Below are 57,671 nucleotides of genomic sequence, written 5' to 3'. Positions count from 1 at the left end.
CCGCGCAGTGGCTGGTTGAGCAGCATCGCCAGGGCGAGCGACACCGGCAGCTGGATGCCGAGGGACAGGACCACCAGCAGCAACGCCCGGCTCAGGTCACCGGCAAAGATGTCGTCGGCCAGCAGCCGGCGGAAGTTCTCCAGCCCGACGAAGTTGGTGGGCGCGCCGAACCCGTTCCAGTTGAAGAAGCTGCCGTAGGCGGCGACCACGATCGGGGTGAGCACCAGCAGGGCGAACAGCACCACGGCCGGGCTCAGGAACGCCACCACCGTGGGCCAGGGGCGGCGCCGGCGCGGCGCGGCCTCGACCGGTGGCCGGGACGGGGCCGGCGGTGGCCGGCGTTCGTCGGTGAGCACCGCCGGTCAGCCCTGCTTGGCCGCGGTGGTGATGGCCTTGGCCACCTGTTCCGGGGACGCCTTGCCGGCCAGCAGCTCGGCCACGCTGTCGTTGACCTGCTGGCCCACCGCCGGCGCGTACGCCTGGTCCAGGTAGAGCTGAAATCCGGTGGATTGGGACAACGCGCCGGCTACCAGCTTGAGGCCGGGGTCGGTCACGGCGTCCTGGGCGGCCGCGACAACCGGCAGGACCCCGGCCGTCTTCGCCTCGATGCGCGCATTGTCCGGCTGGGCGATGAACTTGAGGAACTCCACCGCTTCCGGCGGCGCGTCCTTGCCGACCGCGAAACCACCGCCGCCCCCGAACACGTCGGTGATCTTGCCGCTGCCGCCGTCGACCGCCGGGAACGGGAAGAAGCCGAGCTTGTCGCCCAGCCCTTTCTTGCCGGCCGAGTTGTCCCGCTGAACCACCGGCGCCCACTGGCCCATCAGCTCGATGGCCGCCTTGCCGTTGCCCATGGTGGCGGCCTGCCCATCCGCCGTGGAGTAGCCGGCGGCCAGGAAGCCGGTCTGGAACGGTTGCAGGGCAACGAGTTCGGCCAGACGCGCGCTGGCCGCGACGAAGCCGGGCTGCTCGAAGTTCTTGTCGGTGGCCGCCTGGCGCAGTGCGTCCAGGCCGCCGGCCCGCATCGCGAGGTAGGCCCAGTAGTAGTGGCCAGGCCACTTCTCCTTGCCGGCCAACGCGATCGGCGTGACCTTGGCCGCCTTCAGCTTGCGCACGGCTTCGAGGAACTCGGCCCAGGTCGCCGGCGGCTCGCCGACCCCGGCCCGGTCGAAGAGCTCCTTGTTGTACCAGAAGCCCACCATGCCGGTGTCCACCGCGGACGCGTAGATCTTCCCGTCGGTGGTGTACGCGTCGAGCGCGGTCGGGATGAGCGTGTCCCGCCAGCCGCCGACGTCGGCCGTGAGGTCCTTGACCAGGCCGGCCTCGGCTTGCTGGAAGAGCACGCCGCCGCCCCAGGTGTGGAAGATGTCCGGTGGATCGCCGGCCTGGATGTTCGTGGTCAGCTTGGTCTTGAACGACTCGTTCTCGAGCGGGGTGATCTCGAACTTCACGCCCGGGTGGGCCGCCTCGAACTGGCGCGCCATCGCCGCCCATTGCGAGAGCATCGGGTCGGTGTTGGCGATGTGCCACCAGCGGATCTTGCGGCTCGAGCCGGACTCCCCGTCGTCGCTGCAACCGCCCAGCACCGCACCGGCCGCGCCGGCTCCCGCCAGGGCCAGCAACGATCGGCGACTCAAACGGATCGAGGGCATGGTCAGCTCTCCTTCACGGGTGATTCCGGGCACGCGCCATCGCCGAGTGGAATGGATTCCACCGAAACTTTCAGGAATTGACGTACGTATTTCCGCCGCGCAATCGCACGTTACGACCCCGTGTCGGACGGGTCAAGAGAGTTGCCTCCCCCTGGAATGTTCGCCGAGCCACCGATATTTTCGCCGCGCACATCCTGCGAAATGACATTCCTTATCGGCGCTGAAAAATGGTTACGCCACCCGCGGCCCGAAGTCGCGGCACTGGGGGCAACTGATAGTTCCTCCCAGCGCGGACCGGGATCGACATACCGTGACGGGGTGGGCGTCGGCGACGAGATCCGGGACTTCCTGCTCGCCCGGCGGGCGCGCATGACGCCCGAGCGGGCCGGCCTTCCGGCGCACGGCGAGCGGCGGATCGCCGGGCTGCGCCGGGAGGAGGTGGCCCAGCTCGCCGGGGTCAGTACCGAGTACGAACGCGGGAGCGCCCGGGGTGTCTCGGACGCGGTGCTGGCGTCGCTGGCCCGCGCGCTGCAGCTCGACGAGGCCGAGCGGGGGCACCTGTTCGATCTGGTGCACGCGGCCAACGCGCGGCCGACGTGCACACCATCGCTGAGTGGGTGCCGAACGGGTAAGCGAGCCACTGCCCAAACGTGCACGATCGTCGATGTCTCTTGAGTGGATCTTCGGCCGTAACTAGTCTTTAACAAAGCGTATTGAAACGTTTTAAGACGTCGGTCACCCTTCTCCACCGAGGAGATCCGCATGCCCGTTTCCCTACCTCCCCCTGCCCGAAAACTGCTCGCGCTCGTCACCGCGGCCCTCACCGCGGTCACGGTCGCCGCGCCGCCGGCCACCGCCGCCGCTCCCCCGCGGCCGGCGCTGGTCACCACGCCGGTGAGCCTCGATGCGGCGCACTGGATCTGGTATCCGGAAGGCCAGCCCGCCCCGGCCGCCACCCGTTACCTGCGCCGCACCTTCACCGCCCCGGCCGGCCCCTACACCGACGCCCAGTTGGTGGTAACCGGCGACGACACCGTCGACGTCTGGCTCAACGACACCTATCTGACCGGTTCCGCCCGCACCACCGACGCCTGGAAACGGGCCCGCTACGTCGACCTGGCCGGCGCGCTCAAGGCCGGCGCGAACACCCTGCAGATCGCCGTGCGCAACGGCAGCGCCGGCCCGGCCGGCCTGCTCGGGCGGGTTCGAATCGCCGCCGCGGCCGGGACGGTCGACCTGGTCACCGACGGCGGGTGGCAGGCCGCGAACAGCGCGCCGTCGACCTGGGTCGCCGCGACCGATCTGGGCGCGTACGGCCAAAGCCCCTGGAACCACGACGTGGCCGCACCGGACGACGGCGCCGGATCACCGGTGACCCTGGGTGGTCTGACGACCGAGCGCCGCACCGACCCGGTCGGCCTCGACGCCCGCAAGCCCCGCTTCGGCTGGCGGCTCGTCTCGAGTGCCGGCGGCCAGATCCAGGGCCGCTACCAGGTCACTGTCGGCACCGCGCCGAACGCCGCCGACGTCTGGGACAGCGGCCAGGTCGCGTCCGGGCAGAGCGTCGACGTGCCCTACGGCGGCCCGGCTCCGGCGAGCAACCGCACTTATTTCTGGCGGGTCCGGGTCTGGGACGCGCAGGGGCGGCCGAGCCCGTGGAGCGCCCCGGCCCGCTTCGACACCGGGCTGTTCGACCCGGCGTCCGAATGGGGGGCCTCGTTCATCGGCGCGCCCGCCACCGCCAACCTCACCGGGGCCTCGTGGATCTGGTACCCGGACGGCGACCCCGCGCCGGCCGCGACCCGATATCTGCGGCGCACCGTCGATCTGCCCGCCGCCACCACGGCGACGCTCGTGGTGACCGGCGACGACACCGCCGACGTGTGGCTCAACGGCGCCCAGGTCAGCTCGTCGCGCCGGGTCACCGACTCGTGGAAGCGGGCCACCACGGTGGACGTGACCGGGCAGATCCGGGCCGGTGCCAACACGATCGCGATCGCGGCGACGAACACCTCGTCCGGCCCGGCGAGCGTCATCGCCAAGCTCACCGCGGGCGCCGCGACGGTGGTCACCGACGGATCGTGGAAGGCGTCGCAGGCCGGGCCGGCGGGCTGGGAGCAGCCGGGCTTCGACGACAGCGCCTGGCCGGCCGCCCGGGTGACCGCGGCGCTCGGCGGTGGCGACTGGGGCAGTCAGGTCTCGGTCACGAATCCCACGCCGTACCTCGGCAAGGGTTTTGATGTTGGTAAGCCGGTGGTGCGGGCGCGGCTGTTCGCGACGGCGCTCGGCCTGCACGAGACCTACCTCAACGGCGCGCGGGTCAGCGACGAACGGCTCGCGCCCGGCTGGACCGACTACAACAAGCGACTGCAATACCGGGTGTACGACGTGACCGCGCGGCTGGCGCAGGGTGGCAACACGATCGGCGCGCTGGTCGGCAACGGCTGGTATTCCGGGAACATCGGCTTCGCCGGCAGCCAGCGGTACGGCACCTCGCCCTGGTATTCGGCCCGGCTGGCCATCGAGTACGCCGACGGCACCCGCGCCGACGTGCGGACCGACGGCTCCTGGACCGCCGCGAGCAGCACCATCGTCAGCGACGACCTCTATCACGGCGAGGATCAGGATGCTCGCATCCGCACCGGCGCCGGCGTTCCGGTCACGGTCCGGACCGCGACGCAGCCGACCCTCGTCGCGCAGGTCGACCCGGGCGTGACGGTGCAGCAGGAGATCCGGCCGGTGAAGATCACTCAGCCGAAGCCGGGCGTGTGGATCGCCGACCTCGGGCAGAACTTCGCCGGCTGGAACCGGCTGCGGGTGACCGGACCGGCCGGCACCAGGGTCACGCTGCGGCACGGCGAGATCCTCAACGCCGACGGCACGCTCTACACCACGAACCTGCGGGCGGCCCAGGCCACCGACACGTTCACGCTGGCCGGCACGGGCGCGCCGGAGGTGTTCGAACCGCACTTCACCGTGCACGGCTACCGCTACGTCGAACTGACCGGCTTCCCCGGCACACCCACCGCCGACAACCTCACCGGGCTGGCCGCCTGGACCACCGGCGCCGAGACCGGCACTCTCACCACCAGTGACCCGCTGGTCAACCAGCTCCAGCACAACATCGTCTGGGGCGCCCGGTCGAACATGCTGTCGATCCCGACCGACTGCCCGCAGCGCGACGAGCGGCTCGGCTGGACCGGCGACATCGCGGCGTTCGCGGCCACCTCCACCTTCAACTTCGACACCCACGGGCTGCTCGCCAAGTTCGCCGACGACCTGGTCGACGCGCAGCGCGCCGACGGGGCGTTCACCGACGTTGCGCCGGCCGTGATCGACGGCGCGGGCAAGGCCGGCTGGGCGGACGCCGGGGTGGTCGTGCCGTACACCATCTGGCAGCGCTACGGCGATCTGTCGGTCGCCGACAAGAACTTCGCGGCGATGGCGAAGTACGTCGACTACCTGCGGTCGACGGCCGGGGCCGACCTGATCCGCGACCACGAGACGTTCGGCGACTGGCTCAACGTCGACGACAACACCCCCAACGACGTTTCCAGTACGGCGTTCTTCGGCTGGTCGGCACGGCTGCTGTCGCGGATGGCGGCGGCCACCGGACGCACCACCGAGGCCCAGCAGTACGGCACGCTCGCCGATCAGATCGGCGCCGCCTTCACGTCGCGGTTCGTCGCCGCCGACGGGACGGTGGGTAGCAACAGCCAGACCGGGTACGTGCTCGCGCTCGCCTTCGGGCTGGTGCCGGACGGCCGGGCGCAGGCGGTCGCGGACAAGCTCGCGGCCAAGGTGGCCGCGCGCAACGGGCATCTGTCGGTCGGGTTCATGGGCGTGGAGAACCTGCTCCCGGTGCTCGCCGACCACGGGCACGTGGACACCGCGTACCAGATCCTGCAGCAGCCGGACTATCCCGGCTGGGGCTACATGAACAGCCGCGGGGCCACGACGATCTGGGAGCGCTGGGACGGCATCCGGCCGGACGGCTCGCTCCAGGACCCGGGCATGAACTCGTTCAACCACTACGGCCTGGGTTCGGTCGGCGACTGGCTCTACCGCACGGTCGGCGGCGTCGGGGCGGCCCAGCCCGGCTACCGGCAGGTGCTCATCGAGCCGAAACCCGGCGGCACGCTCACGGCCGCCACGGCGACGCTTTCGACGGCGTACGGCGTGACCCGCTCGGCCTGGACGAAGGCCGGCTCGACGCTGACCCTCGACGTGGTGGTGCCGCCGAACGCGACCGGGCTGGTGCGGTTGCCGGCGGCGGCCACGAGCGTGCCGGCCGAGGCGGTGCCCCAGGGCGGAGCTTCCTACCTGGTCCCGCCGGGGAGCTACCGCTTCACGGTGAACTGAGCCATTTTCTGACCAAACTCCGGACGGCTCAACCACGAGGATCTGGGCGCCCCGGGGACGGACACCTCGAGCCCCGACTACGGTGGCACGGCCTACACCCGGCCGATAGCGCCAGCTCTACCGCAGCGCGGCCGAGCACCCGTGCCCCGAGCCGCGCCTGCAGTCGTACGCGCAGGAGGGCCGCTCCACCGAGTTCGACGCCACCTGCGTCGGCGACAAGCACTTCAACGGTTTCTACGGTTACGGCATCGTCGACGCCTACGCGGCGGTCGGCGGCCGCTGACCAAAACCACGGACGGCCGGGCGGCGCGGGCAGCCCGGCCGTTCGCCTGTCTACTACTGCAGTGGTAGTTGCGATGGCTGCTGCCGGAGGACGACAGGAGCGTCCGGGGTCGGCATACAGCAGCTACGAGGGCGACAAGAAGGCAACCGTCGCCCCGCACTGGCGCATCCGCACCGGCATCATGCAGGGCGACACGGCCAACACGACCGAGGTCAACCTGGCCCTGGCCCTGCAGAACCTCGGCGGCACCGACGTCGACTTCGCCACCGTCTGGGGCCTCGGCCACACCATGGCCGAACGCACCGGCGACGCCGCGACGAACTTCATCGCCTGGGTGAAGGAGACCGTCGCGAAGTGACGTGCAGCAGGCGCTGCTGGGCGACCGATTCGGCCAGGGCTTCGACGCGCTCGCGCACCTGTTCGTCGAATCGGGTCTGCCGGTGCTGCAACTGATCGACGTAGTCCGCCCAGGATGCGACCTGGTACTGCTCGAGGAGTTGCTCCTCGTCGGCCGAGTCGCTCAGCAGCGCCCACTGCGTCGCACCGGTCCGCAGCCGGCTGTTGCGCAGATCGCCGGTCGCCGCGAGGACGGCCTCCCGGCGGTCGGCCGGCACCCGGTAACGCACCACGACCTCCATCGGGTCCTCGGCCGTCCCGGCGCCGGTGAAGGTGGCCTCAGGCAGCAGCGCCGCCGGGACCGCGGCCCGATCCCCCACGTCGGTGTCGCGCAGCGGCAGCCAGAGGCCGGCCACCGTGGTTGCCAGCAGCAGCGCGCCGGCCACGGCGAAGCTCGCGGCCAGACCGATGCCGCCGGCCACCGCGCCCCACGCGGCGGCGCTGCCGGCGAAGGTGGCGAACAGAACCATCTGGTAGACCGCGAGAGCCCGGGCCCGCACCCAGTCCGGCAGAAATGCCTGGGTGATGGCGTTCAGTCCGGCGATCACGGCGATCCAGGCCACGCCGACCGGGATCAGCAGCACGACAGCCTCGGCGGTGGTGCGGGCGAAGGCCAGGCCGGCCAGTCCCGCGCCGTACACCAGGCCGGCGATGGTGAGCTGGCGCGACGGCGACAGCCGGCCGCGGAGCGCGGGCAGCAGGACCGCCCCGGCGACAGCGCCCGCGCCGGCCGCGGCGAGCAGCACCCCGTAACCGGTGGCGCCGAGCCCGAGGCGGCGTTCGGCCAGCGGGGCGAGCAGCGCCCACAGCACGTTGGCCGGAACGGCGAACATCACCAGGCGGAGGAGGATCCGGCGCACCGCCGGGGAGTGGCTGACGTAGCGCCCACCCGCCTCGACGCCGGCCCGGGAGATCGCTCGCACCGACGGCGCGGCCGACGGGTGGCTCGCCGGGGTGGTCAGCAGGGCGGCCGCGAACACCACGAACGAGATCGCGTTCAGCCCGAAGAGCCAGGCCACCCCCAGCTGCGGGAGCAGCAGACCGGCGATCGCCGGGCCGACCGCCCGCGCGAGGTTGACGCCGAGCGAGCTGAGCGCCGCGCCCTCGCGCAGCTCGGCCCGCGGGATCAGGTCGGAGACCATCGCCTGGAAGGCGGGCAGCGGGGCGGCCGCCCCGCAGCCTTGGGCAGCAGGACGTCGTCGAGCATCCGCACGGCGGCCACGTGCATCGCGGTGGGGAACGTGTCGTTGCTGCTCTGGCCCATGTTGACGTGGTCGTTCGGGCCGACCGGCTGCTGGCTGCCGAGGACGCCGCCGACCAGTTGGATGGCGCGGTTGGAGAGCACCTCGTTGACGTTCATGTTGCTCTGCGTCCCGGAGCCGGTCTCCCACACGTACAGCGGGAACTCGGCGTCCAGGTCACCGGCGATGGTCTCGTCCGCGGCCCGGACGATCGCCTCCGCGGTCCATCCCGGCAGCCGGCCGGCGGCCTGGTTGACCAGCGCGCACGCCTTCTTGACGTAGCCGTACGCGTGGTAGACCTCGATCGGCATGTGGTCGTTGCCGATCGAGAAGTGGATCAGGGAGCGCTGGGTCTGCGCGCCCCAATAGTGCCCGGCGGGGACATCGACGTCACCCATGCTGTCGAACTCGGTCCGGGTGCCGGTCGCGTCGATTCCGATCGGCACGTCGCGAAGGGTGGGGTCAGTGGTCATGCTCGCTTCTTCGGTCGGGGTCCGGGTGGCGCCGATGGCGCCACCCGGAAACAATGCCGATCAGGCGATGGCGGCGATCGCCTCGCGGATCACGTCGGCCGCCGCCTTGGGGTGGGCCAGCATCACCAGGTGCGAGGAGTCGACCTCGACGGTGTGCATGCCGGCCCGCTGGTAGCCGAAGCGCTCGACGTCCGGGTTGATGGTGTGGTCCGAGCTGGACACCACGCCCCAGGCCGGCTTCGACCGCCAGGCCGCGACGGCGGCCTTCTCGCCGAACGCGGCGGCGGCCAGCGGGCGCTGTGAGACGGCCAGCACCCGGCTCAGCTCGGGGTCGACGTCGTGCGCGAAGACCGCCGGGAACTTCGCGATGTCGACGCTGACGTCGGTGCCCGGCTCGGCCGACCCGTCGATCGGGTACGGCGTGTAGAGCAGCGCGCTCGCCAGGTCCGAGTCGGGGAAACGGCCCTGCAGCTCACCCAGGCTCTCGCCCTCCTCCAGCGCGTATCCGGCCAGGTAGACCAGGGCCTGGACGTTGTCCGCGATGCCGGCCACGGTGATGACCGCGCCGCCGTACGAGTGGCCGACCAGGACCACCGGCCCGTCGATCGAGTTCAGCACCGACGTGAGATAGGCGGCGTCACCGGACAGCGACCGGTTGGGCACCGCCGGGGCGAGCACCTTCAGGCCGGAATCGAGCAGCTCCGGGATCAGCCGGGCGAAGCTCGAGGCGTCCGCGAACGCGCCGTGCACCAGCACGACGGTCGGGGTGGGCGGGTTCGGATTGCTCATCTCGGGTCCTCTCAACGTGGTGAGGGTCCGAGCACAACAGGGGGCAGTGCACGATCACTGCAAGCCGTCTGCACTTCCCAGGGCGGCGACCACCCGGTCGACGATCGTGCGGTATTCGGCCACCTCGGCAGCGCCCCAGCTGGCGACGAACTCGTCACCGTGCTGCTGGAGCGTGTCGTAGAACAGGTCGGCGCCGGCCCGGGCCCGCTCCCGGTCGCCGATGCCCAGCGCGGCCCGGGCCAGTGAGAGACCGGCGAGGACCAGGGTGTAGTTCGCGCCCGGCGCGGCGTGGACGAGCGCCCACTCGGCCATCTCGGCCGACGTCCGCAGGTCCCCGGCACCGAAGGCGACCTCGGCCCGCTTGACCGCGATGACCGTCTGGTAGGCCGCCATACCGGCGCAGCCGGCGACACGGAAAGCCTCGCCCGCGTACGCCGCCGCCGCGGTCCGGCCGCCCTGATCGGACAACTCCCCCGCCAAGGCCTCCAGCGCGTACGCCAGCACGCTCGGCTCGCCCGCTCGCCGGGCGAACCCGACCGCCCGGCGCAGGTGGTCCAGCCGCTCCGGCGCCGGCACGAGGTACGGGTTGATGCCCATGTTCCGATGCAGCTGCGCCTGGGCGACCAGGTCGTTCTCCCGTTCGGCCAGGGCCAGCGCCCGGGCCAGCAGGGCTCGGGCCAGATCCGGCTCGGGATAGCGGGCGCTCACCGCCACCTCGCGCAGCATCGCGGTCTCCAGCCCCGGGTCGCCGAGATCCTCGACCGCCCGCAGCACCCGCAGTGCCTGCTCGAGGGCGTCGACCGGTGACTCGACCCGGGCGGAGCGGAGCGGCCGCAGGTGCAACAGGATCAGGGCGGCGCTCCGTGCCCAGCCGCGGTCCAGGGCGAGGTCCACGACGGCGGCCAGGGTGGCCCGTTCGGCGGCATACCAGGCCATCGCGGCGGACATGTCCGCGAACGGGGGCGGGAAGACCCCGGGCGGGACCGGTCCCAGATCCACCGGCGGGGCGAGCCGGAACATGCAGTATGCGTGGTACGTACCGAACACGTAGTGCTCGACCAGCCGCTGCTCGGCCGGCGCCCGTTCGCCCCCGGACGCGTCGAGAAGCTCGGTGGCGTACTCGCGCAGCAGGTCATGGACGGCGACGCGGCCCGCGCCGGCCGGGGTCGCCATGTTGAGCACGGTCAGTTCGGCCAGCGCGGCCCGCACGTCGGCGCCGGCGGTGCTGGCGATCGACTCCACCGACGCGTCGGCGCCGGGATGAACGGCCAGCAGTCGGAACAGCCGCGCCGCCGGCTCGGTGAGAAGAGCACAGGACGAGGAGAACGCCGAGCGTACGTCGACGTCGCGCTCACCGGTCTCGAGCACGTCCAGCCGGTGCGCCGCCGACCTCAGGTCGCCGACCACGTCGGAGAGCTTGGCCGCCGGATCGATCGCGACCCGTGCCGCCGCGATCGACAGGGCCAGTGGTAGCCCGGCGCAGAGCCGGATCAGCTCGTCGGTCGCGGCCGGCTCGGCCGTCATCCGCTCCGCGCCGAGCCGCCGGACGAGCAGGTCCCGGGCGGTGGCCAGATTCAGCCGCCCGATGTGCACCGGCCAGGCGCCCTGGTGCGCCACCAGGCCGGGCAGCCGGTTACGGCTGGTGACGACGACCAGACAGCCGGGGGCGCCCGGCAGCAGCGGACCGACCTGGGCCGAGTCCCGCGCGTTGTCGAGCAGCAGAAGCATCCGGCGGCCGGCCAGCGCCGAGCGGAACCGGGCGGTGCGCGCGTCGAGGGTGTCCCCGGCCGGGGCCGGGGCGATCCCGATCGATTCGAGCAGGGTGTCGACCGCATCGGCCGGCCGCAGATAACGCCCGCTCGGGTCGAAGCCGCGCAGGTCGAGGAAGAGCTGGCCGTCCGGGAAGTCCGGGGCGAGGCGATGCGCCCAGTCCACCGCGAGGGTCGTCTTGCCGACCCCGCCCATGCCGCTGAGCACCACCAGCCCGGTGCCGCGCCCCGCCTCCAGCGCCCCCGCGAGGTCGTCACGGGCGGCGAAGCCGGCGGCCTGCAACGGCAGCTGGGCCGGGCGATGGCCGGCCGGCGCACCCGGATCGGACAGCGCCTCGAGATGCGCCGCCATCAGTTCCGCCCCCGGATCGGCGCCCAGCTCGTCGGCGAGCCGTTGCCGGACCTGCTCGAAGTGCACCAGCGCCTCGGCCCGCCGGCCGGTGACGGCGAACAACCGGATCAGCCGTGCCTGCAGCGGCTCGTGCAGGGGCGCGCCCGCGGCGTACCGGATGAGCAGCGGCAGGAGCCGGCGCGCCCGGAGCTCACCGATCGCCAGGTCGGCCGCTTCGACGGCGGCCTCGTTGCGGGCCACCTCGACGGACACGAAGGCGGGCAGTTCGAGCAGGCCGGCCGGCAGCCCGGCAAATGGCCGGGCCTGCGCGGTCTCCAGAGCCTGCTCGTATTTCTGGACGGCGTCCCGGCCGTCCTCGCCGGCGAGCGCCGCCCGCGCGGACGCGACAAGATCGAAGAACGACACCAGGTCGCAGCCGGACCCGTCCAGCCGGAGCCGGTAACCGTCGCCGACCGGCCGGACCCACCGCCCGGGCTCGCGGTTGAGCAGTTCCGGCTCGAACAACCGGCGGATGTGCCCGATCAGGCGCTGCACCTGATTGACCGCGCTGGCCGGCGGATCCTCCGGCCAGAGCACGTCGACCAGCTCGGCCGTGCTCACCACGGCTCCCCGGGAAGCCAGCAGAACGGCCAGCACGACCCGTTGCCGCGGCTGGCCGATCGCCATCTCGACGCCTTCGCGCCACATCCGCAGGCCACCGAAGACCCGCAGGCGAAAGGCTGTCGTCATGCCGCAACCATGCCGCCCGCTCCGCGTTCGGTGGCACCAGGCGCGGGCCGGGCCGACGAAGATCACACAGCAAAGCGCGCATTTGGGATTCCGGTGCAGGCGCCGTGGACTTCGCCCGGACGCTACCGACCGTCCGGCGTGGGTGAGATCGAGGACGACCTCACCCGCGCCGGCTCTCGTCGATCGGCGAATCTACCTAGTCGGTCCGGGCGAACGGCCCGAACTTGGACGGGGTCTTGAAATTGCCGTCGTCCTCGTGCCATTGACAGTGCGTGGCGAACACATACGCCTGGCCGTCGTTCAGCGTGTACCAGTCGCCCTTGACCGAATCCGGAATCTCGACACCGCCGAAGGAACGGCCCTCAGCGCGGCCGATCCGCAAACTCGGGAACTCCGTCGGGAGGTGCAGGAAAGCGACGTTCGAGAAAAGGACGTCAACTCGGGACGGGCTCTCGTCCTGCAGGCTCCTCAGAAGCAGCCGCGAATAGCTGACCGAGTAGTCCCACACTTCGAATTCTCGCTCCCAGGACGCAATTTCGTGCACGTCAGCCTCCAAGATAGTCGGGCTTGGGGAAACTGACGTCCCTGCCATTCATCGTAAACTTGATCGTGTTCCAATCCCGATTCTGGAGTCGCACCGCACGGCCGAGAATGTTCATCTCCCGCTGGGTGGTGAACCAGTTGTCCCCACCACCCTCCCGGTAGGCGTCATCGAACAGCTCGGCGGGTGAGGCATTCGCCTTGCCATTGGTCATCTTGAATCCATCCATCCGAACGTGAATGGTGGTTTCGGGGTGATTGTTGGCCACGTCCCGGACACTCGCGAGCGCGTCTTCCCTCGTTTCATTGAGGAAATGGGTGTGATTATTCTCCGTGGCCGACTGCTCAAGACCGTACTTCCGCAGGCCAAGGGCCACATCCGTATAAACCTCGTCGCAGTTGTGCACGAGCACCGGAGTTCGGCCGGCGAGCACATAATACGTGTGGAAGTTCGCGATCGTGAGGTTGTACATCGTTCGCGGGCCGCGGAACTCCCGCACGCTCCCGATGGTGGCCGTCACGCCCGGATGTGCAACCCCCAGGTTTTCACCGGGCTCGAGGTCGCCGGCGCTGGTCCACTTCAACCTCTCCGGATCCCAGAACGGGTGCTCCTTCGTGGTGTGCACGGTGGCGGAGCCGCGGCCGGTGTCCACCTTGAGATCGACCAGCTCGGTGTCGATGTTGACGTGCAGCTCGGTGACCTTCTGAGCGCTGGTCTCGCCGGTCTCCGGGTCGGTGGCGAGCACCTCGTCGCCGACCTTCACCCTCTCGATCGGCTTGGTCGGCCGGTCGGCCATCTTCACGAGCGTGCCGGGGGCGAAACTGTTGACACAGGCCTTGCCGGCGCCGCGAGCCATGTCGTCGAGCATGTCGAAGCTGCGCATCGAGGTGCGGGTGGAGGCGAGCATCCGGCCCACCGTCGACGCGCTGGCGCCACCCTCCTCGGTGACCGCCATGTGCAACATCTGGCTGAACTCGGGATCCCCGCCGTTCGCTGCCACGACCCGGGCGATATTGGCGTCGTGCACGGCGTTGGCGTAGACCGTCGTGCAGTGGTTGACCATCTGCTGGCAGGCCCAGTCCATCATCTTCAGGAGCTTGACGTTGTCGTCGAGGGCGTCCCACTTCTTGCCCCAACTGTCGCGGAACATGTAATACGCGTAGTTGACCTGGTTGCCGTAGGCGTAGATGTCGTCGACCTGGTCAGTCGTGACGGTCACGCCGCCGACACTGCCGTTGCCGTAACCGTCGGTTTCGACCTCGGCGGGGTCCGAGTTGCCGCCGTCGCCGCCACCGTCGTCGTCATCGTCGGGCAGGACGTAGCCGCCGCAGGTTCCGCCGTTGCCGCGAGCACAGCCGGAGCGGTCGCCGTCGATCCGGCCGAGCCCGGACGGGTCGGAACCGGTGATCGGATTGTCACCGGAGTAGGTGTAGCCACCGAGCTGTGCCGGGTCGGCGGCCTGCAGCAACGGGTCGGCGCTGATGAATCGGCCGAGCGCCGGGTCGTACTTACGGGCGCCGACGTCGGTGTAGCCGGTCTTGAGATCCCTCGGCGCGTTCAGGTAACCGCGGGTCATGTTCGGCCACAGCGCGGTGTTCGCGGTCGCCCGGTCCTCGCCGTACGGCTTGAACTGCTGGCGGGAGACCTCCAGGCTGGTGGTGTCGATCGCGAGGCTCGCGGTGCCGTGCCGATCGCCGAACAGGTAGTGGGTGCCCCCGTTGGGCAGAGTCGAACGAATGGCGACGGCCCCGGAACCGCCGTGGTTGTAGGTCCGGACCGCACCGGCCAGCACGGCCGGCGCGGCCGCGGTGTCGGCCACGATCTCGGTGTCCCCGGCGAACAGGCTGGTGCGGCCGGGATCGCGGCGGATCAGCTGGTTGCCGTCGGCGTCGTACAGATATTTGGTCGTCCCGGCGTTCGTGCCGGTCGCCGTGACCTGGGCCAGCCGGCCCTCGTCATCCCACTTCAGCGTCTGGTTGTTGCCGCTGGTCGCGGTGCGGGTGAGGAGATGACCGGCGACGTCGTAGACGAACTTGGTGGGGTCGCTGCCGTCCTTCGTCTCGGTCAGGGAGTGCGGCTGAGCACCGGTGGGGTTGCAGGCGGTGGTGCAGCCGTTCACGTAATTGGTGGTGACTCCGGCCGAGGCCGTCCCGGTGGCGTGGTCAACCAGCTGGGTCCGGTTGCCGATGAGGTTGTACCCGAAGGTCTGCCAGTAGGAGCTGGAACTGCTGGACACATCGCCGACCGCGGGTGCCGCGGTGCCGCTGCCGGGGCAGTCCCCGGCCGCGGTCCAGGCGTTGATCAGACGGGACAGGCTGTCGTACCGGTAGCACTGGGTGTCGGTGACCGTGTTCCCGCTCTCCGACTGCTTGTTCACCGTCGACAGCGGGTTGCCGGAATCGTCGTAGGCATAGCTGCTCTGGTCGATCAGCGGGCCGATGCCGTGGCTGCGGTAGATCGAGCGGGTCGCGAGGCGCAGTGTGTAGTCGTCGTACGTGTAGAGGCTCTGCACCTCGTTGGTGGAGTCGCCCATCGTCGTCTTCGAGGGTTGCCCGAAGTCGGTGTAGATCGTGCCGGCGACGTACAGGTCGATGCCGGAGGTCCTGGTCGGCGCGCCGAGCAGGTCGTGGCCGTAGCTGATCGTCTCGCCCGGCAGCGTACCGACGGCCGGGTCCTCCTGGGTCGACAGCTTCTCGGTGTTCGGCGTGTAGGTGAATTTCGTGGTGTACGAGGTCGGCAGCGGCCGTTCGACACCAGGCAGCGTGATCGTCTGGCCGAGCGGATTGCCCAGCACGGAGTAGCCGGTGGCGGCGACGGTGTAGCCACCGGTCACGCCGGAGACGTACCGGGTCGACGAGGTCAGCTTGCCGATCTGCAGGGTGTCGTAGTCCCAGGACGCGTACTTGAAGTTGCCGGCGGTCTTGTCGACCGCGGAAAGTTTCCGGCCCAGCAGGTCGTACGTGAAGGTCAGCTGAACACCACGCGCGTCCTTCGTGGAGACGAGGTTCCCCGCGTCGTCGAAGCTGCTGTAGCTGGTGCCGGTGTCCGGGTCGACGTGCGAGGTCACTCGCCCGAGCAGGTCGTAGGTGTCACTCCAGACCGCCTGGTCCGGACCGGTGACGGTGGACTGTTGCCCGGCCGGCGTGTAGCTGTACTTGACGGCGTTACCGGTGCCGCCGGTGGCGGTGAAGCCGCCGGTAACACTGCCGGTCAGGGTGGGCGGGGTGGTGTACTGCAGCAGCTCGATGAGCTGGCCACGCCCGTCGGTGGCGGTGGCGGTGGCGACCCCTCCGGGCTGCGGGAGCGCAATGACCTTGTCACCGGTGTACGCGGTACGGCTGTGCCAGATCTCCAAGCCGTTGTGTTCGGCCGTGGTCTGGGTGATCCGGCCCGCCGCGTCGTGATCGTTGACCAGCGTCGACGGGATCGAGACCTGCGACAGGTGGTCGGAGACCAGCGTGTCCCGGGGGTCGCCGGCGATGGCGTACGAGTTGTTGGTGAGGACCGTCCAGCCATGTGTGTCGTACTGCGTGTCGGAAACGATCGTGCTGCCGTTCTCGCCCATCGACTGGGTCTCGAGCGGGCGAAGCAGGGCGTCGTAGAGCGTTTTGCTGACGCCGTAGGTGGGTGTCGTGCTCGCCGTGTCGTTGTCCAGCAGGCTCTTGGTGGTCACCACACTCGGACCGGTGCTGGACAGCTGGTATCCGTACAGGATGCTGGCCGGTGCGCCGGCCGACTTGCTCTTGTTCGCCATCCACGCCGCGGTGGTGCGGCCCAGCGCGTCGTAGGTCACCGAGCTCACCGCACCCGTGATGCCGGTCGTCGCGGTCGTTAATTGACGCGCCGCGTCGATCGTGACGGTGGACAGCTGGCAGTCCTTGCTCGACTTGGTCACCGCCGCACAGCTCGCCCCCGGCGTGACCTGGGTGATCGCGGTGACTGAGGTCGGCAGGGCTCCGGTCGCCGGCGTGAACTTGGTGTAGCCGGTCTTGGCCAGGCTGGTGCCGTCAGCCGCCGTCGAGTTCGGGGTGCGCGTCGCCGAGGTGACCCGGCCGTAGCTGTCGTAGGTCGTCTTGGCCGTGTCGATGAACGTGCTGCCGACCGACCCGGTCGCGGCCGACGCCGTCTGCACCAGCGTCGGGTTGCCCCGGCTGTCGAAGGACGAGCGCACGTCGGAGATCAGCGTCCCGGACGGGCTCGCGCCCGCCGCGGGGCAGTCCTGCTCGGTGATGATGACCTCGGACGGCAGCACGACCGGCGCGGTCTTGCCGCCCGGCAACGACACGGTGCTGTCGAGGTACTTGTTGAACGTGCACTTGGCGCTGTTGCCGGTCGCGCCCACCTCACCCCGGTCGGCCGTCTGCACCGGGCGGCCGGCGGTGTTGTAGAACGTGTCGCTCTCGACCTTGCGCCAGCCGTACGAGACCTTCGCCCGGGTCACGGTCTTCGCCGTGCCGGACATGTAGGCGGTCAGGGCGGTCAGGCCGTCGCGGGCCCGGGAGGCGGTCGGCCCGATCAGGTTCGGGACGGTCACCTCCGTACCGATGATGGTGCCGCCGTTGTAGCTGACCTTCTCGAAGGCCTGGCCGGAGTACTGCGCCTTGTCGGCCACGCTGATCGTGCCGTCGCTGCTCTTCAGGGCGGGCACCGACCGGGTCTTGCTGTCCGGCAGGGTGTCGCCGTCCATGCCGAGGAAGTAGTAGGACTTCGTGAGCGTCTTCTGGTCGTACACCCGGGTGCCGTCGGTGTAGTGGAAGACCGACGGGTTACCGGTGGTGATGTCCACCTCGGGGTAGCCGCGGAACTGGCCCCAGGTGCGGTTCTCCTTCTTGACCACCTCGTTGTCGTCGTAGTGCCAGCCCGGGTCGCCCTGGTAGCTGTACTGCGAGAGCAGCGTCGGCTGGGTGCCGTCCTGGTAGTGGTTGCCGGCGCTGTCGTAGGTGGTGACCGAGGTGACCGGGTGGGTGTAGAACCAGTCCATCAGCGGTTCGGGCTGGTAGTCCGGCGCCCAGTAGACCGGGAAGCAGCCGGTGGTGTTGGCCGCGGCGAACGCCTGGGCGGCCTTGTCCATGTCGTCGTCGCCGGACGGGTTCGCCGGCGGCAGGCCGGCGCAGGTCGGCGTGGCGTACTCGACGACCGTCTCCGCGCCGGTCTCCGACCAGATCGTGTGGATCCGGTTGTAGTACATCTTCGGCAGGCCGGGCAGCACACCGACCCGGTTCGCCAACTGCTCGCCCTCGAACGACACCGAGCCGGCGGAGGTCTCCGTCGCGGCCCCGCCGAGCTTGTCCAGGCCGGTCCGCTTGATCGACTCCAACCACAGCGTCGGTGAGTGGTCGGCGTTGTCCGGGAACGAGTGCGCCAGGTCGAACCGGTCGACCAGCTTGGTCGCGCCAGCAACCTGCACCTGCGTCGTGATCGACGTCAGCATCCGCCGGGTCCAGAAACTCGGCGAGTGGTTCGTGCAGTCCTTGCCGCTGGAACAGTTCAGGTCGACCGGCACGTCCGGGTAGAGCTCCGGGTTCGACTCGCTGAACGTGCAGTCCCCGACGCACCGCTCGGCGGTATTGAAGACGACCTGCTCCGGGGCGGTCGCGGAGTAGACCGTCGAGGCGGTCATGCCGTAGTCGATCCGCTTGATCGTGCTGGCCCGCACATAGGACACCGCGGTGTCCTTCATGTTCGCGCCGTAGTAACCCATCTCCGGGTCGTTGTAGTAATACGCCATCGCGTTGCCGTTGCGATCCACCGCGTAGTCGAGGTTGAACCGGTAACCCAGCGTGCAGGCGGTGTCCTTGAACGACCCGCTCGGGCAGTCGCTCACCCCGGCATGGCTCTGGTAGACCGGGACGGTCTGCACCGACTTGGTCTCCTCCGCGCCGGCACTCCAACCAGGCAGCCGGCTGAGGCCGAAGTAGTACTGCGTCCCGTTCTGGGTGACCCGGAAGTACTCGCCGTTCTTGGTGCCGTTGGTGGCGTCGGACAGGTTGTCGATCTGGGTGGTCGCGTTGTCGTTCGCCGACCGGAACGTGTGCGTCTTGTCGTCGTAGACGATCGAGGTCGACTCGCCGTTCAGCGACAGCGTCAGGATCTGGCCCGCCCAGCACAGGTCACCGGAGTGATCCGGAGCGCCCTCGGCGTCGATGTCGTCGCACGAGCGGTAGGTGCGCTCGACGAAGTTGTCCCCCATCGACCAGCCGTCACCGACCCACGTCGACTGGCTGTTCGTGCCGGCCGTCCGCGCGTCCTGAGTGGCCGAGCTGTAGGACAGGTCGATGTTGGGCTTGACCGCGCCGATGCCCGGGGGCACCGAGATCGGGTAGCTGTAGGTGAAAGCGCCGGTGTTCCCACCGGCCGACCAACTACCACCCGGCGACAGGCTGGTCGCCGCGTAGTCACCGCCACCACCGCTGGTGCCGGACGTCGCGGCCAGCACCGAGTTCACCGACACGTCCGCCGACAAAGCCGCGGCCACCGGCGTCTGCGTCCGGCACTGCGCCAGCTCAGGAGTGGTCAGCGCGCACGCGGGCAGCTTGACCAGCCGCAACCGGGAGGCGTAACCACCGCCGTAGGCGTTCGCGAACGCCGACGGATCGACGTCGACATGCACCGCGCCGGCGCCGCCGGACACCGAGAACAACACCCCGCGAATACCGGCGGCCTTCGTGACCTTCTGGTCCGCGGTCTTTACCTGTACGCGATCCTTCGCCCGCACCTTGATCGGCGTCGACCCGGCACGGACCGCACCGGTCGACGGCGCCACCGTCGCGATCTGAGCCGCCGGCAGCGTCGCCCGCGCCGTGACATCGAACTGCGCGGTCTTCCCACGGGCCTTCGGTTTGCTGGAGACCTTGCTCTTGCCCAGCTCGACCCGCTCGATCTTGGTCGGCTCGGGCACCTTCGGCGCGGCCGCGGCCGGTTCGCCCGCGGCCATGCTCGTCAACGCCGGCGCGCTGACTATGACCACGGCCGCCACCGCCAGCCGGCGCCATCGCGCTCTCAGACCTTTTCCGGACAGCATCAAGCAGCCCCTTCCCCCGTGAACCGCGCCCCAGGGCAGGAGCGCGCGACCGACCTGATCTTGGATCGGCGGCCACATGCTAACCGAAAGTCGATGAACTTAAGTGCTTCGCTGAGTCGCACCGCACATCTGTTGCTCAGCAGGGGAAACGGGGCAGACAGCCGACGCTCGGCGGGCCACAATGTCGCCCTCGCGATCTTTCGAGGAAAGGCACACAAGTAAATGTCACGAACGACGCCACGGGGGCGTCTTCCGCTCTTCACGGCGGTAGCCGCGTTGCTCACCACCACTGCGCTCGGGGTCGCCACCCCGGCACGGGCGGATGTGCCGACAGCCCCATCCCCCACCACACCGCCGGCCGCTCCGCCGGTGCAGACCACCCCTGATTCGCAGCCCGCCGAGCCGGCCGACACCGGGCCGGTCACCGACTCGGCCAAGAAGATCACCGCCGCGATCGACGAGGCGAAGAAGACCGGCGCGACCGTGCCGATCCCGTCGCTGACCGACGCGTACTCGATGACGTCGGCCAGTCCGGACGGCACGTTCGCCACGACGTACTCGATCACCCCGGAGCGCGTGCAGCGCGACGGCAAGTGGACCCCGGTCGACACCACGCTGATCAAGCGGGCCGACGGCAGCTTCGCGCCGAAGGCAGCGGTCGCCGACGTGTCGTTCGGCGGTGGCGGTGACGCCACCCTGGTGACGCTGAAGCAGGGCACCAACGCGCTGAAGTTCTCGTGGACCGGCAAGCTGCCCGCGCCGGTGATCACCGAGGACACCGCGACGTACCCGAACGTGCTGCCCGACGTCGACCTGCAGGTCACCGCGAGCGCCACCGGCTACTCGTCGGTCTTCGTGGTGAAGACGCCGCAGGCGGCGGCGAACCCGAAGGTGCAGCGGCTCGACCTCGGTCTGGCCGGCACCCGGGTGAAGATCGCCGCGACCCGCGACGGCGGCGCCGAGGCGAAGGACACCGACACCGGACGCGCGGTGTTCCGCGCCAACACCGCGCTGATGTGGGACAGCACGCCCAGCAGCGGCGCGCCGGACGAGCGCGCGATCATGGAGAAGTCGCTGACCAGCCCGCGGGCCGCGCACGAGGCCGCGTCGCTGGTCGGCAAGAACAAGGCGAAGATCAAGGTCGGGTTCGCCGGCGGCAAGCAATCGCTGACGCTGGACAAGACCCTGCTCACCGCAAAGACCACCAAGTACCCGGTCTTCGTCGACCCGGACTGGGGCGTCGGCTACTACGGCAGCCAGTCCAGCTGGGCGCGGATCTCCAGCAACGGCTGGAACGTCTACAACTCCACCGCGACCACCGGCTCGAACAGCGCCCGGATCGGCCTCGACAACTGGCCCACCGGTGACGATGAGAAGGCCCGCACGTATTACAAGATGAACCTCACCGGCATCAAGGGCGCCACCGTCAAGACCGCCACGCTGTACGTCAAGCACCGCTGGTCGGCGAACTGCTCAAACACCAATGCGGTGGTGTACGCGACCGGAGCACCCGCCGGATTCAGCTCCTCGACCCTCTACTGGGGCAAGGAGCCCTCCCGCGGCTCGCTGCTGGACACCAAGGCGGGCAAGGAGGTCAACTGCGGCACCTCCAGCCCGGCCGCGTCGCCCGCCTCATTCGCGTTCAACGTCTCCGGCAACGTCGCGAGCCTCGCCAAGGCCAAGAAGGACTACGCGTACTTCCTGGTCGAGGCGGCCAACATGAGCGACAAGTACTCGTGGAAGCAGCTCGGCTACAAGGGCGGCGCCAGCCTGACCGTCCGCTACAGCTACCCGCCCACGCTGAAGGCGAACGACGGCAAGCTGCACGTCACGCCGAACAACAACAACGAGGGCGGCAAGCTGATCACGACGTCCCGGACGCCGACGCTGTCCTGGGGCGCCACCAACACCTTCCCCAACGGGGTCAAGCGCAACCTGATGGTGGACTACCACGTCGAGAAGAAGGGGACCGGCGAGCTGGTCGCCTACGGCTACGGTCCGGGCGCGACCACCTATAACGCGAACGGCTCCAGCTGGACGGTCAACAAGTCGCTGCCCGACGGCGACTACCAGTGGCGGGTCACGGCCAAGAACCAGGACGACCTGTGGACCGGCACCTGGGGTCCGTACATGTACTTCTCGGTCGACGCGACCGCACCGAACCGGCCCTCGATCAAGTCGACGCAGTTCCCGCCGAACCAGGTCGGCGCCGGCTTCACCGAGAAGGGCGTCTTCGCGCTCGGCAACGACAAGAAGAACAACGTCACCGGCTACCTGTTCACCCTCGACGGCGATCTGACCAACGTGGTCTACGCCAGCAACAAGGGCACCCAGTGGGTGGCCGGCACCACGATCAAACCCGGCACGATCTATTACGCCAAGGCCGACAACAAGGAGGGCACCGGCACCGTCGTCACCAACGGCAGCGCCGCCCCGGTCTTCGCCCCGGCCACCGCGGGCGCGCATAAGCTGAGCGCCAAGGCGGTGGACGCGGCCGGCTCGACCTCCAGCTCGACGGTGTACGAGTTCAACGCCGGCACCGCCAAGCCGCTGTACGTCACCGGCGATCAGATGATCAACGGGTACACCGGCACCAACGCCGACGGCACCACCACGACCGTGCCGAAGGCCACCGCCACCAGCACCGGCGGCGCCCTGCTGGCGCAGACCAGCTACGCCGGCTACTACTTCGTCAGCGGCTACCAGGCGATGCTGGCCAACAACAGCGCCACCGGCACCAAGGTCGCGAGCGGCGACTCCGCCACGTTCTCCTTCAACGTCCCACAGCTCGGACTCTGGGAGCTCGGCGCGAACATGCTGGCCGCCACCGACTACGGCGCCTTCACCCTGACCCTCGACCAGGGCCGATCCACCCAGTCGACGCTGATCACCGCCTTCGACGCCTACTCGGCGCTCAACGGCACGGTCTACAAGAACTTCGCCACCCCGAAGGACGCGAACGGCTCGCCGATCCCGCTCGACAAGGGCGTGCACACCGTCACCCTGAAGCTGACCGGCAAGAACGCCGCGTCCGCCGGATATCAGGCGGGCATCGACGCCCTGCGGCTGAACATGACCGCGACCTGCCCGATCAACGACACCCGCAACTGCCTGAACAACAAGGCGATCAGCACCTGGAACCCCAGCGTCACGCCGGCCGTCACCGACGCCGACGCGGACGGCTGGGGCTTCAGCCTCAACGCCGCCAACCTGGCCGCGGTCGGCTGGGCGCCCGGCGCCACCCTCAACGTGCACGGCGCCGCGGTCAAGCTGCCGGCCACCTGGGGTGACGGCAAGAACGACAACATGCTGTCCGCCTCGCAGCTGATCACCCTGCCCGGCAGCGGCGTGGTGAACAAGGGCAACGCGGTGGTCTTCCTCGGCTTCGCCGTGAACGGCGACGTCAAGGGAGCCAGCGGCCGCATCACGTACGCCAAGGACAGCGGCTGCAACGTCACCTCCCAGGCGTACACCCTCGACTGGGTGGTCGACTGGGCCTACGTCCCGGCCGGCAACACCGTGGTCAACCTGCCGTGGCGTAACAAGACCGCGGACGGCACCGCCTACATCGGCGTGACCCCGAGCATCATGGCGGCCAGCGTGCCGCTGGTGTGCCCCGGCGCGGCCGTCTCCAGCGTCTCGCTGCCGCTGGTCTCGGACACCGTCGAGGGCCACGTCAACGCGCTGCACATCCTCGGCCTCGGCATCCGGCCGACCTCGAGCAGCGCCGACGGCGCCCGCTGGGTCGGCAGCTGGGCCACCGCCCAGGACACCGGCACAGTGCCGGACGGCACGCTCAACACCCAGACCGTGCGCATCCCGGCGCACCTGACCATCGGCGCCGGCACCGACAACCGCCGGGTGCGGGTGCGGATCGCGAACACCCAGGGCAAGACCCCGGTCACGTTCGACGCCGCCTCGATCGCCCTGCAGGACGCCTCGGCCGGCGGCGCCACCGCCACTGACGCGCCGGTGCCGCTGACCTTCGGCGGCGCCGCCACCGTCACCCTGCCGGCCGGCACCGACGTGCTCAGCGACCCGGTGGCACTGGCCGCCGACGACCAGGCCACCGTGCTGGTCAGCCTCAAGGTCAAGGGCAAGATGACCGCGCTCGCCGGGCACAAGGACGCCCGGTCGCCGGTCTACGTCAGCGCCGCCGACAACGCCAACCACACCACCGACACCGCCGGTTCCGGCTTCACCCTGGCCACCATGGGCGGTGTTCCGTACCTGGCCGGGGTCGACGTCAGCACCCCGGCGGACAACCCGGCCGGCGCGGTCGTGCTCTACGGCGACGCGACCGTCAACTCCGACACCGCCAACAACGACGGACTGAGCCAGATCAGCGATCAGCTCGCCACCGCGCTGTCCAGCGACGAGTACGGCAACCGTTACCCGATCCGGGCCGGCGTGCTCAACCAGGGCAGCAGCAGCTGGGGCAACTCCGCCCAACTGCCCACCGTCGCCAACACCCAATACCCGCAGAACTCGTACGGCCTGATCGACCGGGAGATCCTCAACCAGACCGGCGCTCGGATCGTGCTCGTCTCGGCCGGCAGCAGCGACCTGCTCGCCTGCACCGGCACCGCGGCGGTCTGCGCGAGCGCGGTCAGCACCAAGCTGAACACTCTCGCCGGTCAGCTGCAGAACTACCGCATCGACGACGCCCTCAACTTCGGCGTCAGCTCCCCCACCTCCAGCCGCACGCTGAAGGTGTACGTCGCCACCCTGCCCGCGTTCAGCGGAACGCACACCGCGGCGCAGGAGGCGGCCCGCCAGCTCGTCAACACCCACATCCTGGGCAGTGGCGGCCCGCCGAACATGGAGGGCTACGCCGACGGGGTCATCGACTTCGCCGCCGCGGTCTCGGTCGACGGCACCGCCGCCGGCGCCACCGTCAAACCCGACTACCTCTACACCGCCGCCGACGGCGTCAGCTACCCGAGCGACCTCTACTACCAGACCCTGGCCTGGCAGTACGTCCTGGACTCGGACAGCGTCGACGGCATCGCCGGGGACGGCGAGGTGACCGGCGGCGACGAGTCGACCCCGGTCGCCGAGTGGAAGTTCAACGAGCAGGCCGGGGCGACGACCGCCCCGGACACCGGCGGCGGCACCGGCACGTTCCACGACGCCGACCTGTTCAACGTCGGGTTCGCACTGGGCCGCGACCCCGACAGCCGAGCCGGCACGTTCAACGGCACCAGCAGCTACGCCGACACGAAACTGCCGTTCAACACGGCGCGGAGCTACACCGTCGAGGCGTGGGTGCGGCTGACCGACAAGAACGCCGACCGGACGATCCTCGCCCGCAACGCGAGCGGCAACGCCTCGCTGTACTTCCAGTACAACAAGGCCCTCGACCGGTGGATCGCACAGATGCCGTCGGCAACCGCCGGCGACGCCGACTCGATCAAGTGGGCCGTCGCGCCGTCCGACGAGGCGCCGAAGGTCGGCGTCTGGACCCACCTGGCCGCCGTCTACGACGCGTCGGTCAACAGCCTCAACCTGTACGTCAACGGCAACTCCGAGGGCGGCGCGGACGAGGTGACCTCGTTCAACGACCCGGACGGAGCGAGTTGGATCGGCCGCGACGGCTTCAGCTGGTTTGCCGGCGACATCGCCGACGTACGGGTCTGGTCGCGACCGCTCGGCGACGACGAGATCCAGACCAGCGCGGCTCCGCGGATCCCGGCGGTGAGCTGGCAGTTCGAGGACCAGAGCCTGGCCACCACGGCACCGGACTCCTCGGGTCGTGACCCGGACGCCCCCGGCGCCTTCACCGGCGGCGTCACCTGGAAGACCGAGGGCCACCCGATCCCGGACGGCGCCGGCGACGGCATCGACCAGGACCGCGGAGCGATCACCCTCAACGGCACGAACGCCGCCGTCACCACCCGGGCGAGGCTGCGCACCGACCAGAGCTTCACCGTCGCCGGCTGGGCCCGCATCACCGACCTCACCCGCGACCAGGGCGTGGTCAGCCAGTACGGCGCCCATGCCAGCGGCTTCCAGCTCAACTACGGCGCCACCTGCAAGTGCTGGCGTTTCCTCCTCCCGGCAACCGACGGGACCAACCCCACCACGACAACCGTCCAGGCCACCACGGCCGTGACCGCCGGCGCCTGGGTCCACCTGGCCGCCGTCTACAACGCCACCACCGCAACCGCGACGCTGTACGTCGGCGGAACGGCGACCGCCCCCGTGACGGTCCCCGCCCGTACGTGGAACTCGACCGGCCTCTTCACGGTCGGCCGAGTCCTGCAGAACGACGCCGGCACCGGTTACTTCGCCGGTGACGTCGACGACATCTCCGCCTACCAGGACGCACTGACGACCGACGAGATCAACAACCTGCGGCTCAAGGAAACCCCGCAGGGCTGACCGGCCGGGGCGTGGTGGCAACCCCACCACGCCCCGCGCTCACCGGGTCAGCACATCAGACGCCGCGGACAGCGCCGCCGCGCGTCGAAAGCTTCGGATCATCGTCCGTACCCCTCTTCGTGTCCCCCCGCCGGCTGCTGCCGACGAGAAGACCGTGGCACGGCCGCCGCGCCACCCCGGAGCATCCCGAACGAATCCGAACGCGCTATAGGGCCTGTCTGCCGATCACGTGGGTACGAGGCGAGGTCCAGCCGCCGCCCCGCGTGATCGGCAGACAGGCCCTACGTGAGGTGGGCGCGGATCTCGTCGGCCTCCGGCATGCTCAGCTCGGTGTAGAGGGACAGCGCCTCCCGGAAGTGCTCACGCGCGAGCGCTTCGTCGCCGAGAGCGCGGTGCGCATGGCCGAGCCCGGTGTGGGCGCGGGCCTGCTGGTCGCGGAACCCGATGACGACGGCAGCCGCGTGCGCCTCGGTGTGGTGCCCGAGCGCGTCGGCAGGACGGCCGGCGGCACGGGCGGCCTCGCCGAGACCGTTGAGCGCCCAGACCTCCACGAACCGGTCACCGATCGCCCGGGTAACGGCCGCCGGAACAGCGCCAGGGCCTCGCGGTAGTAGTCGGCGGCCGGCTCCGGCCGGCCCAGTCGCCACTGGACCACGCCGAGGTCGGTGAGGGCGTGGAACGCGTATCGGCCCGGGGCGCCCGGCTGCAAGAGATGATCATGTACGAGGCCGGCCAGGCCGGCGCGAGCATCCGTTCCGGCCAGGGCGGTCGCGGCGTACACCTCGAAATCCTGTCCCGGATGCAGCGCGAGCAGCCGCAGCAGGCGCCGCCGATCGGCCGGAAGGTCCTGATAGGACAGGCCGAGGGCGAGTTCGACGCCGGTGTCCAGGCGTCCGCTGCGGGAGCGCTCGTCGAGCCAGTCGGCATGGTCGGTCATCGTCCAGCCGGGCTTGGCCCGCGTGTGGCCGGCCACCAGCCCGAGCGCGAGAGGCAGGTGGCCGCAGCGATCCGCGATCCGGGCGGCGGCGTCCGGATCGTCACCGGCCGGGATCCCAGCCGTTGCCCGGGTCAGGAACTGGACGGCCTCGGCCGGGCTGAACACGTCCACCGCGAGGTTCGTCACCGGCGCCGGGCCGGTCAGGTGCCGCCGGCTGGTGATCAGGGCGAGACTGCCCGGCGCCGCCGGGAGCAGCGCCCGGACCTGCTCGGCGTCGGCAGCGTTGTCGAGGAGCACCAGGGCCCGGATGCGGGTGAGCGCCTGCCGCCACTTATCGGGCGGCGCCACTGACAGCCAGACGAGAGCCGGCTCTCATCCCGATGTCATCAGGTCAGGGTCGGCGGGGGTCCGACGACCCGCAGCCGGTACGCGTCGGCGGCGGCGACGATGGCGCCGATGTCGAACGGCGCGGCCCCCGAGTCGACCGAGGTGACCGGGGAACCGTTGTCCTTGAACCAGTTCTCGATGCCGGCCGGCGCGAACGCGACGGCGATCCGGGCGGACGGCGACCGGACCAGGTAGGAGTGCGGCACGCCGCGCGGCCCCAGGGCGACGGCGCCGGGCTGCAGGTCGTACCGATCGTCGCCGAGATAGAAGCTGACCTCGCCGTCGAGCACGAACCAGACCTCGTCCTCGTTGTCGTGCGCGTGCAGCGGCGGCGCGTGGCCTTGGGTGTCCTCGAACTCCATGACGCTGATGGCGCCGGCGGTGGCGGCGCCCGGGATGAGGATGCGGGCCTTGCCACCGAGGAACCAGAACGGCTCGGCGGCGGTGGCCGGGGCAGGATGAATCACGGTCGAACTCCTATCAGGCGAAACGACTGCCGCTCATCGCGGTTCGTCACGCGTCGTACGCTATGGATGCTTTCGATGCCGGCCTTCAGTCGATTGACTGCCGATATCCATGGACGTCGCCCGGCGCAACGGCAACGATGTCGGTTGCGAACGCACGAGAGGGTGAACGGATGGCTTGGCTGGTGGGTCGTGAGGCCGAGCTCGGGTTGCTGCACAAACTGGTGGCCACGGCCTTCGACGGCACCGGCGGCGCCCTGGTCCTGCGCGGCCCGGCCGGCATCGGCAAGTCGGCGCTGATCGAAACGGCTCAGCAGCAGGCCCACACGACCGGGATGACCGTGCTGGCGGCGCGCGGCGTGGCCTCGGAGACGCTGCTGCCGTTCGGCGTGCTGCACCAGCTGCTGTGGCCGCTGCTGCGCGACCCCCGGCTGCCGGAGACGCCGCGCCAGCTGCTGCGCTCCGCGCTTGGCGCGGCCGGCGCCGCCGCCCCGGACCTCTACGCGATCGCCCTGGCCACGCTCGAACTGCTGGTCGAGGCGGCCGAGCGGAACCCGATCCTGGTCGTCGCCGAGGACGCCCACTGGTTCGACCGGTCCAGCGCCGACGTGCTCGCCTTCGTCGCCCGCCGGGCCGGTGCGGCGCCGATGGCCCTGGTCGTGGCGGTCCGTGGCGGCGACGACACCACGCCGGCCGATGCGCTCGGCGAGGCCGGACTGCCGGACCTGGCGATCGGCCCGCTGGCCGAACCGGACGCCCGGGCCCTGCTCGACCGGGCCACCGGTCAGCTGCCGGCCGGTCTGCGCGAGCGCATCCTGACCGCCGCGAGCGGCAATCCGCTGGCCCTGCTCGAGCTGCCGGCATCGGTGCGGGAGGAGTCGTTCTCCACGGTCGTGCCGATGAACGCCCGCCTGGAGAGCGCTTTCACGGCCCGGCTGCCGGAGATGCCCGACTTGACCCGCACCCTGCTGCTGGCGGCCGCGGCCGAGCCGTCGTGCACCCTCGCCCAGCTGCTCACCGTGGTGGCGGCGGTCAGCGGACAGCCGGTCGGAGTCGACGTGCTCGACCCGGCCGCCGGCGCCGGCCTGGTCCGCTCGCACGGGCTGCAACTGCGGTTCCGGCATCCGCTGGTCGCCTCCGCCGTCTACCAGGCGGCCTCGCCGAGCGATCGGATCGCCATGCATGCGGCCCTCGCCACCGCCCTGGCCGATCAGCCCGACCGGGCGATCTGGCACCGCAGCGCCGCCGCGACCGGCCCGGACCCGGAGGTGGCGGCCGACCTGCAGGTCTTCGCCGACCGGGCGGCCCGCAGCGGCGCCGCGTCGGTGGCGGTCGCCGCGCTGGAACGGGCCGCCTCCTTCAGCGGCGGCCCCGACCGCGTCGATCTACTGCTACGCGCGGCCGAGCTGGCCTGCGAGACCGGCCAGGCCCGGGAGCGCCTGCCCACACTGCTCGAGCAGATCCGCGCCGGCGGGCCGAGCGGGCGCGATGCGGCCCGGCGCATGCAGGTCGAGGCGGTGCTGGCCCCGATCCCGGACACCCAGGCGATCGCCGGGCTGGTCGAGCACGCCGCGGGGATCTGGGAGCAGGACCGGGCGCTGGCCTACTCACTGCTGTTGGCGGCCGCGATCCGGTGCTGGTGGGGCGGCGCCTCGCCGGAGTTGCGCGCGCTGGTCCGGGACGTGGCCGACCGGTTCGACCCGGAGGTGAACAATCCCCCCAGCCTGACCGTGCACGCGTACGCGTCGCAGCCGGAACGGAGCGGGCTGCTGCTCCGGCGGGCCGGTGCTCTGCTCGCCGACCCCGATCCGGCCCGCCGCCGATTCGCGATCGGCGTCTACGCACTGACCGGTGACTTCGTGGCGTCGGCCGCCATCACGCCGCAGGCGATCGCCACCGCCCGGGAGAACGGCCAGGTCCTGCTGACCGCCCGATGGCTCGTCGTCCAGTCGGGCACGTCCTTCTGGATGGGCATGTGGGACGCCGGCATCGCCGAGGCCACCGAGGCCGAGCGGCTCGGCCGCGAGCTCCGCGAGCCGTCGATCTACCTGGTGGCGATGGCGTACCAGGCGATGTACGCGGCCGCGCGCGGCGAGCTCGACCGGGCCGAGGACATCGTCGCGGCCACGCTGGCCGAACCCGATCTGGCCGGCAACCGGGCGGTTCTCGCCGCGACCCAGAAGACACGGGTGATGGTCGCGCTCGCCGCCGGGCGACCGGCCGACGCGATGGAGCGCGTGCTGTCCCTCTACGACCCGGCCGACGCCCACCACCACTGGATGTATGAGTATTGGGCCCTGTCCGACCTGGCGGAGGCGGCCCGGGCGGCCGGTCGGCTCGACCGGGCCCGGGAGATCCTTGCCACCGTGGACCAGGTCGCCGAGCCGGTCGGATCGATTCGTGTTTCTCTCGTCGTCACCCGCGCGATCCTCGCTACCGACGATCAGGCCGAGTCGCTGTTCGAGGCCGCGCTGGCCGAGGACCTCGCGCCGTGGCCGTGGGAGCGGGCCCGGCTCAACCTGGCGTACGGCCGCTACCTGCGCCGCCATCTGCGCGTCACCCAGTCACGGGCGCCGCTGCGCCTGGCCGCCGAGTTGTTCGAACGACTCGGCGGCATCGCGTGGCTCGACCAGGCCCGATCCGAGCTGCGGGCAACCGGCGCCAAGGGCCCGGCGCCCCGCGGCGGCCCGGCCGCGATGACCGCCCAGGAACAGCAGATCGCCCTCCTGGCCGCGGAAGGCCTGAGCAACCGGGAGATCGGCGAGCGCCTGTTCCTGTCGCCGCGCACCGTCGGCTCGCACCTCTACCGGATCTTCCCGAAGCTGGGCATCGCCACCCGCGCCCAGCTCGGCGCGGCCCTCACCCGCGATCACCAGGAGACCTAATCGTCGGCGGGCTTGCGCACCAGGGTTTCCTCCAGGGCCGAGATCTCCAGGACCATCCGGACGACCGGTCCCGGGTCGGTGAGCTTGAGGTCGATCCCCTTGGCGGCGGCGGCCCGGTGCGCGGCGATGAGCATGCCGAGGCCGGTCGAGTCGAGGAACGTGACGGCCCGCAGGTCGACATCGATCCGGTCGCCGTCGTGGCTCTCGACCACCTGCCGCAGCACCTCACGCATCGTCGCGGTGGTCTCCACGCCGATGTCACCTTCCGGAGCGACGATGATCGTGTCGCCCGCCCGCTCGATAGCGCAGTCGAAGGACAAAGCTTCTACCCCTGCCAGCCGTGAGTCAGTGTTGGCGCACCAGACTACCTACCGCGAACCGAGTCACTGGCCCAGGCTGCCGACGCCCTTCGCGATCACCAGCACCGAGATCACCAGCGCGGACGTGGACTCGATGCCCATCAGGATCTTCGCGCGCGTCGACAGCGGCATGGTGTCGGTGGGGCTGAACGCGGAGGAGTTGCTCAGCGACACGTACAGGTAGTCGACGATGGCCGGCACCCAGTCACTGACCTTGCTCGAGCCTGCCTGCACCTCGTCGACGGTGTCGTGGTCCTCGTCCTGCGGAAACCGGAAGTCCGCCGGGGCCAGCTCGTGCCGGGGCAGGTGGGTGCGGGCGACCGGCCCGCCCCGGTCCAGCTCCCAGAACGCCAGCCCGTAGACGATCACGTTGGTCAGCCACACCTGCCCGGCCGCGATGAGCAGCTCGACCGCGCGCGAGTCGTCGGTGGTGACCAACTGCCGCAGGAGCAGAATCAGCGCGACCGCGTTGGCCACGGCGATGAGGCCGACCAGCGTCAGCGCGGCCAGCCGCTCCCACAGATTGTCCCGGGTCATCCGCCGCGGATTGACGGCGATGAGGGCGGCCAGCAGCACCACCTCGAGCGCCGGGATGACCAGGCGCGGCCCGAGGATCAGCTGTTCGGGCAGCAGCGCATAGAGCGCGATGGCCACCACCACCACCGTCGCCGACGGCAGCCGCGCCTCACCCCGCCGTGCCTTGACTGCCGATGCCACCGGCACAGCATGCCGCACCACCGCACCGGACACCGCGGCGGAGACCCGACACGCCGGATCCGCCAGGTCACCGACGAGGGGATACCGTGCTGGAGGTCATCCACCGGGCGCAGGATGGAGACGTCGAGGAAGTGATCGTGGGGAGCGGAACGTGAGTCAGAACGTGCTGGCGTCGTCGGCGGGAGTCGCTGTGCAAGCGGGCCGGAGGCGTACGTTCGCGGTGATCTCACACCCGGACGCGGGCAAGTCGACGATGACCGAGGCGCTGGCGTTGCATGCGCGGGTGATCGGCCAGGCCGGCGCGGTGCACGGCAAGGGCGACCGCCGGGGCGTGGTCTCCGACTGGATGGCGATGGAGCAGCAGCGGGGCATCTCGGTGACCTCGGCGGCGCTGCAGTTCTCCTACCGTGACACGGTCATCAACCTGCTGGACACGCCCGGGCACGCGGACTTCTCCGAAGATACCTACCGGGTGCTGACCGCGGTGGACAGCGCGGTCATGCTGCTCGACGCGGCCAAGGGCCTGGAGCCGCAGACGCTGAAGCTGTTCGAGGTGTGCCGGCAGCGCAGCATCCCGGTGATGACCTTCATCAACAAGTGGGACCGGCCCGGCGCCGACGCCCTGGCGCTCCTGGACGAGATCGAACAACGGATCAGGCTCAAGCCGACCCCGCTGACCTGGCCGGTCGGCATCGCCGGGAACTTCCACGGGGTGATCGACCGCCGCACCGGCGTCTTCACCCGCATGCAGCGCTCCCCCGGTGGCGCCGATCTGGCCATCGAGGAGGAGATGGGGGCGGACGAGGCGGCGCAGCGGTACGGCGCGGAGTGGAACACCGCCACCGAGGAGCTGGAGCTGCTCGCGATGACCGGCGCTGATCACGATCAGGCGACATTCCTGGCCGCGACCAGCACTCCGGTGCTGTTCGGCGCGGCGGTCGCCAACCTCGGCGTACGGCAATTGCTTGATCTTCTGGTGGAGCTGGCGCCGCCGCCGTCGGCCCGGCCCACCACCGAAGGCACGGATCAGCCGGTGGACGGACCGTTCTCCGGGTTCGTATTCAAGATCCAGGCGAACATGAACCGGGCCCACCGCGATCAGGTCGCGTTCATGCGGATCTGCTCCGGCCGTTTCGAGCGGGGCATGGTCGTCACCCACGCCGGCACCGGCCGGCCGTTCACCACCAAGTACGCCCAGCAGATCTTCGGGCAGGGTCGCGACACCATCGACGAGGCCTACCCGGGTGACGTGGTCGGCCTGGTGAATGCCACCGCGCTCGGCATCGGCGACACGCTGTACACCACCACCCCGGTGCACTATCCGCAGCTGCCGTCGTTCCCGCCGGAACATTTTGCGGCCGTACGCACCTCCGACACCTCGGCCTTCAAACGTTTCCGGCGCGGCATCGAGCAGCTCGACGCCGAGGGCGTGGTCCAGGTGCTGCGCTCCGAGCAGCGCGGCGATCAGACGCCGGTGCTGGCCGCGGTCGGGCCGATGCAGTTCGAGGTGGCCGCCTTCCGCCTCGAGGCCGAGTTCGGGGTGCACGCGCAGCTGGACCGCCTGCCGTACGAGGTGGCGGCCCGCACCGACCCGGCCGGCCGGGAGATCCTGCGCTCGGTGGCCGGCGTCGAGGTGATGACCCGGGTCCGCGATGACGCCTTGCTCGCGGTCTTCCCGGACCGGTGGCGGATGCGTTCGGTCCTCAGCCGGAATCCGGATCTGCAACTTGAGGGGTGAGGCGGGCGGACATCCACGGCCCGTACCTCCTATGCTAGATTCTCGGCGTTGCAGTTTTGATTTCCGTAGACGGTTTCGGCGCCTGATGGGTCATCTAAGCCCGTTTCAGGCGCTTTTCGTTTATCGTGTCGTTTCGGCGCGGGTGATCAACGCGGCGGCGTGCGAGGCCGCACAGTGCGGTCTCGAACAGCCTGCGAAGGAGCAGACATGACTACAGGCACCGTGAAGTGGTTCAACGCCGACAAGGGTTTCGGCTTCATCACCCCGGACGACGGCGGCGCCGACGTCTTCGCCCACTTCTCTGCGATCGCGACGAGCGGCTTCCGTAGCCTCGACGAGAACCAGAAGGTGGAGTTCGACATCACCCAGGGCCAGAAGGGCCCGCAGGCGGAGAACATCCGCCCGCTCTGATCCATCGCTTGAACGAACGGCGGTCCGCTGACTCAGCGGGCCGCCGTTCGGCGTTTCACCCGATCGGGAGATTGTCGTTAAGGTCCGCGCTATGGATGACGACACCCCGGACAGCATCGCCCCGCAGGTGCGCCGTCTGAAGCAGCGGGCCCTGGGTGACCGGCTCCGGGAGAGCCTGCTGTTCCTCCCGCTCCTGCTGCTGGCCGGCGGGGTGCTCGCCGAGGAGGTCGCGCACGTCGTCGACCGGCATCACCGGATCGGCTGGCTCGGCCTGTTCACGATGGCGCCGGATGCGGCGGTGACGCTGCTGTCGACCATCGCGGGCGCCACCATCACTACTGCCGGGGTGGTGTTCTCCCTGCTGGTGGTCTCTCTGCAGCTGGCCAGCGGCCAGTTCTCGCCGCGGGTGCTGCGCACCTTCTGGCGCGACCGGATGGGCCAGGTCCTGATCGGCCTGCTGCTCGCCGCGTTCGCGTTCTGCGTGCTGGCGCTGAGCCAGATCGACACCTCGGCCGAGCAGGCGCCGACGCTGACCATGACGTTCGCGATCGGGCTGGCCCTGGCGTCGATCCTGGCCATCGTCGGCTTCCTCAACCGGATCACCCGCCAGCAGTACGTCGGCCGGATCATGGAACGCATCCAGCTCGAGGCCACCGATCTGATCAAGGATTTGCCGTACGGGTCGCAGGTGGGCCACCGGTGCGGTGAGCCGGTCGCCGCCCCGGAGCCCGACGACGCCGGCGTTCCGCTGATCGTCCGGTCCCCCGCCGACGGCTGGGTGCAGCAGGTCAGCTACCGCGCCGTCCTGGCCTCGGTGCCGCCCGGCAGCACCGTCCGGCTGGAGACTCGGGTGGGTTCCTATCTCATCCGGGACGAGCCGCTGGCCCGGATCTGGCCGGCGCCGGACGCCGCGACCGGGCGCCGCGCCGCCCGCCAGATCGGCGAGGCGATCATCATCGGCGCCACCCGCACGATGCAGCAGGACATCGACTTCGCCCTGCGCCAGCTCAATGACATCGGGCTGCGCGCGCTCTCGCCGGCGGTCAACGACCCGACCACCGCCGTCGAGGTGATCCTACGGGTCACCTCGATCATGCGGCCGCTGCTGCACGCCGACCTGCCCGCCCAGGCGCAGCGCGACGACGACGGCCGCACGTTGCTGACGCCGTGGGACCTCGATCATGCCGAGTACGTGCGGCACGCGTACGGCCAGATCCGGCTCTATGCCGGCGCGCACCCGCAGGTGGCGCTCACGCTGGTGCGGACGCTGCGGATGTTGCGCGACGTCACCGCCGAGCTCGCCGACCGGGAGGCGGCGGTCGCCGAGCTGGACCGGCAGCTGGCCGCGACCATCGACGACGCCCGGCGGGCCGGGCTGCCGGACGCCGAACTCGCGCCGCTCACCGGCGCGGCGGGCCGTCGGCAGGAATAGCCGCCGGCCCGCCGGTAAGCTGGGTTCCGGTGCGCCGGGAAGTCTGGTCGGCAATGACTCAACCGACCCCGAAAGCTGGCTTCCCGTGCCTGACCTGAAAATCTTCGGCCCCGGTTCCTGGGCCGAGGCCCGTCGCATCGCCGACGTGCTGCGCAAGGAGACGATCGGCGGCGCGCTGCTGCTGGCCGGCACGCTCATCGCGCTGATCTGGGCGAACTCCCCCTGGTCCGGCGGTTACACCACGATGACCGGCGTCACCGTCGGCCCGTCGGCGCTGCATCTGCACCTGTCCTTGGCGACGTGGGCGGCGGACGGCCTGCTGGCGATCTTCTTCTTCGTCGCCGGGCTGGAGCTCAAACGCGAGTTCGTGGCCGGTGACCTGCGCGATCCGCGCCGGGCCGCGGTGCCGGTGGCCGCCGCGGCCGGCGGCGTGCTGGTCCCGGCGCTGTTCTACACGCTGGTCAACCTGGGCGGCGCGACCAAGGGCTGGGCGATCCCGACGGCCACCGACATCGCGTTCGCGCTGGCGGTGCTGGCGGTCGTCGGCCGGTCGCTGCCCACCGCCCTGCGCACCTTCCTGCTCACCCTCGCGGTCGTCGACGACCTATTCGCGATCGTGCTTATCGCGATCTTCTACACCGCCCATCTGTCGGTGCTGCCGTTGCTGGCGGCGCTGGTTCCGCTGGCGTTGTTCACCGTCCTGGTGCAGCGGCGGGTGCGCTCCTGGTGGCTGCTGCTGCCGCTGGCGTTCGCCGCCTGGGCGCTGGTGCACGCGTCCGGGGTGCACGCCACCGTCGCCGGGGTGCTGCTCGGCTTCGCGGTGCCGGTCATCCGGTCGGAGCGGGCCGGCGGCCCCGACGCCGGCCCGGGCCTGGCCGAACATTTCGAGCACCGGTTCCGGCCGATCTCGACCGGGATCGCGGTGCCGGTCTTCGCGCTGATGTCCGCGGGCGTCACCATCGGCGGCCTGCACGGTCTGTCCTCGGCCCTGTCCGATCCGATCGCCCTGGGCATCATGGTCGGGCTGATCGCCGGAAAGCCGATCGGGATCCTGCTCGCGACGTGGCTGACCGCCCGCTTCACCCGGGCGACGATCGACTCCGGTCTGTCCTGGATCGACATGTTCGGCCTGGCCGTGCTGGCTGGAATCGGCTTCACCGTCTCGCTGCTCATCGGCGAGCTGGCCTTCGGCGCCGGCGGCGAACGCGACGACCACGTGAAGGTGGCGGTCCTGCTGGGATCGCTGATCGCCGCGCTGCTGGCCACCGTCGTGCTGCGTGCCCGCAACCGCGTCTACCGGCGGATCCGGGCGGCCGAGCTGGTCGACCGGGACCGCGACGACATCCCCGACATCTACCAGAGCTGACCTCCGCGGCGCCGGCGCCGCCTCATTTGCGCGCTGGGAGTACGTTGACCGCAGGTGCGCCGGGAAGCCTGGTCGGCAGTCGCGTCGTCGACCCCGGAGGTTGTCGTGAGCACCACTGCCGTCCGCACCGAGCATCTCTCCAAACGCTATCGCCGGCTGCTCGCCCTCGACGACCTCGACCTGCGGGTCGTGCCCGGTGAGGTGTTCGGTTTCCTCGGCCCGAACGGGGCGGGCAAGTCGACCACGATCCGGCTCCTGCTCGGCCTCGCCCGGCCCACGACCGGTCACGCGTGGATCTTCGATATCCCCGCCACCGACGTCGAGGTGGCCCACCGGCGGTTGGCGTACGTGCCCGCGGACGTCGCGTGGTGGCCCCGGCTGACCGGCGCGGAGATCCTGACGTTGCTGGAGCGCACCGGTCCGGGCACCGATGCCGGTTACCGTGCCGAGTTGGTGGAGCGGTTCGATCTGGACCCGGCCAAGCCGGCCGGCACCTACTCGTCGGGCAACCGGCAGAAGGTGGCGCTGGTCGCGGCCTTCGCCACCCGTGCCCCGCTGCTGGTGCTGGACGAGCCGACCAGTGGACTGGATCCGCTGATGGAACGCGAGTTCCGCCGGGCGGTGCTCGAGGCACGGGAGCGTGGGCAGGCGGTCCTGCTCTGCTCGCATCGTCTCGACGAGGTGGAGGCGGTCTGCGACCGGGTCGGCATTCTGCGGGCGGGGCGGCTGGTCGAGGTGGCGACGGTGGCGGGGCTACGCCGGCTGCATCGCAGCGAGGTCGAGGCGGTCTTCCCGGGCGCGGTACCCGACCTGGCCGGCGTGCCAGGTGTCGGTGACGTGGTGGCCGGTGGTGGCGGCCGGGTGCGGTTCGTGCTGTCCGGGCCGCCGGCAGCGGCCCTGCGAGCGCTGGCCGCGGCGGAGGTCACGGCGGTGTCCGTGCGGGAACCGTCGCTCGAGGAGATCTTCCTCGACTACTACGGCGGGACCGGCCGGTGACCGCCGGCCGGGCTGTCACCGGCCTCGCGGTCCGGCAGGTCAGGTGGGGAGCGGCGATCGTCGCCGTGCTCGCCGCCGGCATGTCGCTGCTGGTGGCCGCCACCTACGCGGAGACCGTCGGATCCGGGTCGGGGGCGGCGTCCCTGGCGTCGCTGGCCGGGAACCCGGCGATCCGGACGCTGTTCGGGCCGCCGGTCGCGCTCGACGACCCGGGCGGGTTCGCCGTGTGGCGGACCGGGACCTTCCTCGCGGTGCTGCTCGGCGCGTGGGGGCTGCTCGCGGTCACCCGGACGACCCGGGGAGCGGAGGAGGCCGGTCGCTGGGATCTGCTGCTGGCCGGCCGGATCACGCTGGCCGGAGCAGTCGGACGGCATGTCGCCGTGGTCGCGGCGGCGATGGTGGCCGCCGGCGCCGCGATCACCGCGGCCCTGCTGGCCGCCGGCACCGATCCCGCGGGCGCGATCCTGCACGGCGCCGGACTGGCGCTGCTGGGCGTGTTCTTCGCCGGGACCGCCGGGCTCACCGCGCAGATCTTCCCGACCCGCGCGGCCGGGACCGGCGCCGCCCTGGGGGTGCTCGGCGCGAGCCTGCTGCTGCGGATGGTCGCGGACGGGATGACCGTGCTGTCGTGGCTGCGGTGGTTCAGCCCGTTCGGCCTGGTCGAGCTCTCCCGCCCGTACGAAGACGACCGGTTGGTGCCTCTTCTGGTGCTCGCGGTGTCGGCGACCGCGGCCGTCGTCGCGGTACCGACCGCGGCGCGGCGTCGCGACCTGCACGGCGGATGGCTGCCCCCGGGAACCGGGCGGGCGCCCCGGACGGTGCTGCTCGGCTCGGTCACCGGGTTCGCTGTCCGGCGGATGCTGCGCCCGCTGCTCGGCTGGTCGGCAGGGATCGGCGCGTACTTCCTGTTGATCGGACTCACGGTGAAGTCCCTGACCGGGTTTCTGACCGACAACCCGCAGTTCGCCGACCTGGCCGGGCAAGCGGGCTTCGCCGGGGTGCAGACCGTCGAGGGTTGCGTGGCGACCCTGTTCGCGCTGCTGGCGATCCCGATCGGTGGATTCGCGGCGGCTCGGATCGCGGCCGCCTCCGCCGATGAGGAGGCACGCCGGCCGGCGTCGCTGTACGGCGGTCCGGTCACCCGCTCACGGTTCCTTGCCGGCGAGGCGGCAGCGGCCGCCGGCGGCGCGGTCGTGCTCGCGGCCGTCGCCGGCCTGGCCACCTGGAGCGGCGTCACGATGACCGGCGCCGGGCTCGGCCTCACCGCGGCACTGGCCGGGGCGGTCAACGTGCTGCCGGTCGTGGCGCTCGGCCTCGGCGCCGCGATCCTGGCCCTGGGCCTGTTCCCGCGCGCGGTGGCGGCCGTCGGCGCGATACCGACCGTCGGCGGGTTCCTGCTGCTCGTGGTCACCGAGCGGGTCAGCCTGCCCGGCACGCTGCTCGGGCTGTCGCCGTTCACGCACCTCGCGCCCGTTCCGGCCACCACGCCGAACTGGGCCGGGGCGATCGGCATGAGCGCGGTGGCGGCCGGCCTGGGGCTGATCGGCGCCGCCGCCTACCGGCGCCGGGACCTGCGGGCCTGAGCGTAGGGTCGGGTCATGCGCGCAGGTGACGTGGCGATCCCGATGACCACCGTGGTGGAGAGCCTGCCCGCCCGGGAAGCGGCCCGTGTACTGGCCGCGCAGGACCTGCCCGGTCTGGTGGTGGTCGATGCGAAAGGTCGTCCGATGACGGTGCTGGCCGGCACGCAGGTGCTGCGGATGGCGTTGCCGTCGTACTGCCAGGACGATCCCGCGCTCGCCCGGGTGATCGACGAGGCAGCCGCCGACGTCATCTTCGACGGCATCGGCGACCGTACGGTGGCCGACCTGCTCCCGAGGAACCGGCCCGAGCTGCCCGCGGTCAGCGCCGATGCGACGCTGCTGGAGGTCGCATCGGTGATGGCCCGCTCGAACGTGCCCTTGGTCGCGGTCGTCGACGCCGACCGGGTGATGACCGGCGCGATCACGCTCGACGGCCTGCTCGACCGGATGCTCGGCACTTAGGAATCAGGAAAAAGCGAAGAAACGCAGCCAGACGTACGGCACGGCCAGTGTGACCGAGATGGCGGTGACGATCAGGCCGTACTTGGTGAAGCCCCAGAAGCTGATCCGGTGCCCGGCACGTTCGGCGATGCCGAGCACTACGACGTTGGCCGACGCGCCGACTGCGGTGGCGTTGCCGCCGAGGTCAGCACCGATGGCGAGCGCCCACCACAGCACCTGCGCATGATCGTTGCCGCCGGACGCGTCGACGAGCTCGGCGACGATCGGGCTCATCGTCGCGACGTATGGGATGTTGTCGACGATCGCGGACAGCCCGGCCGAGGCCCAGAGCAGCAGCACGGTGGCCGGCCACAGCTTCCCGCCGACCGCGTCGGTGGCGGCGTGCGCGAGGCTGTCGATGACCCCGGTGGCGACCAGGCCGCCGACCATGACGAACAGTCCGGCGAAGAACACCAGGGTCGGCCATTCCACATCTTTGGCGACCTCGGTGGCGTCCAGCCGGGACAGCGCGAGCAGCAGCAGCCCGCCGAGCAGCGCCACCACCGACGGCTCCAGACCGAGCAGGGTGTGCAGGCCGAACGCGACCAGGACGGCGCCGAGCACGGCCAGGCTGAGAGCGACCAGCCGTGGATCCCGGATGGCGTCGCGTTCGTTCAGTGCCATCACCCGTTCGACCCGGGCCGGGTCGTAACGGAACGCGGCACGGAACATGTACCGGCAGAGCAGCACGAGCACGGCCAGCACCACCAGCACGAACGGCGCCAGCACGCTGAGGAAGTCGTTGAAGGTCAGCCCGGACCGGCTGGCGATGATGATGTTCGGCGGATCGCCGACCAGCGTCGCGGTGCCGCCGATGTTCGATGCGAGAACCTCGGCGATCAAAAACGGCACCGGGGGTACGCCGAGCCGGTCGCAGACCAGCAGTGTCACCGGCGCCACCAGCAGGACGGTGGTCACGTTGTCGAGCGCGGCCGAGACCACGCCGGTGACGACGATCAGAATCACCATGATCGGAAAGGGCCGGCCGTGGGCCTTCTTGGCCGCCCAGATCGCTACGTACTCGAACAATCCGGTGCGTTTCAGCACGCCGACGATGAGCATCATGCCGAGCAGCAGGAAGATGACGTTCCAGTCGATGCCCGAGTCCTCGGAGAAGAACGCGTGCTCGGCGTTCGTGATCCCGAGGGCCAGCATGATCGACGCCCCGCCGAGCGCCACCGCCACCCGGTTGATCTTCTCGGAGGCGATCAGCGCGTACGCTGCCACGAAGACGACGACGGCAATCCAGGCCAGTGTGCTCACGGAGCCTCCGATTTCGGTCAGCCGTCATCGATCGCCGACCAGACTTCCCGGCACACCTTCGATCAACCTAACAGCCGAGACCGCCGTGAACGTTGCTCTGGACTCGGCTACACCCGGGTGCAGGGTTTCCTGGCCGGCCGCCCGGTGCCCGCCGACCAGGTTCTCGGAAGATCTGCGGACCAGGGGCGGCGGCGCTCCGACCGGAGCTGGCAGGATTGATCGACGTGACGGCATCCCTGTTGGCGGTCAGCGACCTGCACATCTCCTACCAGGAAAATCGCGACGTCCTCGACCGGATCCGGCCCGGCTCCGCGGACGACTGGCTGATCGTCGCGGGTGACGTCGGCGAGATGTTCGACGGCATCGGCTGGGCGCTCGGCCTGCTGCGCGACCGCTTCGCCAAGGTGATCTGGGCGCCCGGCAACCACGAGCTGTGGACGCATCCGCGCGACCCGGTGCAACTGCGCGGCGACGAGCGTTACCGGGCGCTGGTCGACCAGTGCCGGAAGCTGGGCGTGGTCACCCCCGAGGACGACTATCCGATCTGGCCCGGCCGCAGCGGGCCGGTCGCGGTGACGCCGCTCTTCGTGCTCTACGACTACTCGTGGCTGGCCCCGGGCGCGACCACGAAAGAAGAATCGCTGAAACTGGCGTACGACGCCGGCGTGGTCTGCACCGACGAGATGCTGCTCTTCCCCGACCCGTACCCGGACCGGGCCTCGTGGTGCGCGGCCCGGCTGACCGAGACCGAGAAGCGGCTCACCGAGATCGACGCGTCGTTGCCGACCGTGCTGGTCAGCCATTGGCCGCTGCGGCGCGAGCCCACCGACATCATGTGGCACCCCGAGTTCGCCCAATGGTGCGGCACCGACCGCACCGCCGACTGGCACCTGCGCTTCCGCGCCGCCGCGGCGGTCTACGGCCACCTGCACATCCCGCGCTCCACGACGTACGACGGGGTGCCCTTCGAGGAGGTGTCGCTCGGCTATCCACGCGAGTGGAGCAGCCGCGGTGACACCCCTCAGCCGGTACGGCGCATCCTCGAGGGTGACGTGTGATCGAGACCCTGCTGCCCCCGGCGGTCGTGGCCGTCGAGGCGTTCGACGACGTGCCGGGCGAGGCCCCGTTCCCGGGCGAGGAGGACCTCATCGCCACCGCGGTCGAGGGCCGCCGCCGCGAGTTCATCACCGCCCGCCGCTGCGCCCGGGAGGCGCTGCAGACCTTCGGCCACCCCGGTGCGCCGATCCGCCCCGGGCCCCGGCGGGAGCCACGCTGGCCGGCCGGGATGACCGGCAGCATCACCCACTGCACCGGCTACCGGGCCGCGGCCGTGGCCCGCACCACCGACATTTCCCTGCTCGGCATCGACGCCGAGCCCAACCGCCCGCTGCCCGAGGGCGTCGCCGGGCAGATCACCGTTCCCGGCGAGCCGGAGATGCTCGACCGGCTGGCCGGCACCCATCCGGGCACGAACTGGGGGCGGTTGCTGTTCAGCGCGAAGGAGTCGGTCTACAAGGCCTGGTTCCCGGTGACCCGCCGGTGGCTGGGCTTCGAGGAGGCCCGCCTGGCCATCGACCCCGACGCCGGTACGTTCGTGGCGACGCTCCTGGTGGACGGCGCCCGCATCGACGGCGCCCCACCGCTCACCGTCCTGGCCGGCCGTTTCCTGGTGGACCGCGGCCTCGTCCTGACGGCAGTCCTCGCTAGATAACCGGGCCGGCGGGCAGGGTGAGGATCATGGTGAGGCCGCCGCCGGGGGTGTGGTCGGGGGTCAGGGTGCCGCCCATGGCTTCGGTGAGACCGCGGGAGAGGGCCAGGCCGAGGCCGACGCCGGTGTGGTTGTCGCGGTCGCCCAGGCGCTGGAACGGCAGGAAGACGTCGTTCCAGCGGTTCTCCGGGATGCCCGGCCCGTGGTCGATGACGCGCAGCTCGAGGCGGCCGCCCAGGGCGCTGGCGGTCACCACCGGAGGCCGGCCGGGCGGGCTGTAGCGCAGCGCGTTGGCGATCAGGTTGATCAGGATCTGTTCGAGCAGCCCGGGGTCGGCGTGCACCGGCGGCAGCTCGTCCGGGATGTGCACGGCGACGGCGCGGCCCGCCGGGTCGAGGTGGTCCAGGGCGCGCGGCACGATGTCCTCGGCGCCCACGTCGACGGCGTGCACGCCGAGCGCGCCGGCCTGCAGGCGGCTCATGTCGAGCAGGTTGGTCACCAGTCGCGTCAGGCGGTCGAGGGATTCGTCGGCGGTGGCCAGCAGCTCGCGCCGATCCTGTTCGCCGAACTCGACCTCGTCGCTGCGCAGGCTGGCCACCGCGGCCTTCGCCGACGCCAGTGGCGTACGCAGATCGTGGCTCACCGCGGCGAGCAGCGCCGTGCGCATCCGGTCGGCCTCGGCCAGCGGTTTGGCCGCGGCCGCCTCGGCGGTGAGCCGTTCCTGGCGCAGCGCGAGGGTCGCCTGCGCCGCGAAGGCCTCGACGATGCGCCGGTCGGAGGCTTCCAGCGGGCGCCCGCGCAGCAGCATGGTCATGGTGTCGTCGATCTTCACCTCGGCATCGGCGTCCCGGGCGACGGTGCAGGCCTCCCCCACGTGCGCGACGACCGTCCCGGCGTCGAGCAGGGTCACCGAGTCCAGAGTGAACGTTTCGTGCAGTCGTTCCAGCAGGGCCATCAGCGGGCGTTCGCCGCGCAGCACGCTGCCGGCCACGGTGGCCAGGGTCTGCGCGTCGGCGCCCGCCTGGGCGGCCTGCCGGGTCTTGCGGGCCGCGGTGTCGACGACCCAGCTGACCGCGATCGCGACGACCACGAAGATGGCCAGGGCCAGCAGGTTGTCGCCCTCGGCGATGGTGAACCGGCCCAGCGGCGGAGTGAAGAAATAGTTCAGCAGCAGCGACCCGGCCACCGCGGCGAGCAGCGCCGGCCACAGCCCACCGATCAGTGAGACTGCGACGACGGCGGCCAGGAACAGCAGGATGTCGTTGGTGAGCGACAGCGACGGCCCCGCGTGCAGCAGGCCGGTCAGGGCGGGGAGCCCGGCCAGGGTCGCCACGAAACCGGCGATCCGGCGGCCGCGCGACAGAGCGGCCGGCAGGCGGCGGGCCCGGCGGCCCTGGGCGGCACGTTCGTGGGTGACCAGGTGTACGTCGATCGTGCCGGACCGGGCGGTGGTGGTGACGCCGACGCCGGCCGAGAAGAGCTGGGCGAACTTTCCGCGGCTGGACGCGCCGAGCACGATCTGGGTGGCGTTGACGGCGCCGGCGAAGTCGAGCAGCGCGCGTGGCACGTCGGCGCCGACGACCTGGTGGTAGGTGCCGCCGAGGCTTTCCACCAGGACCCGCTGCCGGGCCAGGACGGCGGGGTCCGCGCCGGCCAGGCCGTCGTTGCGGGTGACGTGCACCGCCATCAGGTCGGCGCCCCCCGGTCCGGACGACGCCGTGCGAGCGGCGATCCGCGCCGCCCGGCGGATCAGCGTGTCACCCTCCGGTCCACCGGTCAGGGCCACCACGACGCGTTCCCGCGTCTCCCACGTCGTGCTGATCTTGTGGTCGGCCCGGTACTTGTCGAGCTGGTCCTCGACCTTGTCGGCCAGCCACAGCAGGGCCAGCTCGCGCAGCGCGGTCAGGTTCCCGGTGCGGAAGTAGTTGCCGAGCGCGGCGTCGATCTTCTCCGGCCGGTAGATGTTGCCGTGCGCCATCCGCCGGCGCAGCGCCTCCGGGGTCATGTCGACCAGCTCGACCTGCTCGGCCGCGCGGACCACCGCGTCGGGCACGGTCTCGCGCTGTTCGACCCCGGTGATCTGGGCGACCACGTCGTTGAGGGACTCGAGATGCTGCACGTTGACGGTGGTCAGCACGTCGATCCCGGCGGCCAGCAGCTCCTGGACGTCCTGCCAGCGCTTGGCGTGGCGGGCGCCGGGGACGTTGGTGTGGGCGAGCTCGTCGACGACGGCGAGCTCGGGACGGCGGGCGAGGAGGGCGCCGAGGTCCATCTCGGTGAACTCGGCGCCCCGGTAGGCCAGCGTCCGCCGGGGGACGATCTCCAGGTCGGCGAGCATGGCCTGGGTGTGTTTGCGGCCGTGCGTCTCGACGAAGCCGACCACCACGTCGGTGCCGCGCTCGGCGCGACGCTGCGCCTCTTCGAGCATGGTGTACGTCTTTCCGACCCCCGGGGCGGCGCCCAGGAAGATCCGCAGTTCTCCGCGTGCCATCTCGGCGCCGCCCTCCTTACTTATTTCTGCTTGTCGAGCGCGAGGTTGAGCTGGAGCACGTTGACGCCGGGCTCGCCGAGGAAGCCGAGGGCCCGGTCGTCGGTGTACTCCTTGACCAGGGCACGCACGGCGTCGACGGAGAGGCCGCGCTCCCGGGCGATCCGGGGCACCTGCAGGGCGGCGTACGCCGGGCTGATGTCCGGGTCGAGTCCGCTGGCGCCGGCCGTGACCGCGTCGGCCGGCACCACCGGGTCGGCCGGGGCGTCGCCCCGGATCGGGGTGATCACGCCGCCGAGCGCCTGGTAGTCCTCGCCGTTCTTGGCCGGTTCGACGGTGACGCCATCGTAGGTGGCGAGGAACGGGGCGCCGGTCTGGTTGACCGACACCACCCGGGTGACCGGGCCGGTGAAACCGTCGCGGTGGAAGACCGCGAGAACCGCGCCGACCCCGTCGGTGGTGCAGAACGGCCGCCGCCCGTCGACGCCTTCGAGCTTGCCGACGGCGAGGCTGCGAGCGCAGACTTGGGTGAGCAGGCTCGGCGACGCATCGTCCGGGTTGTCGGACAGGGTGTCGACGATGCTGTTCGGGCCGAGGTTGCCGGCCGAGGTGGCGGTGGGGTCGTAGCCGTCGCCGGCTGCGGAGGGCCGGCTCTGGAAGTACTTGGCGATCGGGTTGCCGTCGGCGTCGGTGAACGCCTGCCCGATCAGGGTGCTGCCGTTGGCCACGAGCGACCCGTCCGCCTTGCCGGACAGGCCGGGCAGGCGACCGAGGGCAACGAAGGCGAGTGGGTAGGCGAGTCCGAGCAGGACGGTGAAGACGAGCAGCGCACGGAGCGCGGCGAGGTGCTGGGCAAGCCAGGCAGGGAGTCGCATGATACTCAGATCCCCGGGATGAACTGGATGAGCAGGTCGATGAGTTTGATGCCGAGGAACGGCGCGATCACGCCGCCGAGGCCGTAGATCCAGAGGTTGCGGCGCAGCAGCGCGCTCGCGCTCGACGGGGTGTACCGCACGCCGCGCAGCGCCAGTGGAATGAGCGCTACGATGACCAGCGCGTTGAAGATGACCGCGGACAGGATCGCCGAGCCCGGCGAGTGCAGCCGCATCACGTTCAGCGTGTCGAGGCCCGGGTAGACCCCGGCGAACATGGCCGGGATGATCGCGAAGTACTTGGCGATGTCGTTGGTGATCGAGAACGTGGTCAGGGCGCCCCGCGTGATCAGCAACTGCTTGCCGATCTCCACGATCTCGATCAGCTTGGTCGGGTCGGAGTCGAGGTCGACCATGTTGCCCGCCTCTTTCGCGGCCGACGTGCCGGTGTTCATCGCCACGCCGACGTCGGCCTGGGCGAGGGCCGGCGCGTCGTTGGTGCCGTCGCCGGTCATCGCGACCAGCCGGCCACCCTCCTGCTCCTTGCGGATGTAGGCGAGCTTGTCCTCCGGCGTCGCCTCGGCGAGGAAGTCGTCGACGCCGGCCTCGTCGGCGATCGCCTTCGCGGTGCGCGGGTTGTCGCCGGTGATCATCACGGTGCGGATGCCCATCTTGCGCATCTCGTCGAACCGCGCCCGTATGCCCTCCTTGACCACGTCCTTGAGGTGGATGACGCCCAGCGCCCGCGCCGGTTCGCCGGCGATGTGCTCGGCGACGACCAGCGGGGTGCCGCCGGTGCTGCTGATCGTGTCGACGATCTCGCCGACCTCTTCGGTCGGGTGCCCGCCGTTGTCGCGGACCCACTTCATCACGGCGGAGGCCGCGCCCTTGCGCACCTCCCGGTCGCCGAGGTCGACGCCGCTCATCCGGGTCTGCGCGGTGAACGGCACGAACGTCGCGTCGTCCGTCAGTCCGGGCTCCCGTTCCCGCAGCCCGAACTCGTTCTTGGCGAGGATCACCACCGAGCGGCCCTCGGGTGTCTCGTCGGCCAAGCTGGACAGTTGCGCCGCGTCGGCCAGCGTGGCCGCGGTGATGCCGTCGACCGGGACGAACTCGGCCGCCTGCCGGTTGCCGAGCGTGATCGTGCCGGTCTTGTCGAGCAGCAGCGTGTTCACGTCGCCGGCCGCCTCGACCGCGCGGCCGGACATGGCGAGCACGTTGCGCTGCACCAGCCGGTCCATGCCGGCGATGCCGATCGCGGAGAGCAGCGCGCCGATGGTGGTCGGGATCAGGCAGACGATGAGCGAGACCAGCACGATCCCGGTGACGCCGTGCGCGTCGATCGCCGCGGTGTCCGGCGCCGCCGCCTGCCAGGCCTTCGAGAAGATGGCGAGCGGCTGGAGCGTCACCACCGACAGCAGGAAGATGATCGTCAGAGCGGCGAGCAGGATGTTCAGCGCGATCTCGTTCGGCGTCTTCTGCCGGTTGGCCCCCTCGACCAGGGCGATCATCCGGTCGACGAAGCTCTCCCCCGGCTTCTGGGTGATCTTGACGACGATCCGGTCGGAGAGCACCTTGGTGCCGCCGGTGACGGCCGAACGGTCGCCACCCGACTCGCGGATGACCGGGGCCGACTCGCCGGTGATGGCCGACTCGTCGACGCTGGCGATGCCCTCGATGACGTCGCCGTCCCCGGGGATGATCTCGCCGGCCACGACCACCACGACGTCGCCCTGTTTGAGCTCGGTCGCCGGGACCAGGCCGCCGTCCAGCAACTGGGCCATGGTGTCCTGCTTGGCGGCGCGCAGCGAGGCCGCCTGGGCCTTGCCGCGGCCCTCGGCGACCGCTTCGGCCAGGTTGGCGAAGACGACGGTGAGCCACAGCCAGACCGTAATCGTCCAGGCCAGCACGCTGGCGTCGGTGATCGACAGGACGGTGGTGAAGACCGCGCCGACCTCGACGATGAGCATGACCGGGTTGTGCCAGAGGGTGCGCGGGTCGAGCTTGCGCAACGCGTCCGGCAGGGATTTCCAGAGCTGCTGGGGCTGCATGAGCCCCGGCTTCACCGCCGCCTGCGCGACCGGCTTTTCCGCTGACAGAGTCATGACAAACCTTCTGCGATGGGGCCGAGCGCGAGGGCGGGGAGGAAGGTCAGGGCGACGAGCACGATGGTGACGCCGACGACCATGCCGACGAACAGGGGTTGGTGGGTGGGCAGCGTGCCCTCGGACTCCGGGGTCGGTTTCTGCCGGGCTAGCGAGCCGGCCAGCGCCAGCACCAGCACCATCGGCAGGAAGCGGCCGATGAACATCGCGAGGCCGAGCGCGGTGTCCCACCAGGGAGTGTTGACGGTGATGCCGCCGAACGCGGAGCCGTTGTTGTTGCCGGCGCTGGTGAAGGCGTACAGGACCTCGGAAAGGCCGTGCGGGCCGACGTTGAGCGCCGTGCTGTTGTTTCCGGTGGCGAAGGCCGCCGCCGTGCCGATCAGCACCACCGCCGGGGTGACCAGGAAGTAGAGCGAGGCCAGCTTCATCTCCCGGGCGCCGATCTTCTTGCCCAGGTATTCCGGGGTGCGCCCGACCATCAGGCCGGCCACGAAGACCGTGATCGTCGCCAGGATGAGCAGGCCGTAGAGGCCCGATCCGACACCGCCGGGGGCGACCTCGCCGAGCATCATGTTGACGATCGGCATCATCCCGCCGAACGGGGTGTACGAGTCGTGGAACGAGTTCACCGCGCCGGTCGAGGTCAGGGTCGTAGCCGCGGCGAAGGTCGCCGAGTCGGGGATGCCGAACCGGACCTCCTTGCCCTCCATCGCCGAGCCGACCGACTGCGGCACCGTGCCGCCGCCGTGCACCTCGAAACCGACCGTCAGCGCGATGCTCGTGATGGCCAGCACCGCCATCACCGCGACGATCGCGTAGCCCTGCCGGTTCTGGCCGACCATCCGGCCGAACACGCGCGGAAGGCTGAACGGGATCAGGAAGATCAGGAAGATCTGCAGCCAGTTCGTCCAGGTCGTGGGGTTCTCGAACGGGTGCGCCGAGTTGACGTTGTAGAAGCCGCCGCCGTTGGTGCCGAGCTCCTTGATCGCCTCCTGGGAGGCGACCGGCCCGCCGGTGATGTGCTGGGTCGCGCCGGTGAGGGTGGTGACGTCGGTGCCGCCGGAGAGGTTCTGCACCATCCCGGCGATCATGAAGATCAAAGTCGCCAGAACACAGATCGGCAGCAGTACGCGCATGGTGATCCGGGTCAGATCGACCCAGAAATTGCCGAGCGTCTCGGTCCGGCGGCCGGCGAACCCACGGATCAGCGCGACCGCGACCGCGATGCCGACGCTCGCCGAGACGAAGTTCTGCACGGCGAGGCCGGCCATCTGCACCAGGTGCCCGAGCGCGGATTCACCCGCGTACGCCTGCCAGTTGGTGTTGGTGACGAAGCTGACCGCGGTGTTCCACGAGACGTGTGTGTTCATCTGCGGCATGCCCAGCGCGAGCCAGAGCCGGTTCTGCACGCGCAGGAACAGGTAGAGGAAGAGGATCGAGACGGCGGAGAAGGCGAGGACGCTCCGGGCGTAGACGCCCCAGGTCTGCTGCGCCTTGGCGTCCACCCCGACGAGGCGGTAGATGCCCCGCTCGACCCGCGCGTCCTTGGTGCCGCTGACCACGCGGTACATGTAGTCGCCGAACGGCCGGTAGACCGCCACCAGGGCGATCACCAGCGAGATGACGAAGAGCCAGCCGGTCATCAGAACTTCTCCGGGAACAGCAGGGCGGCCACCATGAAGGCGGCCAGCAGGACGGCGACGATCAGACCGATGACGTTGACGGCGCTCACCAGCGTTCGACCGCCCGGATCAGCACGGTCAGCGCTGCGAACAGCACCACCGTGAGAAGGACGAACACGAGATCAGCCACGGAAGGACTCCTTGACGAGGGGTGGCAATGCTTGCGTCCAGAAGCACAGCTCGCCGCGATCCCCCTTGTCATCGGCGTTGACGCGATGACTACGCCGGCCGGGCGCTTATATACGCCGTATTAACGCCGGCGTGCGGACGACCGGCGGTCGCCGGTGACAGACTTTTCCCACGACGGCGCACGGCCCCAGGTCCGGGACGGGTGTGCGAAACCGAGGTGGGAGGGCCGATGGCCGTTACCGAGAGCCACGCTGCCCGCGACTGGCTGCTCAAGGGTCTGACCGACCGCTCGCAACAGCATCAGGGCCCGCACGCCCAGCCGCAGGAGGAGAAGCCGCACTCCTGGTGGAAGGTCATGTGCCTGACCGGCGTGGACTACTTCTCCACCCTCGGCTACCAGCCCGGCATCGCCGCCCTCGCCGCCGGGGTGCTCTCCCCCATCGCGACCCTGATCCTCATCCTGGTCACCGTCCTGGGCGCGCTGCCGGTCTACCGCCGGGTGGCGGCCGAGAGCCCGAACGGCGAGGGCTCGATCGCCATGCTGGTCCGGCTGCTCTCCTTCTGGAAGGGCAAGCTGTTCGTCCTGGTGCTGCTCGGGTTCGCCGCCACCGACTTCATCATCACGATCACCCTGTCGGCGGCCGACGCCACCGCGCACATCGACGAGAACCCGTTCCTGCCGTCGTCGTTGAGCGGGCACGAGGTGCTGATCACGCTGCTGCTGATCGCCCTGCTCGGCGCGGTCTTCCTGAAAGGCTTCACCGAGGCGATCGGCATCGCGGTCGGGCTGGTCGGCGTCTACCTGTTCCTGAACGTCATCGTCGTGGGCGACGGTCTGTGGCGCGTCATCACCCACCCGCACGCCGTCGGTGACTGGACCGATGCGCTCACCACCCAGCACGGCAATCCGGTGATGATGGTCGGCATCGCGCTGCTGGTCTTCCCGAAGCTGGCGCTCGGCCTGTCCGGCTTCGAGACGGGCGTCGCCGTCATGCCGCACATCAAGGGCAACCTGCCGGCCCGCATCCACGGCGCGAAGCAGTTGCTGACCACGTCGGCCGGGATCATGAGCGTCTTCCTGATCAGCAGCAGCGTGGTGACCACCGTGCTGATCCCGCAGGACCAGTTCAAGGCCGGCGGCGCCGCGAACGGCCGGGCGCTGGCCTTCCTCGCGCACGAGAACCTGGGCAGCGCCTTCGGCACGATCTACGATGTGTCGACCATCGCGATCCTCTGGTTCGCCGGCGCGTCCGCGATGGCCGGCCTGCTCAACCTGGTCCCCCGTTACCTGCCCAAGTTCGGCATGGCGCCGTCCTGGGCCCGGGCCGTACGGCCGATGGTCCTGGTCTTCACCGGCACCGCCTTCCTGATCACGATCGTCTTCCACGCGAGCGTGGACGCCCAGGGCGGCGCCTACGCCACCGGCGTGCTCGTCCTGATCACTTCGGCCGCCACGGCGGTCACCCTCTCCGCCCGGCGCCGCCGCCAGCACGGGCGCACGATCGCCTTCGCGGCGATCTCGCTGATCTTCGTCTACACCACCATCGCCAACGTGGTGGAACGCCCCGACGGCGTGAAGATCGCCGCGTGCTTCATCCTCGCGATCCTGGTCGTGTCGTTCCTCTCCCGCCTCTACCGCGCCTTCGAGCTACGCGTCACCACCATCGACGCCGACGAGATCGCGACGGGTTTCCTGCGCGAGTGCGGCCGCCGCCAGATCCGCCTGGTCGCCAACGAGCCGGACAGCCGCGACGCCCGCGAGTACAGCGAGAAGATCGCGCAGATCCTCGCCGACAACGACATGACCGACGACCGCGACGTGATCTTCGTCGAGGTCACCGTCGTCGACGCCTCCGATTTCGAAACCGATCTGCACGTACGCGGTGAGGTGCTCCACCACCGCTACCGCGTGCTGTCGATGACGAGTTCCTCGGTGCCCAGCGCCATCGCCGCCCTGCTGCTCTGGATCCGCGACAACACCAACCGCCGCCCGCACATCTACTTCGAGTGGACCGAGGGCAACCCGGTCGCCAACTTCGCCCGCTACCTGATCTTCGGTCAGGGCGAGGTCGCCCCGGTCACCCGCGAAATGATCCGCCAGGCCGAACCCCACCGCAGCCGCCGCCCCCACGTCCACGTCGGCTGACCACCGACCGCACCGGGGCAGCGACCGGCGGCGGTTACTGCTGGATCAGCGTCAGGACGTTGCCGGCCGGGTCGGTCACCTGTGCTTTCACGACCCAGCCGTTGTCGGTGCGCGGCATGAGCACGGAACCGCCCAGTTCGACGGCGCGGATCAGCGCCGCGTCGAGGTCGGTGACCGCGACGCCGATCGTCACCGAGGCCGTGCCGGCGTCGATCAGCGCGCCGTTCGGACCGCCGTCCGGCGTCTGCACCAGGGCGTAGCCGGGGCCCTTGGCGTCCACCCGCCAGCCGAGCAGGTCGGCGTAGAAGACGTGCTGCTTCTCCTCGTGCGGGCCGGTGATGTCGAAGTGCACGACGGGACTCTGCATGGGACCTCTCCTCAGGGCGTTTCGGTCGGGAACGAGGTCAGCCACGCGGCGAGCGCGGCGACCCGGTGCGGGTCGGCCCGGTACCACCGGAAGGTGCCCTCCCGGGTCAGCACGGCCAGGCCCGTCTTGCGCAGGACCTTGAGGTGCTCGGACACGCTGGCCGGCGCCAGGTCGAGCGCATCGGCGAGCGTGCCCGCCGGCATCGGCTGGTCCCAGCACCGCCGGAGTATCTCCCGGCGGGCGGGGTGGGCCAGGGCACGCAGCAGCTCGTCGGCTTCGTCGTCGGCGAGTGCGGTCACCGGGCCAACTATTTCGGATCAACCCGAAATAATCAAGACTCCGGATTCGATCGGTCGAGGATGTGCACGCCGGCCGCCAGGCGCAGGAGATCGGTGTGGCCGGTGAGCTCCAGGGTGGCGTTCCAGTCGGTCACGTCGACGTCGAGTTTGTCGTCGGTCAGCACTGCCTCGTAGGGGCCGACCTGCTCGTTCGGGGTGCCGAGGGCCAGCCGCTTTCGCAGGACGATCGTCACGGCGCCGCCGCCGAAGCTGATCCTCGACTCGGTGATCGTGTCGGCGGTCAGGCCGGCCGGGCTCAGGTCGAGCCGGAACGGTGCGGCCATAGCGACCGACGCCGGGGTGAGCGCGTCGGCGAGCGCCACGACCTGCTGCGGCGTGTACGTGTCGTCGGTCGCCAACCGGATCCAGCGGCCTGAGTCTTCCGGCCAGTAGACGGTGAGCTGCTTGGCGGGCCGCACGTCGACCGTACGGAGAGTGCCGCTCTTACCCCGTACCTCAATCTGTTTCTCGGAGGCCGTGCCGCTGAAGGCCGGTTTGGCGGCCGAGACCGTGACCGTGATGTCGGCGTGGTGTTGCTGTTCGGTCGCCTCGAAGAGCGCGATCAGGTCGCCGTCCTGCATCCGCGCGACCGGGGCGGTCATGCCCTCGGTGGCCGGAAGCGTGTAGGGGAATGCCGGCACGGTCCAGCCGGCCGAGAGCCGCACCGCCGGCGCGACCGGCGCGACCACCGTCACGGGTGGACGCTCCACCAGCGCGAACCCGGCCGGCACTCCGGCCACCAGCACGACCGCCGCGGCGGAGAGCGCGACCCGCCGCCGGCGGAGCTTCGCCGACCGGCGGTGCACCTCGGCCAGCAGCCCGTCGTCGACCGGCGCGTGATGAGCCGCCCCATGCAGTGTCTCGGCGAGCAGCCGGTCCAGCTCATCCGCCATCGCGCACCTCCTCCGCCGTCAGCATGGTCCGCATCCTGGTCAGGGCGCGGGACGCCTGCGACCGCACGGTCGACTCGCCGCAGCCGAGCAGCGCCGCGATCTCGTCGTCCGGCAGGTCGCAGTAGAAACGCAGCACCAGCACCGCCCGCTGGGCGCGCGGCAGCCCGGCCAGCAGCCGCCACATCTGGTCGCGGGCGAGCACCCGCTGCTGCGGCTCGAATCCGTCCGGGATCTCCGGCAGCTCGGCGACGATCGACTCGCGCGCCGACCGGCGGCGGCGCCAGGACAGGAACTGCCGGGTGATCGCCGTGCGGACGTACGCCTCGGCGTGCTCCATCGCGGTGATCCGGTCCCAGCGCCGGTGCATCCGGGCCAGGACCTCCTGCACGAGGTCCTCGGCCAGGTGGGCGTCGCCGCTCAGCAGGTACGCGAAACGGAGCAACGCCCAGCCACGGCCTTGCACGAATTCGTCGAAACCAGGGTTCAACTACGTTTCTTCTCAGCAGGTCTTGAAGACGTACGACCGGGAGCCCGGCGCGGTGACGTCGACGTCGCGCAGCACGATCGACAGCGTGCTGCCGTACTGCTTGCAGGCCTTCTTGAACTGGCTCGCGGTGTATTCGATCACGAGCACCCGGTTCCCGTACGTGGCGGTGTAGTTCTGGCATTCGTCGTAGTCCGCGCACTCCTCGGCGACCGCGAAGTCGAACCCGGCCTGCTTGGCCTTCGCGCTGCTCAGGTCGGCGGTGTTCTTCTGCCCGACAGCCAGCCCTTTGCCGTGCGAGTAGGAGATCAACGACGTCGCGTAGGCCAGCGCCTGGGACTCGGTCAGCAGGCCGCCGGAGCGGGTGTAGGCGTCCAGATTGTCCGGCTCGACGCCCTGGAAGCCCTTGCCCCCGCACTGGTCGATCCAGCCGCCCACGATCGTGGTCAGCGCGGCCCGCTTCGCCGCGGTCGAGTAGTCGAGCAGGGCCTCGTCCCAGTCCTCGTCGATCACGACGTCGCCGTTCTTGTCACGCAGCAGCAGATCCGGGTGGTTGGCCTCCCACCAGGACTCGTCGCCGGTCTGCGCCTGGAACGCGTTGACGTAACAGATGTTGTAGAGGCCCGGCGCCGCGGCGGCGTCGTGATCCCGGCTGACCACCGTGACCCCGGCCGGCGGCGCATACGGCTCACCGATCTGATAGTCGAACGACGCGTTGGCCGGCGGCGCGGCCCAGGCCACGGCGGCGGGGACGGGGGTGCTCGCGTTCGCCGTGCCGATCCCGAACGCGGTGGTGGCAACTGCCACCACCGCGACCACGATCTTGATCCCGCTGCGCTTGCGATGGGACGCCATTGCGGTGACTCCTCGAGTTCGGGGGTAACTCCGCACTCTCAACGCGATGAGCCGCCCATTCTGCTGCCACGATCCTGAAGGAACCGTTGACCAGAGATGGGCATCGATGGAGACTCTCCTGGAAAGCGCTTACCTCGGCCCGTGGAGACCCGGATGAGTCGTATCGCCCTCGTGGCCGCCCTGATCCTGGCCGGCTCGCCGGTCCCCGCCCAGGCGGGTGGTCGCGCCGGCATCGAGCTGGAACACCTCGACCGCGGCCTGGTCGCCGCGGCCACCGCCGAGGGCGTCTTCCTCAGCTGGCGGCTGCTCGGCCCGGAGGCCACCGGCCACTCGGCCACCGGCCTGACCGGCGCGAACTTCGAGGTCTACCGGGACGGCCGGCGGATCGCCACCGTCACCGACAGCACCAACTACCTCGACAAGGCCGGCACCCCGGCGTCGAAGTACCAGGTGGCGCCGGTCCGTGGCGGCCGCAGCGCCACCGCCACGCCGTGGTCGAGCAACCATTACGACCTGCCGTTGAACAAGCCCGCCGGCGGGGTCACCCCGGCCGGCGAGGCCTACACCTATGCGGCCAACGACATGAGCGTCGGCGACGTGGACGGCGACGGCCAATACGAATATGTCGTCAAATGGGACCCCTCCAACTCCAAGGACGTCTCCCAGGTCGGTTACACCGGGAACGTCTACATCGACGCGTACGAGCTGGACGGCACCCAGCTCTACCGCATCGACCTGGGCGTCAATGTGCGGGCCGGCGCGCATTACACGCAGTTCCTGGTCTACGACTTCGACGGCGACGGCCGCTCGGAAATGATGTTCAAGACCGCCCCCGGCACCCGGATCACCCGATACCGGCACGACGGCTCGGTGGCGTCCTCGAAGTACATCGCCCTGCCGTCGGCCGACCGGAAAGCCGGCTATCGCGATACCGACGACTACCGGATGAGCGCCGCCGATTATTACGAGCACGTGGTGCGGATGTTCGAGAGCTGGCCCGCACACCCCGAGGTGGTGGCCGGGCACTGGCCGGCGACGGTGGAGGAGGCGCTGGGCCTCGCGCCCGGTTACGGCGACGCGAGAGCGCTGACCGACTACTTCATGGACGTCTATGCGCCGGCCCGCAGCACCCGCAACGCGCTGCGCAATTTCGCCGGTTTCATCGTGGACGGCCCGGAATACCTGACGGTCTTCGAAGGGGCGACCGGCCGGGAGCTGCAAACCGTACGCTATAAGCCCGGCCGCACCGACGACGGCCTGATGTGGGGCGATTACGCGATGCCCCGGATCGAGCCGGGCAACCGGGTCGACCGATTCCTGTCCGGCGTCGCCTATCTCGACGGCCGGCACCCCTCGGCGATCTTCGCTCGCGGTTATTACACCAGAACAACCATCATCGCGTACGGCTGGAACGGTCACCGGCTCACCGAGAACTGGTACGTGGATTCGGGCTGGGTGCCGATGACGAATCCGTTCAACGACTCGCCGCACGGCCGGGACGGCACCGATCCGGAGTTCGCCACGATCACCACCCAGGGCGACCATTCGCTGAGCGTGGCCGACGTGGACGGCGACGGCAAACAGGAGATCGTCTACGGCAGCGCGACCATCGACAACGACGGCTCCCTGCTCTATTCGTCGTTCGACACCCTGCCCGAGGGCAGCGCCGCACCGGGCGAGTACGTGCGGCTCGGCCACGGCGACGCCATGCACGTCACCGACATCGACCCGAACCGCCCCGGCCTGGAGATCTTCACCGCGCACGAGGGCGCCACCTTCGCGCCGTACGGCATGGCCATGCGCGACGCCGCCACCGGCGAGGTGCTGTTCGGCGCCTACTCCGGCCGCGACACCGGGCGCGCGATGATCGGCGACGTGCTGCCGGAGGTCCCCGGCATCGAGAACTGGGCCAGCCTGCCCGGCGGCTCGGACGCGCTCGGCCTGCACAAGGCCACCGGCGAGGTGCTGACCACCGCCATCCCCGGCACCAACCAGAGCATCCGCTGGGCCGGCGACATGACCACGCAGATCCTCAACGGCGCCATCGACGTCACCCCGACCGTCGACGACTGGAAGCGCGGCCCGGTGCTGACCGCCACCGGCACGCTGGCCAACAACGGCACGAAGGGCACCGCTTCGCTGATCGCCGACATCTTCGGCGACTGGCGAGAAGAACTATTGCTGCGTACGGCGGACAGCTCCGCGATCCGGATATACCTGAGCACCGACCTGACCACGCACAAGCTTTACACCCTGATGCACGACCCGCAGTACCGCGTCGAGGTGGCCCGCCAGCAGACGACCTACAACCAGCCGTCCTACCCTGGCTTCTACCTGGCCTCCGACACCGACTGGTCGAAGGTGCCCCTGCCGCACCCCTGACAGCTCGGTCACGCCCTATGCCGGAAATAGTCAAGAACTCGGCGTAGCGTCCGATCAGAAGGGCGTGCGGCGTGCCGGCTGGTTCTGGTGGCTCGTGCTCGGGATTCCCCTAGCGCTGAGCTATGTCTGGCTGCCCCGATCCACGCCGGTCGCCTCGGTCTGCTTCGAGGGCCTCGGCGTACTGTCATCGA

The 57,671-nt window shown here is 70.4% G+C and carries 40 protein-coding genes and 2 pseudogenes (2 of these 42 cut by a window edge); 19 read left to right on the top strand and 23 right to left on the bottom strand.

The window, feature by feature from the left end:
• Nucleotides 1–356, bottom strand: the 5' end (the start) of a protein-coding gene (locus AB0E90_RS40580) for a sugar ABC transporter permease (RefSeq protein ID WP_360417627.1). 613 nt of this gene lie to the left of the window's left edge; 356 of the gene's 969 nt are visible here — the first part of the coding sequence; the start codon lies at nt 354–356; the stop codon falls past the left edge of the window.
• Nucleotides 357–362: 6 nt separating this feature from the next.
• Nucleotides 363–1,652, bottom strand: a complete 1,290-nt coding sequence (locus AB0E90_RS40575; protein WP_360417626.1) for an extracellular solute-binding protein — start codon at nt 1,650–1,652, stop codon at nt 363–365.
• A 369-nt stretch (nt 1,653–2,021) separates the two neighbouring features.
• On the opposite strand from AB0E90_RS40575, the pseudogene AB0E90_RS40570 reads away from it, so the two are divergent.
• The 4 genes and pseudogenes from AB0E90_RS40570 to AB0E90_RS40555 all read left to right on the top strand — a co-directional run.
• A pseudogene (locus AB0E90_RS40570) lies at nt 2,022–2,234 on the top strand (helix-turn-helix transcriptional regulator); the annotation flags it as partial.
• Nucleotides 2,235–2,414: 180 nt separating this feature from the next.
• Nucleotides 2,415–6,014 (top strand): family 78 glycoside hydrolase catalytic domain, encoded by a 3,600-nt coding sequence (locus AB0E90_RS40565; RefSeq protein WP_360417625.1) that lies wholly within the window; start codon nt 2,415–2,417, stop codon nt 6,012–6,014.
• 109 nt (nt 6,015–6,123) lie between these two features.
• Nucleotides 6,124–6,297: pseudogene (locus tag AB0E90_RS40560) on the top strand (serine protease); the annotation flags it as partial.
• Nucleotides 6,298–6,370: 73 nt separating this feature from the next.
• The gene (locus AB0E90_RS40555) at nt 6,371–6,655 is read left to right on the top strand and encodes a hypothetical protein (RefSeq protein WP_360417624.1); all 285 of its coding nucleotides are present in this window, start codon (nt 6,371–6,373) and stop codon (nt 6,653–6,655) included.
• Here the strand turns inward: AB0E90_RS40555 and AB0E90_RS40550 are convergent.
• The 6 genes from AB0E90_RS40550 to AB0E90_RS40525 all read right to left on the bottom strand — a co-directional run bounded on the left by AB0E90_RS40550 (nt 6,621) and on the right by AB0E90_RS40525 (nt 19,554).
• Nucleotides 6,621–7,835, bottom strand: a complete 1,215-nt coding sequence (locus AB0E90_RS40550) for an MFS transporter (RefSeq protein WP_360417623.1) — start codon at nt 7,833–7,835, stop codon at nt 6,621–6,623. The two genes, AB0E90_RS40555 and AB0E90_RS40550, sit on opposite strands and share 35 nt — an antisense overlap.
• Nucleotides 7,820–8,407 carry a lyase family protein gene (locus AB0E90_RS40545; protein WP_360417622.1) on the bottom strand — a complete coding sequence of 196 codons (588 nt, stop codon included), beginning with the start codon at nt 8,405–8,407 and terminating at the stop codon, nt 7,820–7,822. The genes AB0E90_RS40550 and AB0E90_RS40545 overlap by 16 nt, the downstream gene beginning before the upstream one ends.
• Before the next feature lie 60 nt (nt 8,408–8,467).
• Nucleotides 8,468–9,196, bottom strand: coding sequence for an alpha/beta hydrolase (locus AB0E90_RS40540; protein WP_360417621.1), 729 nt, complete (start codon nt 9,194–9,196; stop codon nt 8,468–8,470).
• 54 nt (nt 9,197–9,250) lie between these two features.
• Nucleotides 9,251–12,046 (bottom strand): BTAD domain-containing putative transcriptional regulator, encoded by a 2,796-nt coding sequence (locus tag AB0E90_RS40535; protein ID WP_360417620.1) that lies wholly within the window; start codon nt 12,044–12,046, stop codon nt 9,251–9,253.
• Nucleotides 12,047–12,242: 196 nt separating this feature from the next.
• Nucleotides 12,243–12,590: a hypothetical protein gene (locus AB0E90_RS40530; RefSeq protein WP_360417619.1), complete on the bottom strand. Its 348-nt coding sequence runs from the start codon at nt 12,588–12,590 to the stop codon at nt 12,243–12,245.
• A 1-nt stretch (nt 12,591) separates the two neighbouring features.
• The gene (locus AB0E90_RS40525) at nt 12,592–19,554 is read right to left on the bottom strand and encodes a polymorphic toxin-type HINT domain-containing protein (protein WP_360417618.1); all 6,963 of its coding nucleotides are present in this window, start codon (nt 19,552–19,554) and stop codon (nt 12,592–12,594) included.
• Between the two features lie 330 nt (nt 19,555–19,884).
• Here AB0E90_RS40525 and AB0E90_RS40520 point away from each other — a divergent pair, with 330 nt between their 5' ends.
• Nucleotides 19,885–25,992, top strand: a complete 6,108-nt coding sequence (locus AB0E90_RS40520) for a LamG-like jellyroll fold domain-containing protein (RefSeq protein WP_360417617.1) — start codon at nt 19,885–19,887, stop codon at nt 25,990–25,992.
• A 281-nt stretch (nt 25,993–26,273) separates the two neighbouring features.
• Here the strand turns inward: AB0E90_RS40520 and AB0E90_RS40515 are convergent, their stop codons facing one another.
• Nucleotides 26,274–26,543: a tetratricopeptide repeat protein gene (locus AB0E90_RS40515; RefSeq protein ID WP_360417616.1), complete on the bottom strand. Its 270-nt coding sequence runs from the start codon at nt 26,541–26,543 to the stop codon at nt 26,274–26,276.
• 167 nt (nt 26,544–26,710) lie between these two features.
• Between AB0E90_RS40515 and AB0E90_RS40510 the strand changes: the two genes are divergently transcribed.
• The gene (locus AB0E90_RS40510; RefSeq protein WP_360417615.1) at nt 26,711–27,280 is read left to right on the top strand and encodes a hypothetical protein; all 570 of its coding nucleotides are present in this window, start codon (nt 26,711–26,713) and stop codon (nt 27,278–27,280) included.
• Between the two features lie 35 nt (nt 27,281–27,315).
• Here AB0E90_RS40510 and AB0E90_RS40505 read toward each other — a convergent pair whose 3' ends face one another.
• Complete coding sequence (locus AB0E90_RS40505; protein ID WP_360417614.1) at nt 27,316–27,783, bottom strand: cupin domain-containing protein; 468 nt, start codon at nt 27,781–27,783, stop codon at nt 27,316–27,318.
• A 170-nt stretch (nt 27,784–27,953) separates the two neighbouring features.
• Here AB0E90_RS40505 and AB0E90_RS40500 point away from each other — a divergent pair, with 170 nt between their 5' ends.
• Nucleotides 27,954–30,665 (top strand): AAA family ATPase, encoded by a 2,712-nt coding sequence (locus AB0E90_RS40500; RefSeq protein ID WP_360417613.1) that lies wholly within the window; start codon nt 27,954–27,956, stop codon nt 30,663–30,665.
• Here the strand turns inward: AB0E90_RS40500 and AB0E90_RS40495 are convergent.
• A complete protein-coding gene (locus AB0E90_RS40495; protein ID WP_360417612.1) occupies nt 30,662–30,985 on the bottom strand; it encodes an STAS domain-containing protein in 324 nt (107 codons plus the stop codon). The two genes, AB0E90_RS40500 and AB0E90_RS40495, sit on opposite strands and share 4 nt — an antisense overlap.
• Nucleotides 30,986–31,048: 63 nt before the next feature.
• Nucleotides 31,049–31,741 carry a hypothetical protein gene (locus tag AB0E90_RS40490; RefSeq protein ID WP_360417610.1) on the bottom strand — a complete coding sequence of 231 codons (693 nt, stop codon included), beginning with the start codon at nt 31,739–31,741 and terminating at the stop codon, nt 31,049–31,051.
• Between the two features lie 151 nt (nt 31,742–31,892).
• On the opposite strand from AB0E90_RS40490, the gene AB0E90_RS40485 reads away from it, so the two are divergent.
• The 7 genes from AB0E90_RS40485 to AB0E90_RS40455 all read left to right on the top strand — a co-directional run bounded on the left by AB0E90_RS40485 (nt 31,893) and on the right by AB0E90_RS40455 (nt 39,729).
• On the top strand, nt 31,893–33,479 hold the full coding sequence (locus AB0E90_RS40485) for a peptide chain release factor 3 (protein WP_360417609.1): 1,587 nt from the start codon (nt 31,893–31,895) through the stop codon (nt 33,477–33,479).
• Nucleotides 33,480–33,686: 207 nt separating this feature from the next.
• A complete protein-coding gene (locus tag AB0E90_RS40480; protein WP_360417608.1) occupies nt 33,687–33,890 on the top strand; it encodes a cold-shock protein in 204 nt (67 codons plus the stop codon).
• 91 nt (nt 33,891–33,981) lie between these two features.
• Nucleotides 33,982–35,322 carry a DUF2254 domain-containing protein gene (locus AB0E90_RS40475; protein WP_360417607.1) on the top strand — a complete coding sequence of 447 codons (1,341 nt, stop codon included), beginning with the start codon at nt 33,982–33,984 and terminating at the stop codon, nt 35,320–35,322.
• 85 nt (nt 35,323–35,407) lie between these two features.
• Complete coding sequence (gene nhaA / locus AB0E90_RS40470; RefSeq protein WP_360417606.1) at nt 35,408–36,688, top strand: Na+/H+ antiporter NhaA; 1,281 nt, start codon at nt 35,408–35,410, stop codon at nt 36,686–36,688.
• A 105-nt stretch (nt 36,689–36,793) separates the two neighbouring features.
• The gene (locus tag AB0E90_RS40465) at nt 36,794–37,684 is read left to right on the top strand and encodes an ABC transporter ATP-binding protein (RefSeq protein ID WP_360417605.1); all 891 of its coding nucleotides are present in this window, start codon (nt 36,794–36,796) and stop codon (nt 37,682–37,684) included.
• The gene (locus AB0E90_RS40460) at nt 37,681–39,267 is read left to right on the top strand and encodes a hypothetical protein (protein WP_360417604.1); all 1,587 of its coding nucleotides are present in this window, start codon (nt 37,681–37,683) and stop codon (nt 39,265–39,267) included. Before AB0E90_RS40465 ends, AB0E90_RS40460 begins: the two co-directional genes overlap by 4 nt.
• Nucleotides 39,268–39,282: 15 nt before the next feature.
• Nucleotides 39,283–39,729 carry a CBS domain-containing protein gene (locus AB0E90_RS40455; protein WP_360417603.1) on the top strand — a complete coding sequence of 149 codons (447 nt, stop codon included), beginning with the start codon at nt 39,283–39,285 and terminating at the stop codon, nt 39,727–39,729.
• A gap of 3 nt (nt 39,730–39,732) precedes the next feature.
• Here the strand turns inward: AB0E90_RS40455 and AB0E90_RS40450 are convergent, their stop codons facing one another.
• A complete protein-coding gene (locus tag AB0E90_RS40450) occupies nt 39,733–41,031 on the bottom strand; it encodes an ArsB/NhaD family transporter (protein WP_360417602.1) in 1,299 nt (432 codons plus the stop codon).
• Nucleotides 41,032–41,255: 224 nt separating this feature from the next.
• On the opposite strand from AB0E90_RS40450, the gene AB0E90_RS40445 reads away from it, so the two are divergent.
• Together AB0E90_RS40445 and AB0E90_RS40440 are read left to right on the top strand one after the other, a co-directional pair.
• Nucleotides 41,256–42,089 (top strand): metallophosphoesterase, encoded by an 834-nt coding sequence (locus tag AB0E90_RS40445; protein WP_360417600.1) that lies wholly within the window; start codon nt 41,256–41,258, stop codon nt 42,087–42,089.
• Entirely contained in the window at nt 42,086–42,742 is a 657-nt protein-coding gene (locus AB0E90_RS40440; RefSeq protein ID WP_360417599.1) for a 4'-phosphopantetheinyl transferase superfamily protein, read from the top strand. The genes AB0E90_RS40445 and AB0E90_RS40440 overlap by 4 nt, the downstream gene beginning before the upstream one ends.
• On the opposite strand, the gene AB0E90_RS40435 is transcribed toward AB0E90_RS40440, so the two are convergent.
• Genes AB0E90_RS40435 through kdpF form a run of 5 tightly spaced genes read right to left on the bottom strand, consistent with a single transcriptional unit; the run spans nt 42,735 to nt 49,936 of the window.
• Nucleotides 42,735–45,230 (bottom strand): sensor histidine kinase KdpD, encoded by a 2,496-nt coding sequence (locus tag AB0E90_RS40435; protein WP_360417598.1) that lies wholly within the window; start codon nt 45,228–45,230, stop codon nt 42,735–42,737. The genes AB0E90_RS40440 and AB0E90_RS40435 overlap by 8 nt on opposite strands.
• 20 nt (nt 45,231–45,250) lie before the next feature.
• A complete protein-coding gene (locus AB0E90_RS40430; RefSeq protein WP_360417597.1) occupies nt 45,251–46,102 on the bottom strand; it encodes a potassium-transporting ATPase subunit C in 852 nt (283 codons plus the stop codon).
• 5 nt (nt 46,103–46,107) lie between these two features.
• Entirely contained in the window at nt 46,108–48,204 is a 2,097-nt protein-coding gene (gene kdpB / locus AB0E90_RS40425) for a potassium-transporting ATPase subunit KdpB (protein ID WP_360417596.1), read from the bottom strand.
• Complete coding sequence (gene kdpA / locus AB0E90_RS40420) at nt 48,201–49,847, bottom strand: potassium-transporting ATPase subunit KdpA (protein WP_360417595.1); 1,647 nt, start codon at nt 49,845–49,847, stop codon at nt 48,201–48,203. Before kdpA ends, kdpB begins: the two co-directional genes overlap by 4 nt.
• Complete coding sequence (gene kdpF, locus AB0E90_RS40415; RefSeq protein ID WP_203733356.1) at nt 49,847–49,936, bottom strand: K(+)-transporting ATPase subunit F; 90 nt, start codon at nt 49,934–49,936, stop codon at nt 49,847–49,849. The genes kdpA and kdpF overlap by 1 nt, the downstream gene beginning before the upstream one ends.
• Nucleotides 49,937–50,244: 308 nt before the next feature.
• On the opposite strand from kdpF, the gene AB0E90_RS40410 reads away from it, so the two are divergent.
• On the top strand, nt 50,245–52,161 hold the full coding sequence (locus AB0E90_RS40410) for an amino acid transporter (RefSeq protein ID WP_360417594.1): 1,917 nt from the start codon (nt 50,245–50,247) through the stop codon (nt 52,159–52,161).
• 34 nt (nt 52,162–52,195) lie between these two features.
• On the opposite strand, the gene AB0E90_RS40405 is transcribed toward AB0E90_RS40410, so the two are convergent.
• Genes AB0E90_RS40405 through AB0E90_RS40385 form a run of 5 tightly spaced genes read right to left on the bottom strand, consistent with a single transcriptional unit; the run spans nt 52,196 to nt 55,098 of the window.
• Nucleotides 52,196–52,528 (bottom strand): VOC family protein, encoded by a 333-nt coding sequence (locus AB0E90_RS40405; protein WP_360417592.1) that lies wholly within the window; start codon nt 52,526–52,528, stop codon nt 52,196–52,198.
• Between the two features lie 11 nt (nt 52,529–52,539).
• Entirely contained in the window at nt 52,540–52,827 is a 288-nt protein-coding gene (locus tag AB0E90_RS40400; RefSeq protein ID WP_360417591.1) for a metalloregulator ArsR/SmtB family transcription factor, read from the bottom strand.
• Between the two features lie 32 nt (nt 52,828–52,859).
• Complete coding sequence (locus AB0E90_RS40395; protein WP_360417590.1) at nt 52,860–53,759, bottom strand: hypothetical protein; 900 nt, start codon at nt 53,757–53,759, stop codon at nt 52,860–52,862.
• Nucleotides 53,749–54,246: a SigE family RNA polymerase sigma factor gene (locus tag AB0E90_RS40390; RefSeq protein WP_360417589.1), complete on the bottom strand. Its 498-nt coding sequence runs from the start codon at nt 54,244–54,246 to the stop codon at nt 53,749–53,751. Before AB0E90_RS40390 ends, AB0E90_RS40395 begins: the two co-directional genes overlap by 11 nt.
• A 12-nt stretch (nt 54,247–54,258) precedes the next feature.
• Nucleotides 54,259–55,098, bottom strand: coding sequence for an endo alpha-1,4 polygalactosaminidase (locus AB0E90_RS40385; protein WP_360417588.1), 840 nt, complete (start codon nt 55,096–55,098; stop codon nt 54,259–54,261).
• Nucleotides 55,099–55,251: 153 nt separating this feature from the next.
• Here AB0E90_RS40385 and AB0E90_RS40380 point away from each other — a divergent pair, with 153 nt between their 5' ends.
• Nucleotides 55,252–57,480: a rhamnogalacturonan lyase gene (locus tag AB0E90_RS40380; protein WP_360417586.1), complete on the top strand. Its 2,229-nt coding sequence runs from the start codon at nt 55,252–55,254 to the stop codon at nt 57,478–57,480.
• Nucleotides 57,481–57,544: 64 nt separating this feature from the next.
• Nucleotides 57,545–57,671, top strand: partial view of a GGDEF domain-containing protein gene (locus tag AB0E90_RS40375; protein WP_360417585.1) — the start only. It continues 1,325 nt past the right edge of the window; 127 of the gene's 1,452 nt are visible here — the first part of the coding sequence; it begins with the start codon at nt 57,545–57,547; its stop codon lies off the right edge, out of view.

This window comes from Actinoplanes sp. NPDC026619 (genome assembly GCF_040638295.1).
In the GTDB taxonomy this organism is placed as follows: Bacteria; Actinomycetota; Actinomycetes; order Mycobacteriales; family Micromonosporaceae; genus Actinoplanes.
Note: the sequence above shows the minus strand (reverse complement) of the source record. Positions and strands in the feature narration are given on the sequence as shown.

Excerpts from the sequence above, each read along its gene's own strand:
- AB0E90_RS40430 (WP_360417597.1), bottom strand. The coding sequence starts at position 46,102 with ATGCGACTCCCTGCCTGGCTTGCCCAGCACCTCGCCGCGCTCCGTGCG.
- AB0E90_RS40385 (WP_360417588.1), bottom strand. The coding sequence starts at position 55,098 with ATGGCGTCCCATCGCAAGCGCAGCGGGATCAAGATCGTGGTCGCGGTG.
- AB0E90_RS40405 (WP_360417592.1), bottom strand. The coding sequence starts at position 52,528 with ATGCAGAGTCCCGTCGTGCACTTCGACATCACCGGCCCGCACGAGGAG.
- AB0E90_RS40575 (WP_360417626.1), bottom strand. The coding sequence starts at position 1,652 with ATGCCCTCGATCCGTTTGAGTCGCCGATCGTTGCTGGCCCTGGCGGGA.
- AB0E90_RS40455 (WP_360417603.1), top strand. The coding sequence starts at position 39,283 with ATGCGCGCAGGTGACGTGGCGATCCCGATGACCACCGTGGTGGAGAGC.
- AB0E90_RS40550 (WP_360417623.1), bottom strand. The coding sequence starts at position 7,835 with ATGGTCTCCGACCTGATCCCGCGGGCCGAGCTGCGCGAGGGCGCGGCG.
- AB0E90_RS40555 (WP_360417624.1), top strand. The coding sequence starts at position 6,371 with ATGGCTGCTGCCGGAGGACGACAGGAGCGTCCGGGGTCGGCATACAGC.
- AB0E90_RS40380 (WP_360417586.1), top strand. The coding sequence starts at position 55,252 with ATGAGTCGTATCGCCCTCGTGGCCGCCCTGATCCTGGCCGGCTCGCCG.
- kdpA (WP_360417595.1), bottom strand. The coding sequence starts at position 49,847 with ATGACCGGCTGGCTCTTCGTCATCTCGCTGGTGATCGCCCTGGTGGCG.
- AB0E90_RS40565 (WP_360417625.1), top strand. The coding sequence starts at position 2,415 with ATGCCCGTTTCCCTACCTCCCCCTGCCCGAAAACTGCTCGCGCTCGTC.
- AB0E90_RS40540 (WP_360417621.1), bottom strand. The coding sequence starts at position 9,196 with ATGAGCAATCCGAACCCGCCCACCCCGACCGTCGTGCTGGTGCACGGC.
- AB0E90_RS40535 (WP_360417620.1), bottom strand. The coding sequence starts at position 12,046 with ATGACGACAGCCTTTCGCCTGCGGGTCTTCGGTGGCCTGCGGATGTGG.
- AB0E90_RS40395 (WP_360417590.1), bottom strand. The coding sequence starts at position 53,759 with ATGGCGGATGAGCTGGACCGGCTGCTCGCCGAGACACTGCATGGGGCG.
- AB0E90_RS40545 (WP_360417622.1), bottom strand. The coding sequence starts at position 8,407 with ATGACCACTGACCCCACCCTTCGCGACGTGCCGATCGGAATCGACGCG.
- AB0E90_RS40435 (WP_360417598.1), bottom strand. The coding sequence starts at position 45,230 with ATGGCACGCGGAGAACTGCGGATCTTCCTGGGCGCCGCCCCGGGGGTC.
- AB0E90_RS40480 (WP_360417608.1), top strand. The coding sequence starts at position 33,687 with ATGACTACAGGCACCGTGAAGTGGTTCAACGCCGACAAGGGTTTCGGC.
- AB0E90_RS40410 (WP_360417594.1), top strand. The coding sequence starts at position 50,245 with ATGGCCGTTACCGAGAGCCACGCTGCCCGCGACTGGCTGCTCAAGGGT.
- AB0E90_RS40500 (WP_360417613.1), top strand. The coding sequence starts at position 27,954 with ATGGCTTGGCTGGTGGGTCGTGAGGCCGAGCTCGGGTTGCTGCACAAA.
- AB0E90_RS40510 (WP_360417615.1), top strand. The coding sequence starts at position 26,711 with ATGTACGAGGCCGGCCAGGCCGGCGCGAGCATCCGTTCCGGCCAGGGC.
- AB0E90_RS40475 (WP_360417607.1), top strand. The coding sequence starts at position 33,982 with ATGGATGACGACACCCCGGACAGCATCGCCCCGCAGGTGCGCCGTCTG.
- kdpB (WP_360417596.1), bottom strand. The coding sequence starts at position 48,204 with ATGACTCTGTCAGCGGAAAAGCCGGTCGCGCAGGCGGCGGTGAAGCCG.